Annotated in this window: 50 protein-coding genes, 7 tRNA genes and 2 rRNA genes; 19 read left to right on the forward strand and 40 right to left on the reverse strand. The window is 45.9% G+C overall.

Going from position 1 to position 51,861, the window contains the following annotated elements; all coding sequences use genetic code 11:
* From L4D09_RS20980 to L4D09_RS20995, 4 genes are all read left to right on the forward strand, one after another.
* Window positions 1-207 (forward strand): 23S ribosomal RNA (locus L4D09_RS20980); the annotation flags it as partial.
* Window positions 208-325: 118 nt separating this feature from the next.
* Window positions 326-441 (forward strand): 5S ribosomal RNA (gene rrf / locus L4D09_RS20985).
* Between the two features lie 66 nt (window positions 442-507).
* Window positions 508-584 (forward strand) — tRNA-Asp (locus L4D09_RS20990).
* Between the two features lie 37 nt (window positions 585-621).
* A tRNA-Trp gene (locus L4D09_RS20995) sits at window positions 622-698 on the forward strand.
* A gap of 195 nt (window positions 699-893) precedes the next feature.
* On the opposite strand, the gene L4D09_RS21000 is transcribed toward L4D09_RS20995, so the two are convergent.
* Window positions 894-1,229, reverse strand: coding sequence for a hypothetical protein (locus tag L4D09_RS21000; protein ID WP_428459485.1), 336 nt, complete (start codon window positions 1,227-1,229; stop codon window positions 894-896).
* A gap of 193 nt (window positions 1,230-1,422) precedes the next feature.
* Between L4D09_RS21000 and L4D09_RS21005 the strand changes: the two genes are divergently transcribed.
* Together L4D09_RS21005 and L4D09_RS21010 are read left to right on the forward strand one after the other, a co-directional pair.
* Window positions 1,423-1,758: a DUF1904 domain-containing protein gene (locus L4D09_RS21005; RefSeq protein ID WP_428459486.1), complete on the forward strand. Its 336-nt coding sequence runs from the start codon at window positions 1,423-1,425 to the stop codon at window positions 1,756-1,758.
* A 60-nt stretch (window positions 1,759-1,818) separates the two neighbouring features.
* Window positions 1,819-2,664 carry an endonuclease/exonuclease/phosphatase family protein gene (locus L4D09_RS21010; RefSeq protein ID WP_428459487.1) on the forward strand — a complete coding sequence of 282 codons (846 nt, stop codon included), beginning with the start codon at window positions 1,819-1,821 and terminating at the stop codon, window positions 2,662-2,664.
* Here L4D09_RS21010 and L4D09_RS21015 read toward each other — a convergent pair.
* The 3 genes from L4D09_RS21015 to gloB all read right to left on the reverse strand — a co-directional run bounded on the left by L4D09_RS21015 (window position 2,651) and on the right by gloB (window position 5,734).
* Window positions 2,651-3,340, reverse strand: coding sequence for a YIP1 family protein (locus tag L4D09_RS21015; RefSeq protein WP_428459488.1), 690 nt, complete (start codon window positions 3,338-3,340; stop codon window positions 2,651-2,653). The genes L4D09_RS21010 and L4D09_RS21015 overlap by 14 nt on opposite strands.
* Window positions 3,337-4,905, reverse strand: coding sequence for a lytic transglycosylase (locus tag L4D09_RS21020; RefSeq protein ID WP_428459489.1), 1,569 nt, complete (start codon window positions 4,903-4,905; stop codon window positions 3,337-3,339). Before L4D09_RS21020 ends, L4D09_RS21015 begins: the two co-directional genes overlap by 4 nt.
* Before the next feature lie 70 nt (window positions 4,906-4,975).
* Complete coding sequence (gene gloB / locus L4D09_RS21025) at window positions 4,976-5,734, reverse strand: hydroxyacylglutathione hydrolase (RefSeq protein ID WP_428459490.1); 759 nt, start codon at window positions 5,732-5,734, stop codon at window positions 4,976-4,978.
* A gap of 47 nt (window positions 5,735-5,781) precedes the next feature.
* On the opposite strand from gloB, the gene L4D09_RS21030 reads away from it, so the two are divergent.
* Window positions 5,782-6,525 carry a methyltransferase domain-containing protein gene (locus tag L4D09_RS21030; protein WP_428459491.1) on the forward strand — a complete coding sequence of 248 codons (744 nt, stop codon included), beginning with the start codon at window positions 5,782-5,784 and terminating at the stop codon, window positions 6,523-6,525.
* A gap of 301 nt (window positions 6,526-6,826) precedes the next feature.
* Here the strand turns inward: L4D09_RS21030 and L4D09_RS21035 are convergent, their stop codons facing one another.
* From L4D09_RS21035 to rnhA, 3 genes are all read right to left on the reverse strand, one after another.
* Complete coding sequence (locus L4D09_RS21035) at window positions 6,827-7,777, reverse strand: nickel/cobalt transporter (protein ID WP_428459533.1); 951 nt, start codon at window positions 7,775-7,777, stop codon at window positions 6,827-6,829.
* Window positions 7,778-7,887: 110 nt separating this feature from the next.
* Window positions 7,888-8,598 carry a DUF1007 family protein gene (locus L4D09_RS21040; protein WP_428459492.1) on the reverse strand — a complete coding sequence of 237 codons (711 nt, stop codon included), beginning with the start codon at window positions 8,596-8,598 and terminating at the stop codon, window positions 7,888-7,890.
* Between the two features lie 535 nt (window positions 8,599-9,133).
* The gene (gene rnhA / locus L4D09_RS21045; RefSeq protein WP_428459534.1) at window positions 9,134-9,598 is read right to left on the reverse strand and encodes a ribonuclease HI; all 465 of its coding nucleotides are present in this window, start codon (window positions 9,596-9,598) and stop codon (window positions 9,134-9,136) included.
* A gap of 52 nt (window positions 9,599-9,650) precedes the next feature.
* Between rnhA and dnaQ the strand changes: the two genes are divergently transcribed.
* Window positions 9,651-10,379 carry a DNA polymerase III subunit epsilon gene (gene dnaQ, locus L4D09_RS21050; RefSeq protein WP_428459493.1) on the forward strand — a complete coding sequence of 243 codons (729 nt, stop codon included), beginning with the start codon at window positions 9,651-9,653 and terminating at the stop codon, window positions 10,377-10,379.
* A gap of 7 nt (window positions 10,380-10,386) precedes the next feature.
* Window positions 10,387-11,628, forward strand: coding sequence for a TIGR03503 family protein (locus L4D09_RS21055; RefSeq protein ID WP_428459494.1), 1,242 nt, complete (start codon window positions 10,387-10,389; stop codon window positions 11,626-11,628).
* A gap of 96 nt (window positions 11,629-11,724) precedes the next feature.
* Here L4D09_RS21055 and fadE read toward each other — a convergent pair whose 3' ends face one another.
* Window positions 11,725-14,175, reverse strand: coding sequence for an acyl-CoA dehydrogenase FadE (fadE, locus tag L4D09_RS21060; protein WP_428459495.1), 2,451 nt, complete (start codon window positions 14,173-14,175; stop codon window positions 11,725-11,727).
* Between the two features lie 396 nt (window positions 14,176-14,571).
* On the opposite strand from fadE, the gene lpcA reads away from it, so the two are divergent.
* Both lpcA and L4D09_RS21070 read left to right on the forward strand, forming a co-directional pair.
* The gene (gene lpcA / locus L4D09_RS21065) at window positions 14,572-15,150 is read left to right on the forward strand and encodes a D-sedoheptulose 7-phosphate isomerase (RefSeq protein ID WP_428459496.1); all 579 of its coding nucleotides are present in this window, start codon (window positions 14,572-14,574) and stop codon (window positions 15,148-15,150) included.
* A gap of 45 nt (window positions 15,151-15,195) precedes the next feature.
* Window positions 15,196-15,975 (forward strand): class II glutamine amidotransferase, encoded by a 780-nt coding sequence (locus tag L4D09_RS21070; protein WP_428459497.1) that lies wholly within the window; start codon window positions 15,196-15,198, stop codon window positions 15,973-15,975.
* Between the two features lie 75 nt (window positions 15,976-16,050).
* Here the strand turns inward: L4D09_RS21070 and purN are convergent, their stop codons facing one another.
* Window positions 16,051-16,695, reverse strand: a complete 645-nt coding sequence (purN, locus tag L4D09_RS21075) for a phosphoribosylglycinamide formyltransferase (RefSeq protein ID WP_428459498.1) — start codon at window positions 16,693-16,695, stop codon at window positions 16,051-16,053.
* Window positions 16,696-16,699: 4 nt separating this feature from the next.
* Window positions 16,700-17,740 (reverse strand): phosphoribosylformylglycinamidine cyclo-ligase, encoded by a 1,041-nt coding sequence (gene purM / locus L4D09_RS21080; protein ID WP_428459499.1) that lies wholly within the window; start codon window positions 17,738-17,740, stop codon window positions 16,700-16,702.
* A 196-nt stretch (window positions 17,741-17,936) separates the two neighbouring features.
* Here purM and upp point away from each other — a divergent pair, with 196 nt between their 5' ends.
* Window positions 17,937-18,563 carry a uracil phosphoribosyltransferase gene (gene upp / locus L4D09_RS21085; RefSeq protein WP_428459500.1) on the forward strand — a complete coding sequence of 209 codons (627 nt, stop codon included), beginning with the start codon at window positions 17,937-17,939 and terminating at the stop codon, window positions 18,561-18,563.
* A 73-nt stretch (window positions 18,564-18,636) separates the two neighbouring features.
* Here the strand turns inward: upp and L4D09_RS21090 are convergent, their stop codons facing one another.
* The gene (locus tag L4D09_RS21090) at window positions 18,637-19,887 is read right to left on the reverse strand and encodes a uracil-xanthine permease family protein (protein ID WP_428459501.1); all 1,251 of its coding nucleotides are present in this window, start codon (window positions 19,885-19,887) and stop codon (window positions 18,637-18,639) included.
* A 284-nt stretch (window positions 19,888-20,171) separates the two neighbouring features.
* On the opposite strand from L4D09_RS21090, the gene L4D09_RS21095 reads away from it, so the two are divergent.
* Window positions 20,172-21,440: a DUF2066 domain-containing protein gene (locus L4D09_RS21095; RefSeq protein ID WP_428459502.1), complete on the forward strand. Its 1,269-nt coding sequence runs from the start codon at window positions 20,172-20,174 to the stop codon at window positions 21,438-21,440.
* Window positions 21,441-21,514: 74 nt separating this feature from the next.
* On the opposite strand, the gene L4D09_RS21100 is transcribed toward L4D09_RS21095, so the two are convergent.
* The 4 genes from L4D09_RS21100 to bepA form a co-directional block, all read right to left on the reverse strand.
* Entirely contained in the window at window positions 21,515-21,946 is a 432-nt protein-coding gene (locus tag L4D09_RS21100) for a DUF2069 domain-containing protein (protein WP_428459503.1), read from the reverse strand.
* Between the two features lie 49 nt (window positions 21,947-21,995).
* On the reverse strand, window positions 21,996-22,574 hold the full coding sequence (wrbA, locus tag L4D09_RS21105; protein WP_428459504.1) for an NAD(P)H:quinone oxidoreductase: 579 nt from the start codon (window positions 22,572-22,574) through the stop codon (window positions 21,996-21,998).
* 39 nt (window positions 22,575-22,613) lie between these two features.
* A complete protein-coding gene (arsC, locus tag L4D09_RS21110; RefSeq protein WP_428459505.1) occupies window positions 22,614-22,964 on the reverse strand; it encodes an arsenate reductase (glutaredoxin) in 351 nt (116 codons plus the stop codon).
* Between the two features lie 126 nt (window positions 22,965-23,090).
* The gene (gene bepA, locus L4D09_RS21115) at window positions 23,091-24,545 is read right to left on the reverse strand and encodes a beta-barrel assembly-enhancing protease (protein WP_428459506.1); all 1,455 of its coding nucleotides are present in this window, start codon (window positions 24,543-24,545) and stop codon (window positions 23,091-23,093) included.
* Window positions 24,546-24,722: 177 nt separating this feature from the next.
* Between bepA and L4D09_RS21120 the strand changes: the two genes are divergently transcribed.
* Together L4D09_RS21120 and L4D09_RS21125 are read left to right on the forward strand one after the other, a co-directional pair.
* Window positions 24,723-24,950, forward strand: a complete 228-nt coding sequence (locus tag L4D09_RS21120) for a sulfurtransferase TusA family protein (protein WP_428459507.1) — start codon at window positions 24,723-24,725, stop codon at window positions 24,948-24,950.
* Between the two features lie 7 nt (window positions 24,951-24,957).
* Window positions 24,958-26,031: an AI-2E family transporter gene (locus L4D09_RS21125; protein WP_428459508.1), complete on the forward strand. Its 1,074-nt coding sequence runs from the start codon at window positions 24,958-24,960 to the stop codon at window positions 26,029-26,031.
* Between the two features lie 80 nt (window positions 26,032-26,111).
* On the opposite strand, the gene bcp is transcribed toward L4D09_RS21125, so the two are convergent.
* Window positions 26,112-26,582 carry a thioredoxin-dependent thiol peroxidase gene (gene bcp / locus L4D09_RS21130; RefSeq protein ID WP_428459509.1) on the reverse strand — a complete coding sequence of 157 codons (471 nt, stop codon included), beginning with the start codon at window positions 26,580-26,582 and terminating at the stop codon, window positions 26,112-26,114.
* Between the two features lie 10 nt (window positions 26,583-26,592).
* Complete coding sequence (locus L4D09_RS21135) at window positions 26,593-27,132, reverse strand: ACT domain-containing protein (RefSeq protein ID WP_428459510.1); 540 nt, start codon at window positions 27,130-27,132, stop codon at window positions 26,593-26,595.
* Window positions 27,133-27,397: 265 nt separating this feature from the next.
* Between L4D09_RS21135 and dapA the strand changes: the two genes are divergently transcribed.
* The gene (gene dapA, locus L4D09_RS21140) at window positions 27,398-28,279 is read left to right on the forward strand and encodes a 4-hydroxy-tetrahydrodipicolinate synthase (protein WP_428459511.1); all 882 of its coding nucleotides are present in this window, start codon (window positions 27,398-27,400) and stop codon (window positions 28,277-28,279) included.
* Window positions 28,280-28,309: 30 nt separating this feature from the next.
* On the forward strand, window positions 28,310-29,338 hold the full coding sequence (gene bamC / locus L4D09_RS21145) for an outer membrane protein assembly factor BamC (RefSeq protein WP_428459512.1): 1,029 nt from the start codon (window positions 28,310-28,312) through the stop codon (window positions 29,336-29,338).
* A 79-nt stretch (window positions 29,339-29,417) separates the two neighbouring features.
* Here bamC and lipA read toward each other — a convergent pair whose 3' ends face one another.
* The 12 genes from lipA to leuS all read right to left on the reverse strand — a co-directional run bounded on the left by lipA (window position 29,418) and on the right by leuS (window position 42,284).
* On the reverse strand, window positions 29,418-30,389 hold the full coding sequence (gene lipA / locus L4D09_RS21150) for a lipoyl synthase (RefSeq protein WP_428459513.1): 972 nt from the start codon (window positions 30,387-30,389) through the stop codon (window positions 29,418-29,420).
* Complete coding sequence (gene lipB / locus L4D09_RS21155; protein ID WP_428459514.1) at window positions 30,382-31,035, reverse strand: lipoyl(octanoyl) transferase LipB; 654 nt, start codon at window positions 31,033-31,035, stop codon at window positions 30,382-30,384. The genes lipA and lipB overlap by 8 nt, the downstream gene beginning before the upstream one ends.
* Before the next feature lie 135 nt (window positions 31,036-31,170).
* Window positions 31,171-31,446 (reverse strand): DUF493 family protein YbeD, encoded by a 276-nt coding sequence (ybeD, locus tag L4D09_RS21160; protein WP_428459515.1) that lies wholly within the window; start codon window positions 31,444-31,446, stop codon window positions 31,171-31,173.
* Window positions 31,447-31,666: 220 nt separating this feature from the next.
* A complete protein-coding gene (locus tag L4D09_RS21165; protein ID WP_428459516.1) occupies window positions 31,667-32,842 on the reverse strand; it encodes a serine hydrolase in 1,176 nt (391 codons plus the stop codon).
* 190 nt (window positions 32,843-33,032) lie between these two features.
* Window positions 33,033-33,839 carry a septal ring lytic transglycosylase RlpA family protein gene (locus L4D09_RS21170; RefSeq protein WP_428459517.1) on the reverse strand — a complete coding sequence of 269 codons (807 nt, stop codon included), beginning with the start codon at window positions 33,837-33,839 and terminating at the stop codon, window positions 33,033-33,035.
* A complete protein-coding gene (gene rodA / locus L4D09_RS21175; RefSeq protein WP_428459518.1) occupies window positions 33,840-34,961 on the reverse strand; it encodes a rod shape-determining protein RodA in 1,122 nt (373 codons plus the stop codon).
* Window positions 34,958-36,913 (reverse strand): penicillin-binding protein 2, encoded by a 1,956-nt coding sequence (mrdA, locus tag L4D09_RS21180; protein ID WP_428459519.1) that lies wholly within the window; start codon window positions 36,911-36,913, stop codon window positions 34,958-34,960. The genes rodA and mrdA overlap by 4 nt, the downstream gene beginning before the upstream one ends.
* Before the next feature lie 6 nt (window positions 36,914-36,919).
* Complete coding sequence (gene rlmH / locus L4D09_RS21185) at window positions 36,920-37,390, reverse strand: 23S rRNA (pseudouridine(1915)-N(3))-methyltransferase RlmH (protein WP_428459520.1); 471 nt, start codon at window positions 37,388-37,390, stop codon at window positions 36,920-36,922.
* A gap of 6 nt (window positions 37,391-37,396) precedes the next feature.
* Window positions 37,397-37,714, reverse strand: coding sequence for a ribosome silencing factor (rsfS, locus tag L4D09_RS21190; RefSeq protein ID WP_428459521.1), 318 nt, complete (start codon window positions 37,712-37,714; stop codon window positions 37,397-37,399).
* A 137-nt stretch (window positions 37,715-37,851) separates the two neighbouring features.
* Window positions 37,852-38,880 carry a DNA polymerase III subunit delta gene (gene holA, locus L4D09_RS21195; protein ID WP_428459522.1) on the reverse strand — a complete coding sequence of 343 codons (1,029 nt, stop codon included), beginning with the start codon at window positions 38,878-38,880 and terminating at the stop codon, window positions 37,852-37,854.
* Window positions 38,877-39,569 (reverse strand): LPS-assembly lipoprotein LptE, encoded by a 693-nt coding sequence (locus L4D09_RS21200; protein ID WP_428459523.1) that lies wholly within the window; start codon window positions 39,567-39,569, stop codon window positions 38,877-38,879. The genes holA and L4D09_RS21200 overlap by 4 nt, the downstream gene beginning before the upstream one ends.
* Window positions 39,570-39,710: 141 nt before the next feature.
* Complete coding sequence (gene leuS, locus L4D09_RS21205; RefSeq protein WP_428459524.1) at window positions 39,711-42,284, reverse strand: leucine--tRNA ligase; 2,574 nt, start codon at window positions 42,282-42,284, stop codon at window positions 39,711-39,713.
* A 185-nt stretch (window positions 42,285-42,469) separates the two neighbouring features.
* On the opposite strand from leuS, the gene L4D09_RS21210 reads away from it, so the two are divergent.
* A complete protein-coding gene (locus L4D09_RS21210; RefSeq protein WP_428459525.1) occupies window positions 42,470-42,952 on the forward strand; it encodes a zinc ribbon-containing protein in 483 nt (160 codons plus the stop codon).
* Window positions 42,953-43,037: 85 nt separating this feature from the next.
* Here L4D09_RS21210 and L4D09_RS21215 read toward each other — a convergent pair whose 3' ends face one another.
* The 6 genes from L4D09_RS21215 to miaB all read right to left on the reverse strand — a co-directional run bounded on the left by L4D09_RS21215 (window position 43,038) and on the right by miaB (window position 49,483).
* A complete protein-coding gene (locus L4D09_RS21215; RefSeq protein WP_428459526.1) occupies window positions 43,038-43,724 on the reverse strand; it encodes a lipid-binding SYLF domain-containing protein in 687 nt (228 codons plus the stop codon).
* 145 nt (window positions 43,725-43,869) lie between these two features.
* Window positions 43,870-45,429: an apolipoprotein N-acyltransferase gene (lnt, locus tag L4D09_RS21220; RefSeq protein ID WP_428459527.1), complete on the reverse strand. Its 1,560-nt coding sequence runs from the start codon at window positions 45,427-45,429 to the stop codon at window positions 43,870-43,872.
* Window positions 45,430-45,432: 3 nt separating this feature from the next.
* Window positions 45,433-46,305 carry a CNNM family magnesium/cobalt transport protein CorC gene (gene corC, locus L4D09_RS21225; protein ID WP_428459528.1) on the reverse strand — a complete coding sequence of 291 codons (873 nt, stop codon included), beginning with the start codon at window positions 46,303-46,305 and terminating at the stop codon, window positions 45,433-45,435.
* A gap of 106 nt (window positions 46,306-46,411) precedes the next feature.
* The gene (gene ybeY, locus L4D09_RS21230; protein WP_428459529.1) at window positions 46,412-46,876 is read right to left on the reverse strand and encodes an rRNA maturation RNase YbeY; all 465 of its coding nucleotides are present in this window, start codon (window positions 46,874-46,876) and stop codon (window positions 46,412-46,414) included.
* Window positions 46,876-47,973, reverse strand: coding sequence for a PhoH family protein (locus L4D09_RS21235; protein ID WP_428459530.1), 1,098 nt, complete (start codon window positions 47,971-47,973; stop codon window positions 46,876-46,878). Before L4D09_RS21235 ends, ybeY begins: the two co-directional genes overlap by 1 nt.
* 85 nt (window positions 47,974-48,058) lie before the next feature.
* Window positions 48,059-49,483 carry a tRNA (N6-isopentenyl adenosine(37)-C2)-methylthiotransferase MiaB gene (miaB, locus tag L4D09_RS21240; protein WP_428459531.1) on the reverse strand — a complete coding sequence of 475 codons (1,425 nt, stop codon included), beginning with the start codon at window positions 49,481-49,483 and terminating at the stop codon, window positions 48,059-48,061.
* A 250-nt stretch (window positions 49,484-49,733) separates the two neighbouring features.
* Between miaB and L4D09_RS21245 the strand changes: the two genes are divergently transcribed.
* Complete coding sequence (locus tag L4D09_RS21245; RefSeq protein WP_428459532.1) at window positions 49,734-50,900, forward strand: 2-octaprenyl-3-methyl-6-methoxy-1,4-benzoquinol hydroxylase; 1,167 nt, start codon at window positions 49,734-49,736, stop codon at window positions 50,898-50,900.
* A 223-nt stretch (window positions 50,901-51,123) separates the two neighbouring features.
* Here the strand turns inward: L4D09_RS21245 and L4D09_RS21250 are convergent.
* From L4D09_RS21250 to L4D09_RS21270, 5 genes are all read right to left on the reverse strand, one after another.
* Window positions 51,124-51,208: transfer RNA gene (locus L4D09_RS21250), tRNA-Leu, on the reverse strand.
* Between the two features lie 57 nt (window positions 51,209-51,265).
* Window positions 51,266-51,340: transfer RNA gene (locus L4D09_RS21255), tRNA-Gln, on the reverse strand.
* Between the two features lie 39 nt (window positions 51,341-51,379).
* A tRNA-Leu gene (locus L4D09_RS21260) sits at window positions 51,380-51,464 on the reverse strand.
* Between the two features lie 77 nt (window positions 51,465-51,541).
* Window positions 51,542-51,626, reverse strand: a tRNA-Leu gene (locus tag L4D09_RS21265).
* 45 nt (window positions 51,627-51,671) lie between these two features.
* A tRNA-Met gene (locus L4D09_RS21270) sits at window positions 51,672-51,748 on the reverse strand.
* Window positions 51,749-51,861: the final 113 nt, after the last annotated feature.

The raw sequence follows: 51,861 nt of genomic DNA on the forward strand, positions 1-51,861 counted from the left end.
TCACGCCAGTGGCATTGCCCGGTAGCTAAGTTCGGAATCGATAAGCGCTGAAAGCATCTAAGCGCGAAGCGAGCCCTGAGATGAGTCATCCCTGATACTTTAAGTATCCTAAAGGGTTGTTGGAGACTACGACGTAGATAGGTCAGGTGTGTAAGTGCTGCGAGGCATTGAGCTAACTGATACTAATTGCCCGTGAGGCTTAACCATACAACACCCAAGGGGTTTTTTACGGACTCCACGAAACACTTGAATGGTGTTTGAGAAACTAGTCAGATTTTCCCAGATTGCTATTTACTGCCATTAGGCGGTGAATAAACAGAATTTGCTTGGCGACCATAGCATTATGGACCCACCTGATCCCATGCCGAACTCAGTAGTGAAACGTAATAGCGCCGATGGTAGTGTGGGGTTTCCCCATGTGAGAGTAGGACATCGCCAGGCTTCAAATTTAGATATTCATATTGAACGATGGATGTCGGATAGATACGTAAGTATTTATCACCGTGTGGAGCGGTAGTTCAGTTGGTTAGAATACCGGCCTGTCACGCCGGGGGTCGCGGGTTCGAGTCCCGTCCGCTCCGCCACTTATTTAAGACAAAGTTAAGTCTGTAAAATAACTACAGGGGTGTAGCTCCAATTGGCAGAGCAGCGGATTCCAAATCCGCGTGTTGGGAGTTCGAATCTCTCCACCCCTGCCACTTTCGAAAGCCTCGACAGCAATGTCGGGGCTTTTTTGCATTTGTTGCTTCTTCGAAGCAATGTTGGGATAACTAGGCGTCCCCCTGGTTCGCCAGCCCGGTCGAATCTCTCCACTCTTTCCACATTAAAGCCTTATCGATTATGCGTCTCAGCTTAAATGTTAGAGCCAGCTTTAGTATCTTCGCGCTGCAATGTTAGTAATTTGTGCACTTAACTGCTTCTGGGCGACAGAACATATCATCATGGGCGTTGCTGCATTCATTGACAACTTTAGTGATTGCCTTTCCTCGGCTTGATGAGCGGCCTTTGTATCTCTCACCGAAGATATTTAATTGGCATTGATACATGCGGTCATTATTATCGCGGTTGTGTTGTTTCTGGTTTAATTGCCCCTCCAAACTGTTCACCCTATGGGTTAACAGTTTGATTTGGTATTCAAGCTCTCTGATACGTTCGTCATTGTTTGCCGTGGCAAACGGTGATGAGGCTATTAGAACGAATACCAAGAGTGAGAGTATTTTATTTTGCATAGTATTAGACTTAATTGAACGATGTTTTATTGTGTTAGATGTTAGCAGATAATCGTCATTGTTTGTATGTGTAATAAAGCGAAAAGAAGATAGATAAATTTAGATTGACGTGGTGCTGACAAAAAATGGCTGCGAAAAAGGCCTGTGAGATGGTATCTTGTGGCTTTTATGTTTGAGTAAGATTGGAGTATATATGCCACATCTTCGTTTTCGTGCTGTTGAGTTTGATGATGTAAAGTCATTGTCAACTAAGTTAACTGACGATCTACAGCCACTAATGGCGTGCCCTCGTGAAGATTTTACCCTTGAGCATATCTCGTCCTCATTCATCTTTGATGGTGATGTATCCGATGCATACCCATTTGTCGAAGTACTATGGTTTGATCGTGGGCAGGAGATTCAAGATCAGGTTGCAGAGCTGATCACGAGTGCTGTCCGCTTACAAACCCACTCGCCAGATCTTGATGTGGCCGTGATCTTTCATGCATTAACGCCTACTGCTTATTACGATAATGGCAGTCACTACTAAATAAAACACTCTCATTTAAGTATTTGTTTCTTGTTAGCGGTTCGATATTAGGTTGGTTTGATGGCGCGTTATACCAAAGTTATGGCTGGGCTAGGAGCTGTTGCCGGGGCATTAGGGATCAGTGCGCTGAATTGGTCTTTTGATGTATCAGAAGTGCCGGAGATAAGTGAAAATGTGCTGGCACCTCGGTTCTCTTATAGCTGTATTAAGAGTGACTTAGCCCAGCCCTTGGATCAAGATGGTTCGTTCTCTGTTTCAGTATGGAATATTTACAAGCAACAGAAAGATAATTGGCGCCAAGAGCTGGAGAGGTTCAGCCAAGACAGTAACTTGGTTTTACTGCAAGAAGCCAGTTTAACCTCTGAGCTGAAAACTTACCTCGATGATGCCCCGTGGAAAGTGAGGATGGCGAATGCGTTTAAATTCCTCAATACACCTGCTGGGGTAATGAACCTGTCGTCTGTGAATGCAAAAACGACTTGTGCTTACCTTGCGATGGAACCATGGCTACGCTTGCCAAAGTCGGCTTTGCTTTCTGAATTTGTGTTGTCGAATGGCCAGACTTTGGCTGTCGTTAACCTGCATGGTGTCAACTTTGCACTTGGCCTTGAAGAATATAAAGAGCAGTTTAATAGTTTAAAGGCGGTATTGAGCAAGCATATAGGCCCGATTATTTTAGCGGGTGATTTTAATACGTGGCGCCAAGCAAGGCTCGATGTGGTTGATGAATTTGCTGAAAGCCTAGGGTTGGTAGATATCCGTTTACGACAAGATCGCCGTATTAAGGTATTTGGTAAGCCGCTGGATCACCTTTATTATCGTGATCTTCAATTAGTGAAAGCAGAAGCACCCCAAACGAGTGCTTCTGATCATAACCCGATCCTTGCCAGCTTTAAGCTACGATAATTAGAATAGGCCAAACAATTAGAGTAAGTAGCCAAGGTAGGCCTGCTACAATAATTGACTTCGCACGATCATAGTCAGTCCAGGCACTTACTGCGGCATAGCTTAATGCAATGTACCAAGGTGCTAGCAAAGGTATAGTCGTGGTAAAGGGTGACCAAGGGCTATCTAAAGGTAGTTTCAATAAACCATTTAAACTGTTTAGATCAGCGGCATTCGGCAATATATTGCTAGTATTGAATACGGCATTCAAGTAGCTGGCAAAATCACCTATAACAGCAGGCAGCATGATAAAGCACGATGCTGCCAACCACTTCCCGAAGCTGTGTTTATGACTGTTGCTTTTGGTTGATAGATTTAACCAAAGTGCCAAGACAAAAATACATGCTGTACGGCCAATCACATCACTGAATACTTCACCGGCTAATAATACTTCTTTAGTTAGCCAAGACTCTTGTACTTGTTGGTCGACGTTTGAAAGTTGAGCCATTAGCATTTGTTGGAGCCACGCTAAATCAACGTTGTTGAAATAGGTTCCCCAGAAAAAGAATGGCCCAAAGATGATCATCAAGTATGGGAGAAACGCCCATTTAGGGCGTTCATATATAGCTGCAAAGCAGTCAATCGGGGAGCGGAAAGTATCGACGACCGCGACAAACGGATTTTTAGAAGGTGTCATACACTTACCTTCGTGACATCAACATATAGTTTCAGCTTTTGCCCCGGCTTCAAGTATTTCTGTCCACTTATCTGGTTCCACTTCACCACATCAGCTACTTTCACTTGATAGCGTTGAGCTATTGAGCTGAGATTATCGCCTGAGCGAACTTGATAGAATACGGTACGAATGACGCCGCCGCTCTCGCTGTCTTTCCACAGTGTGAGCTTCTGGCCAACGCGTAGGGTGGAATTTTTGCTGATGCCATTCCACTTAGTAATCTCATCGATGGAAACCTTTTGGCTACGAGCGATTGTCCATAAGCTATCTCCAGACTGCACACTATAGGTTGTGCGATAGCCACTACCATGACTGCGCTGGGTGTTATTAGCCATACGAACCGCGGTGGTATCACTATCCTGCATAGCCACAGGAATTAGGATATAGCGGCCAACACGGATGCTACTCCCTGTCATATCGTTAGCACGTTGGATTTGTTTTGTTGTCGTCTGGTGCTTCTGTGCCAATACACTTAAGGTATCGCCTGATTGCACTTTATAGCGAACGACATTTAGCCCTTGTTGACCGCTGTTGGCAAATTCTGCGTTAAATCGGTCGACTTTATTAAGAGGCAATAGGAGGTGACTAGGTCCTTCAGGCGCAGTGGCCCACTGGTTATAGCCGGGGTTTAAGCCTTGTAGATCTTTCAGTGACATACCTGCATATTTTGCGGCCATAGCCAAGTCCATTTGAGTCTTCGGCTCAACCAGTTTTACAGCAGGCTTGTTCGCAATGGCCGGAATTGTCATGCCATATTTCTGTTGGTTTTTGATCACGTCAGCAACGGCAAGCAACTTGGGCACATAGCCACTGGTTTCTTTCGGTAGAGAGAGAGACCAAAAGTCGGTTGGTTTACCCGCGGCTTTATTATTGCGAATGGCGCGGAATACACGACCTTCACCGGTGTTATAGGCAGCGAGTGCATGAAGCCAGTTGCCATCAAACTTGCGGTTTAGGTACTCAAGTAGATCAAGTGCTGCTCGGGTTGATTCAACAACATCGCGGCGACCGTCATACCACCAGTTTTGCTCAAGACCAAAACTACGTCCTGTTGGGGCAGTTATTTGCCATAAGCCTGCAGCGCGGCCATGTGAGTAAGCAAACTGATCAAATGAACTTTCTACGATAGGTAATAATGCGAGCTCAAGAGGTAAGTCGCGTTTTTCAATTTCTTCTGTAATAAAGTACAGGAATGGTTCTGCTCGCTTGGCAACGGTATTAAGGTGGCCTGGGTAGCGTAAATACCAGTCACGGTAGTAGTTAACCTGTTTGTTATCAGGAATATCAGCGGTTAGCTGCATGCTGATACGTTGCCAAACATCGGCTTGCTCTTGTGGCGTTGGTTCTTTGACCTTTTCGACAACCGATGGCTGTGCTTTTGGGGTCGTTGCCACGGCAGGGGCGACTTGTACCGCTGGCTCTTTTTCTGTTGTTGTGTTTGTCGGTTCTTCGACTGTGTTTTTAGTATTTGTTATTTGGCAACCAGCCAGTAATAGCGCGCTCGCCAAAAAAAATCGGGATTTCATGTGTCCAGCCTATAACCAAAATAGTTGGTGATAATACTTGTCCAACTACCTTGGTTACAAGTGACCTATGTCAAAATTCGTCTTTCCAACGACGCAGCGCGGCAAAGGTTTCGACATCGCTGTCGTCAACTGCTTTATTTGCAACTGATTTTTTGATGCTAGCTTGATCGCAGCGTAGGAAGGGATTTATCAATTTTTCTTGTTTCAAGGTGCTAGGGATGGTGCTAACCCCTTGTGCGCGCAGCCTACTTACATCTTCACGGTAACGTTGAAGGTGAGGGTTGTCTTGCTCGGCAACTAAAGCAAAGGCTAAATTACTGCTAGTGTATTCATGAGCGCAGTAGATTTTTGTCTCATCGGGCAAAGCAGCGATTTTTTGTAACGAATGGTACATTTGTCCTGCTGTGCCTTCGAAAAGGCGGCCACAACCAGCAGAAAAGAGTGTATCACCACAAAATAGTTTTTCATCACCCACGTAAGCAACATGGCCAGCGGTATGACCCGGCACCCCCAAAACCATGAAACGCTCACCGAATATTTCAACTTGATCACCATCTTCTACCGATTGAGATACACCTGGAATAGGCTCGGCTGCAGGGGCTACGACATTGAGGTTTGGGTAAGCTCGCTTTAGTTCGCTAATCCCACCAACATGATCATGGTGGTGGTGGGTAATAAGGATTGCATCAAGGTGTAGCTGTTGTTCTTCTAATACTTTAATGACAGGGGTTGCGTCACCCGGGTCAACGACAACACAATGGTTATCGGGATTGTGAATTAGCCAGATGTAATTGTCATTAAATGCAGGTATGCTTTTAACTGTTAGCATGAACTTGTCTCCAGCCTTTTGATGTTGAGCACTTTATTGGAATTGCTATGAAGCCAGCCCGCACATTGAAACATATTGAACCCCCCCACAGTTGGTCACAAGTGGTCAACGGCGAATGGGCAGCAGAACTGCTTCAGGCTCAGCTTGATGAATGGTGGCCAAAGTTATTTGGTTACCATATGTTAAAGCTGGGTGGTTTAAGTTGTGAGTTAGCCAGTGGCCATTGTAACATCCAGCACCAAATTTGCATTGATAAGTTCAATCCACTGCATAATGTCATTGCTGATCCATTTGCATTACCTTTTGTAGAAAAATCGTTTGATGCATGCGTTGTTGCCCATCAATTAGATTATTGCACCGATCCTCACCGTCTCTTACGAGAAGTCGATCGGGTAACGGTGGATGATGGTTATATGTTAATTAGTGGTTATAACCCTATCAGTTTATTGGGAATGCGTGGGCTCTTGCCATGGAATAGAAAGCGTCACCCATGGACTGGAAGGATGTTTATGCCAATGCGTATTAAAGATTGGCTAGGTGTTTTGAACTACGAAGTGGTTTTCCATGAAAACTTTGCGGTCCTGCCTGCTACTCGGCATAAAGCATGCTCGGCATGGGTTGAAGGGATGCTGTCTGATAGTTGTGCGCCCATTGGCAGCTTGTACCTAATTGTTGCTCGTAAGCGAACATTCCCCTTAAAGCCAATCAAGCCAACTTGGAAATTACGGCGACAGTTATCCCCTGTCGGTTTGAACTGCCGCACGAAAGCCAGTGGAAAGCATCGCTGTTAAACAGGAAACTTACGGCTACTATACGCGAGCATCATGCTTTGCTAGGCATCAGCTTGCTCACTTTAATTGCGGTGTATGTAGTGGCGGCGCTATTTTGCCACTACGTCATTTAAGGGCAACACACTTATACCGAATGATGACGCGACTTAAAACAACATCGGCCCAACCAAAGGTTGAGCCGAGAATAGGTTAAGTTCGCAAAGAAGAATAAAACATCACCTAGCTAGGCGACAGGCCCCACGAAAGTGGGACCACTCAATAATCCAAGCCGCCATCATCACGCCTTATCAACTCAGCCTCATTAACCAAGTAATACCGGCGATAATCCCATACTTTGACTAGTGGCAAGCAATAGCCCCATCAATACCAGAATAATGCCACCCAACAACTGCAAGCTGTATCCAGCCCATATCAAACCAGTTCGTGAATCTGATTGTCTGGGATGTATTTTCCCTTGTTGTAAATACCGATGAACAATTCGTTTGCCTGACAAGGTCAGCAGGGCCAACACTGAGGTCGTTAATGCCGTACCCAGTGACATCACTAACGCACTGACCACACCCATCCAGTACAGACCGACCATATTGGCGAACAGCAATACCATGATTGCCCCAGTACATGGCCGCAGACCAATACTCATGATCACCCCGGCATACTCGCGTAAGGTCTTGGCGTTATCGACCTTTTCAGGCGGGGCAACATGGCGGTGGCCGCAGCCACACTCATCCGAGTGATTATGGTCATGGTGCTCGTGATTGTCATGACCGTAACCCAATTTTTTGGAAGCGGCAATACTACGTCGGAATCCCTTGAATGCACGCCAGCAGATCATTCCCCCCAATATGCTGACAAGGGCACTGCTAATGGTCATAAACTTCACAGCTTGTGAATTGACCTCTCGCATTGATGCATTGAAACCCCATAACAGCACACTGACCAAAGCAACGGCTACCAAAGCCTGACAAACCGCCGACATGAGTGTCAGCATCAGGCTGGTTTTCACCTTGGTCGGCTGAGTCGCTAAGTAAGTCGTTACTATCACCTTGCCATGGCCTGGACCAAGGGCGTGCAGCACCCCATAAAGAAAGCTGAAACCAGCTAGGTAACCTCCAGACACCAATGGACTTTCTTTGGCATCATAGAGTAAATCTGCCAGCTGGTTGTTCACTGTCCGCTGCCATTCGATACTCTTCAGCACCATGCTGGGCCAAGCCAACCATAACTGATATCCGCCAAACAGCATTGTTGCCATCAGCAGCGACAATATCAGCCATTCTTTTTTGACCAAGGGCTCCCTTACTGGCGAACTCGTTGCTTGATCTTTGGTGTTATCTGTCGATGGGCATTGTTTATGCAGTGTCATTAATTGAAGCCCTCATTCTTTACATTGGCATCTTTATGATCAATATCTTGGCAGTGGAATCGAACAGATTGTGTGAAGAGCTGGCCAAGCGCATTGTCAGGATCGGCATTTGCCGGCAATGATATGGCATAGCTCATTTGCTCTGGTGTTGGATTGGGCGCAATCATCTCAAGCTCGCAATAGTTAGCTAAGTCGCCAGATAACACCACATCACGCTTTGATAGCCAGGACATGTCAACATAGTAGCTTGGCTCAAAAATTAGTAGTTTAAGCGAATCGGTGGTCACTGGCTGCGGTTTTGACAGAGGTAATTCGAAGGTGAGCACTAACCGCGCCCGATCACGGGTGAGCTCTCCATAGCGCGCTAGCTGGTATTTGATTGGCTCTTCACCATCGTAGAAATAGGTAAAGTAATGCTCGTACATCATATTATCGAGCACTGATGCGGTAATCTTGGTGAAGGTTTGTGCCTCCATCTCCGGGGAGGTGTCTTCGCCATCCAACATGTACGCCGAGGTCATAGGATCAAAAGACCATTCCATCCGAAAGCCTGTGATTAAGCCGTCGTTGCCATCGACATAGGTCTTCATTTCAATCCAGGAATGAGGGTGCGCCGTAACCAACAGCGGAAAAAAGAGGAGAGAGAGGCCGGTGATTGCCCGCTTGATTGCGGCATATGTCCGGTTGTTTGCCCTTTTACGGTAAAACATTAAAAACCTTGTGTCGCGAGTTGCAGAAAAAATAGAATGTTATGTTATAACATTCTGGCTCGTGACCACCAATTCTTTTCTTTACCGATTATTAGTTGTGTGATTATTGATATTCCTATGACAAGATCTCGGAAAATCAACTCTCCCCCTTATTTTGAATAAGATCCTGAGGGTCATTTCATTTACCTCAGCACTAGAAATGCCCCCATTAACAACTGGTGCAATTGGCGGGGCATTGAAGAGACTTATCGATAAAGATTACGAGAAGGCGACGTTTCATCGCATTAATGTTCAGCGTGACTTGAGGATATGATAAGGACATGATGAAGCAGCGAGACAGCCAGTCGCACGGCCTAATTCTGATAGTTGTGCGCCCATTGGCAGCTTGTACCTAATTGTTGCTCGTCAGCGCACACTCCCATTAAAGCCAATCAAGCCAACTTGGAAATTACAGCGACAGTTATCCCCTGTCGGTTTGAACTGCCGCACGAAAGCCAGTGAGAAGCATCACTGTTAAACAGGAAGCTGGCGGCTGTTAGCTGGCCTTGTAGCCTACATCGTCTTGGGTAGGAGATTCTGCTGCCGTGCGAGCGAGATCATCACACCGTTCATTTTCTGGATGACCGGTATGGCCTTTTACCCAATGCCAAGATACTTGATGGCGCTGGGTTTCATTATCTAAGCGCTGCCATAAATCTGCATTTTTCACAGGTTTTTTATCGGCTGTTTTCCAACCGCGTTTTTTCCAATTATGGATCCATTGTGTGATCCCTTGGCGTACATATTGGCTATCTGTCGTGAGCTCGACATGGCAGGGTTCTTTTAGGCTCGCAAGGCCAACAATGGCCGCGAGTAGCTCCATACGGTTATTTGTGGTCATGAAAAAGCCGCCGTTGAGTTCTTTTTCATGTTGTTTATAGCGTAAAACGGTACCGTATCCGCCGGGCCCTGGATTGCCGAGGCAAGAACCATCTGTGAAAATCTCTACCTGCTTGGTCATATTTGGTAGTATTAGCATTAGTTGAAAACTTGAGTCTGACACAATCATTACTATGAAAGCCACTAATGAACGCATAATCGTATTCGATACAGAAACAACTGGTATGAATATGACCGGTCCTCACTATGAAGGTCACTGTATTGTCGAGATCGGTGCGGTTGAGATCATCAACCGAAAACTGACTGGTAATAGTTTCCATGTTTATATCAAACCGGATCGATTGATCGATCCTGAAGCGATTGATGTTCATGGTATTACCGATGAATTCTTGGTCGATAAGCCACTGTACAGAGAAGTGCATGATGAGTTCATGGAATTCATTCGTGGAGCAGAATTAGTTGCACACAATGCGCCCTTTGATACCGGCTTCATGGATTATGAATTTGGCAAAATTGATCCGTCAATTGGTAAGACTGCTGATTTCTGTAAAGTTACAGATACCTTGGAAATGGCGAAGCGCTTGTTTCCAGGAAAGCGTAACAACCTCGATGTGCTTTGTTCCCGTTATGGTATAGATAACTCGCACCGAACATTGCACGGGGCATTACTCGATGCCGAGATTTTGGCTGACGTCTATTTGTTGATGACGGGTGGACAAACGTCGTTAGCATTAAGTGCAGGCAATGAAGATCGTGATGCTGGTGCAGAAAATGAAATTCGACGACTGGCTTCAGGGCGAAAAGCATTAAAGATTATTCGCGCCTCTGCCGATGAAATAGAAGCGCATGAATCGCGTTTAGATATTATCGATAAAAAGGGTGACGTCATGTGGCGTCTGTAGAGGTATTATGAGGCGATTATGGTGGTTCGTACTCCTTTTACCCGTATTGTCGTGGGCAAATGACAATACGGTAATGACGTGGCTAGATAATCGCTTCCGTGTTGACCCGACGGTTGAGCAAGTCTCGTTTATGGTTAAGCGAGAGAAAGGAAGCCGCTCTGTCGTGTTGGTTCGGCCCGATGGCAGTAAATATTACTCGTGGCGCCACCCAGAGAATGTTGCTTGGTATGAAGAGCCGGGCATGGATATTATCTCGATTGATAATCCGATGCCTGGTCCGTGGCAGGCTGTCGGAAAAGTCACGCCTCGAAATAAAGTTGTTGTACTGTCAGAGCTGCAGTTGAATGTCGACTCGTTACCAACACGCTTATATCAATCTGAAACCCTCAAGTTTACGGCTCGCCTAACCCAGAATGGTAATTTGCTCACACGCAAAGATTTTTTGGATCGGGTGAAGCTTTCTGTGGTGTTTTATGAATATATTGAAAATGAAGACGATTTACCGAAAGAGTCGCAGCCTACTCCGATAGTACTTGGAGAGTTTGCTGATGATGGGCTTGGCTTTGATGAACAGGCTGGCGACGGCGTTTTTACGGTTGCCTTACCGATGGAAGTTCAGCCGGGTAAATATCGCGTTGAAATCAGCTCAGCGAATGGGGTCTTTCTTCGCACTGTTGAACAAGAAGTATTGGTATATCCCCCGCCAGTCCGAGCCAGCTTTATTCAAGGAAGAGGATCGAGTGAGTCGCATCAAGTGGTTGTCGAGGCTGAAGATGGGGCATTGAAATTAGGTTCGTTGGCGGCGCATATCGAGCAAGTTAGCATGGACGGTGATAAAACAATCCGCCAGCAGGCTGCCCTCGGAGAAGAAAGCAGTTTGAAAGTCTGGTTACCTAACGGTAAAAAAGCAGGACGCTATACATGGTCTGGCTGGCTCTATGCGACGGATAACTTTAACAATCGTGAACTTATTTTTCAGTTGCCAGAGCGCCATTTTGCTGTAATGGCAGAGCTTCAGCTTGACCGAAATCTAGAAGCATTCCGTGCACAGCAAGAAGAAAAAGCGAGGCAAGCAGAAATCCAGCAGCTGGAAGCTGAGAGGCAGGTAGCGCGTTCAATTGCCTTAAAAATTATCGCTGGTGTTAATTTTGTCATCATCATATTAGCTGTGGTTGGAATGATTGTTTGGCGTAAATGGAAAGTGAAAAAGCAGCTAGATACAGTAAACATTGAAGCCCCAACAACCTGATATTGCTTGTTCCGAAATAAAAAAAGGGAAGCCTTGGTATTACACCTGCAGGCTTCCCTTTTTTATTTATGATATTGAATGCTGGGTATTGGTTTTCTAAGCAGCAATATCTTTTTGAGTATCTTGATACGGGTTGGCAGCGAGATCTTGTGGTTCAAAGTCATCGACATTGATGGTACGTAGTCGGCCTTCCTCTGCTCGGTGCAGCAGCTCAGCTTCCTCACTATTGATTGCATTAAGGGCTAGCCCTGTTTCAGCCACTTTATCGAGCTGCATAAAGGGCATTTTCTTCCCAGCAGCCTGACAAACTCGGTCGTAGATAGGCTCGGCGGCTAAAATATCTTTTAATGCGGCTTCAATCATACCTACGGCATTATTTTCAGTCGCTTCTAAATATTGGTTGCGACCAATTCGGCTACGGGTCTCACTCGGAGTCTGAATAAGGTGTGCGACTTGGTGATCAAGTTTATCTGATGGTCGAACGCGGCTTAACCCCAGCGGGAAAATCATGACGCGAAGGGCCGCTGCAATTGGTCGGTTCGGGAAGTTACGCAAAAATTCATCTAGCGCTTCTTGGGTTTGATAAAGTGAATCTTGCAGCCCCCAATGCACCAGAGGTAAATCTTCTTTTTTACTTCCTTCATCGGTATAGCGCTTTAATGTGGCAGAGGAGAGGTAGAGTTGACTTAATACATCCCCAAGGCGCGCCGATAAGCGTTCTTTTCGTTTCAGTGAACCACCTAACACAGCCATGGATATATCGGCTAACAGTGCCAAGTTTGCACTGTAGCGATTAAGCTGTTGGTAATAGCGTAGGGTTGGGTCTTTGCGTGGGGCGGAAGAGCCGCGGCCATCGGTTAAGCCAAACCAGAAAGAACGAACCATATTACTAATGACAAAGCCAACGTGACCAAACACCGCGCCATCAAAAGCGGTTAAAGCTTTTTCTTCATCGTCATCATAGGCGGCATTCATTTCATCTAACACATAAGGGTGGCAGCGAATGGCACCTTGGCCAAAGATGATCATTGAGCGGGTCAAGATATTCGCCCCTTCAACGGTGACAGCGATTGGTGCACCTTGGTAGCTTCGTGCGAGGAAGTTACTTGGCCCCATGCAAATCCCTTTGCCGCCAGCGACGTCCATCGCGTCGATAATGCTACGTTGGCCTCGATGGGTGCAGTGGTATTTGACGATAGCGGAGATAACCGAGGGCTTTTCACCTAAATCAATACCCGCGACGGTTAAGTTACTTGCGGCATCCATGACATAAGCATTGCCTGTAATGCGCGCCAATGGTTCTTCGATACCTTCCATTTTTCCAATGGGCAACTTGAACTGGCGACGAATTCGAGCATAGGCCCCTGTTGCCATTGCTGCGGTTTTTATCCCGCCTGTCGAGTTGGATGGGAGGGTAATACCACGACCAACAGATAGGCACTCAACCAGCATACGCCAGCCTTGTCCGGCCATTTCCTGTCCGCCAATGATAAATTCAATAGGTACAAATACTTTATCCCCTTGAGTCGGACCATTTTGGAATGGCACATTCAACGGGAAGTGACGACGGCCAATATCGACGCCTTCGATGTCGGTTGGGATCAGGGCACAAGTGATACCTAATTCCTCTTCGTCACCAAGTAAATGGTTTGGATCAAAGAGCTTAAAGGCCAAGCCAAGCACCGTAGCAACGGGCGCGAGGGTGATATAGCGTTTATTCCACGTTAGCTCCATACCAAGGACTTCTTCTCCTTGCCATAGGCCTTTTTTAACAATACCAAAATCTGGAATTGAACCTGCGTCAGAGCCGGCTTCTGGACTTGTTAGTGCAAAACAAGGGATTTCTTGCCCTGCAGCCAAGCGAGGGAGGTAATGATTTTTTTGATCGGTTGTGCCGTAGTGTTGGAGTAACTCGCCTGGACCTAACGAGTTAGGTACGCCAACCGTAGAAGAGAGAACACCGGATACACCTGTCAACTTTTGTAAAACGAGTGACTGTGCATAGGCTGAAAACGCTAAGCCGCCATATTCTTTTTTGATGATCATCGCAAAGAATTTGTTGTCTTTCAGGTATTGCCATACTTCTGGGGGGAGATCGGCAAGATCGTGCGTGACCTGAAAATCATTGACCATGCGGCAAACTTCTTCGACAGGGCCTTCAAGAAAGGCTTTTTCTTCTGCGCTCAATCGTGGTGCAGAAATATCATGGAGTTTATTCCAATCAGGCGCGCCTCTAAATAAGTCTGCTTCCCACCATACGGTTCCTGCATCGATAGCTTCTTTTTCAGTGCGGGACATTTCTGGCATCACACTTTTGAACGCGTTTAATGCAGGGCGACTAAGCAGCGACTTTCGTAGGGATTGCACATTTAGCGGTATAGCGATAACGAGGAAAACTAACCAGCTTATTTGGCCTGTTACATCAATCAGTGAGCCAAGCATTAGCGCAGCTGCAATCGCAATCGTAAAGGTTCGAAGATTAGTGCGGTGATAAGCAAGCACACCGATTATACCAATCAGCCCGAGTAGGTACGCAAGGGTAACCATGATTTATCTCCTTATATGGGCGTAGCGTTATTATTATGTAGGCATACGAAATTCAAGGTAAGAGGTCTAACCACTCGATATAAATTGTAATTCAATCTTTAATAAAATGTAAATTAAATTTAATTTTTGCTGGCGGAAGGTTACGTAAAGATGTCTTGGCAGCCAATGTAAAGGCAGTGTTTATCGAGTAAGCACTCGTCAGGATATTTTGTTGTGTCGCTGAGCATGCTTTGTTATCAGCGTCTGTTGAGCGATTATGTGAACAATTGGTGATAAAGAATCACAATGTTCAGCAGCAAGAGTCGACACCTCTCAGTGTTTCTTTGTACACTGCAAGTCAAGGCGTATAAAAACAGCCAAGCTGTAATAAAATATTGAAGAATTAGAGTAGAGCCTATGTACCAAGATATGATCCGTGCGGAGCTTAACGAGGCCTCTGAAGTATTGAATCTCTTTCTGAGTGATGATAAACACCTCGCTGATATTGAAGCGGCAGCAAAACTGCTAGCAGAGTCGTTTAAACAAGGTGGTAAGGTACTGTCTTGTGGGAATGGTGGCTCGCATTGTGATGCGATGCACTTTGCTGAAGAACTAACAGGTCGCTACCGCGAAAACCGTCCAGGCTACCCTGGTATCGCGATTTCTGATCCAAGCCATATGTCGTGTGTGAGTAACGATTTTGGTTATGACTATGTATTTTCTCGCTACCTTGAAGCCGTCGGCGCAAAAGGCGATGTGCTATTTGGTCTATCAACGTCTGGTAATTCTGGCAATATAATTAAAGCCATTGATGCTGCTAAAGCGAAAGGGATGAAAGTAATAGCCCTTACCGGCAAAGATGGTGGGCAAATGGCTGGTTTAGCGGATGTTGAAATTCGTGTGCCGCATTTTGGTTTTGCCGACCGTATTCAAGAAGTGCATATCAAGATCATCCATATCTTGATTATGTTGGTTGAGAAAGAAATGGCTGAGTAACCACTGACTGTGGTGGCTAGGCTATGTGATAGAGCATGATGGACTATGTGTGAACTACTTGGCATGAGTGCCAATGTGCCAACTGATATTTGTTTTAGTTTTACAGGTTTAATGCAGCGTGGTGGCAATACTGGGCCACATCGTGATGGCTGGGGAATTACCTTCTATGAGGGGAGGGGATTTCGCACATTTAAAGATCCTAACCCTAGCTGCCAATCGCGTATTGCGGAACTAGTGCAGGAATACCCAATAAAAAGCTGTGCGGTTGTCAGCCATATTCGGCAGGCAAACCGAGGTGGGGTTAATTTAGAAAACACCCACCCATTTACACGTGAGCTTTGGGGACGTTATTGGACTTTTGCGCATAATGGCCAGTTAACGGGGTATCAATCTTTAGATACTGGGCGATTTAAGCCCGTTGGTGACACGGATAGTGAAATTGCTTTTTGTTGGTTACTTAATCAGCTAGAAGCTGAATATCCTGAACCAACCGATGACTGGGAAGCGGTGTTTAAATTGGTCGCGAAGAGTTGCGACACGTTAAAAGAACTTGGCGTGTACAACATGCTGTTAAGTAATGGTGAGTATGTACTTACCTACTGTACCAATAATTTACACTGGATAACGCGCCGTGCACCGTTTGGTCAAGCATCGTTGATTGATGAAGATGTAACGATTGATTTTCAACAAGAAACGACACCCAATGATGTGGTGACGGTGGTTGCAACTCAACCGCTGACGAATGATGAAAGCTGGCATAAAATGCTGCCGGGAGAATTCGGTGTGTTTCATTATGGTGAATTGGTCCATAACCGAACGGTGTAATACTGCAGAATTCATAAAAATAAAAACGCGACCGAGGTCGCGTTTTTTATAGGGTCGATATGGGCCAGACGACGATTAGTCTTCCGTTGCATACCCCTGTTCTGACAGTGTTTTACCATCAACAACGGCTTGCTCACCGTTCATTATTGCCCGCTGCTGAAGACACCAATTTGCGACAAGAGGATAGATTCGGTGCTCTTGTTCTTGCACTCGTTCGGTCACTTCTTCTACAGTATCGCCATTAAAAATGGGTACTTTAGCCTGCAAGATAACGGGGCCACCATCTAGCTCTTCAGTAACGAAATGTACACTGGTCCCATGCTCCGTATCACCGGCATCAATGGCTCGCTGGTGGGTATTAAGGCCCGTGTATTTAGGCAGCAACGACGGATGGATATTGATCATTCGCCCTTGGTAGTGACGAACAAAATCGCCGCTCAGAATACGCATGAATCCAGCCAAAATCACTAAATCAGGCTGGTAGTTATCAATCAACCCTGCCATTGCCTGATCGTATTCTGCACGATCTGTGAAATCTGCTGCTGATAAATGTAGCGCATCAATGCCTGATTCTTTTGCCCGTTCAAGGCCGTAAGCGTTCGCTTTATTTGATAATACAGCGGCGACTTTCGCGTTTTCAATGATGCCTGAATCACAGGCATCAATGATAGCTTGAAGGTTAGATCCGTTACCGGAAATAAGAACGACGATATTTTTCATCGGCTTACAGGATCTCCACCTGTTCTTCACTTGCATCAGCGTTAGCAATGCTACCAAGTAGCCATGCATTTTCGCCTTCAGCGTTCAGAATGTTGATAGCTTGATCTGCTTGCTCTTGTGGAAGCGCAATGACAAGGCCAACACCACAGTTAAAGGTGCGGTACATTTCGTAAGTATCAACATTACCAGCGTCTTGTAGCCAGTTAAAGACAACAGGCCACTCCCAGCTATTACCGTTAACGACTGCTTTCGTACCTTCCGGTAGAACGCGAGGGATATTTTCCCAGAAACCACCACCTGTAATGTGTGAAATAGCGTGAACATCACAGCTTTCCATCATTTTCAGTGTTGATTTTACGTAGATTTTTGTTGGCTCTAGTAGGTGATCAGATAGTGCTTTACCTTCAAGTTCTTGGCTTAAATCAGCGTCAGATACTTCAAGGATTTTACGGATCAAAGAGAAACCGTTTGAGTGAGGGCCGCTAGAACCAACAGCAATTAGAGCATCACCTGCTTTAACCTTGCTACCATCGATGATGTCAGCTTTTTCGACAACACCAACACAGAAGCCAGCGACGTCATAGTCTTCGCCATGGTACATACCTGGCATTTCAGCTGTTTCACCACCAATCAGTGCACAGCCAGATTGAATACAGCCTTCACCAATACCTGCAACAACTGCAGCAGCAGTGTCTACGTCTAACTTACCTGTTGCGTAGTAATCAAGGAAGAACAGAGGTTCGCCACCTTGAACAATCAGGTCGTTTACACACATGGCTACTAAGTCGATACCAATTGTATCGTGCTTGTTTAAATCCATCGCTAAACGAAGTTTTGTGCCCACGCCGTCTGTACCAGAAACTAATACCGGCTCTTTATACTTGGTTGGTAGGGCACATAGTGCACCGAAACCACCAATTCCGCCCATGACTTCGGGACGGTGGGTGCGTTTGACCACCCCTTTAATACGATCAACTAATGCATTACCTGCATCGATATCAACACCAGCATCTTTGTAACTAAGAGAAGAGTTATTGTCGCTCACAGGAGATCCCTCAACGTATTAAAGTAAAAAAGCGGGGCTATGATAACAGCAGTCAGGGCGTAAAGGGAAACGTTTGCGTCAATAAATATTGCTGACTAATTCTTAAGCAAACGATGACCTGAGCACTATCTAGCTACAATTGGTCTAGTGTATAATAATGCGTTTTTTTTAAATTTTGCGTGTCTAGGAGTCAGAGATGAAAGTCGTTGAGGTGAAACACCCGTTAGTAAAACATAAGATTGGTCTTATGCGTGAAGGTGATATCAGCACTAAGCGTTTTCGTGAGCTAGCCACAGAAGTTGGTAGCTTGCTTACGTACGAAGCGACTTCAGATTTCGAAACAGAAAAAGTGACGATTGAAGGCTGGAATGGTCCAGTTGAAATTGATCAAATCAAAGGCAAGAAAGTTACCGTTGTGCCAATCTTGCGTGCTGGTTTGGGTATGATGGATGGTGTACTTGAGCATATGCCAAGTGCGCGTATTAGTGTTGTCGGTATTTACCGTGATGAGGAAACATTAGAGCCAGTTCCATACTTTAACAAGCTGGCGTCAAACATCGATGAGCGTATTGCATTGGTTGTAGATCCAATGCTAGCGACTGGTGGCTCTATGATTGCTACATTAGACCTATTGAAAGAGCAAGGTTGTAAGCAGTTTAAAGTTCTGGTGTTGGTTGCTGCTCCTGAAGGCATTGAAGCGCTTAAGAAAGCACACCCAGATGTAGAGCTGTACACTGCAGCAATTGATGAAAAGCTAAATGATAAAGGCTACATCGTTCCTGGTTTGGGCGATGCGGGTGATAAGATCTTCGGCACGAAGTAATTACTCAAGCGATAAAAAAACCGGACGATAGTCCGGTTTTTTTATATCTGAAGTTTAGCAATCTGCATCAATGCTAGTGGCGGTCTTCATCGATTTGAGCGTTATCAACAACGTGATTCTCACCAAGATCATCAGGTAAGATCAGGTTTAGGAGTATCGCAACGATACCGCAAAGGCTTACCCCTTGTAGGCTAAACTCGCCAATACCAAATGCCATACCGCCAATACCAAATACAAGAGTAACAGCCACAATCACTAGGTTACGCGCTTTATGTAAATCAACCTGGTTTTTGATGAGGGTGTTTAGCCCAACAGTGGCAATTGACCCAAACAACAGGATCATTATACCGCCCATAACCGGGACAGGAATTGTTTGAAGCATTGCGCCGAGCTTACCCACAAACGCTAATACTAACGCCGTTACCGCAGTCCAAGTCATAATCACCGGGTTGAATGACTTTGTTAGCATTACAGCGCCTGTGACTTCCGAATATGTGGTATTGGGTGGAGCTCCAACCATTGAAGCCGCAATCGTTGCCACGCCGTCACCAGCGATAGTGCGATGTAGGCCTGGTTTTTTTAGGTAATCCTTACCCGTAACATTCGATATTGCTAGCATGTCACCTACGTGTTCGACTGCAGGCGCTATCGCTACAGGGATCATAAATAATACGGCATTAATGTTGAACTCAGGAAAGGTAAAGTTTGGCATGGCCAACCAGCTAGCTTGTTGAACGGGCGTAAAGTCAACAACGCCGAATGCCAAGCTTGTCAGGTAGCCAGTCACGATCCCCGCCATGATAGGCACGAGTTTGAAGAAACCTTTTGCAAAAACGCTAACCCCAATCGTTACTAGTAGGGAAATGGCAGAAATCCAGATGGCGGCATCACCATTAACGAGCTGAACGGCACCGTCTCCTGTTTTGCCTACAGCCATATTCACAGCTGCGGGGGCCAAGCCGAGGCCTATGACCATAATGACAGGGCCAACCACGACGGGAGGAAGTAGTTTATGGATAATACCGACGCCACGAACTTTAATGACGACACCCATGCAAATATAAACCACCCCTGCCATCATTAGGCCGCCCATAGTTGCAGCAATGCCCCAGGTTTGGACGCCGTACATGATAGGAGCAATAAAAGCAAAAGAGGAAGCAAGGAAGATTGGAACAGATCGTTTGGTGATAACTTGGAAAAGCAGTGTACCGATACCAGCACCGAATAGGGCAACATTAGGATCTAGCCCTGTTAAAAGGGGCACCAAGACTAAGGCACCAAATGCAACAAATAGCATCTGTGCACCCTGTAATATCTGCATCATTATAAATTCCCACCCAACAATAAAAAAAATCGCGGAATATTATCACAGTAGAAAACGTTTGCCTAAGCGGGAAGATCAATTATTTACTCGATACATTGTGTTACTTATGTAAAAGCGGAATTATCACAATTTACTGACGATGGATTACTTGTAATGACAGATACTTATTACCAATTCGTGGTGAAAATACTCAAAAGAGTTCTAATTTTGTGTCAGAAGCAGTTGCCGAGCGAGATACTATCACCTTATGATCAGGCCCTAATTAAGTAATGAATGAGTTTACTATGTTGCGTGTTGCTTTACTTTTCATGGTGATATTAGCCCTGCCGTTAAAAGCGGCAACGGTTACCAACTTGTATCAAGCGCAGGTGATACTGCCAGATACGGATAGACAGTCTGAGCAAGCCGCTCGTAATCAGGCGCTGCAACAGGTGCTGATCAAAGTTTCTGGTCAGAGTGGGATAGTACAAAATGAAGTGATTGCCAAAGCAATCAAGAATAGTAGCCAGTACGTTAGTCAATTTGGCTATGGTAATTTGGATGGCCAACAAACACTGGATTTGACGTTTGATCGTGCTCGGATCCGTAACTTACTAACGCAAGCAAATTCCACACTATGGGGTGAGCAGCGTCCAAATGTACTGATATGGTTGGTCGAAGATGCCAACCGAAGCCGTAATATAGTATGGGATCAGTCCAGTAATGCTTTAATACAGGATGTGAAACGCGCATCAGATGTGCGTGGTTTACCTGTGATGTTACCGATTGGTGATTTTGAAGATGTTACAGCAATTAGTATTCCCGATCTTTGGGGTGGTTTTGTTCAGCCGATATCGGGCGCGAGCCTCCGTTATCAACCTGATGCCATCGTAGTTGCTCGTGCACGTCAAATGGGTGATGGCAATGTACAACTTGGCTGGCAACTTTTTTCGGAAAATGCAGAGCGTCTTGCAACGGCTCAGTTAGTCCCTGTGGAAGGGCGTATTGAAGGAACGAGGGCTGAGACCATAACTCAAATGGTGGGTCAGGTTACCGATCACTTGGCGGCAAAATATGCGGTGCCACTTGGCGGCGATAATTCTGGCTTAGTGTCGGTAGTGGTGGATAATATCCAGTCATCAGAAGATTTCTTTACACTAGAGCGGATGATGACAAACTTAACGTCTGTTGCTGCGGTAAATGCGCATAAAATTCAAGGGCAGAGTGTTGAGTTTACCGTTCAGCTCTTAAGTACTGAAGATGCCTTTCAGCGAGAGTTAAGCCAAGATCGTCGACTTTCATCAGCTACGCCTGTTACTGCCGAAGACATGCAAGCGAGCGAAGTCATTGAGTCAGAGGAAGAAATCGACAGCGAGCCAACGGTTGAGGGGATGATTCGGGCGACTCAGTTACAAGCACCAGAATCGACGCCTGAGCCAAGTCAACCGATTGACACTGAAGGAGTATCAACCTCTGTGCCTGACGTAGAAAATAGCAGAAGCGAGGGACTAGAGGTGGCTCCTGTTAATACGCGTCCAGCGAAGCAGGCCAAAGTATTCCATTGGACGCCTTAGTCGTTTCTATGTGATTTGAGTCTTGAAAAAACGGTGGGCATGCCCACCGTTTTTGATCGTACTACGATAACGTTTTAGGACTTTGGCCCTTCATGTCGTGCTTTTTCTTCTTTCTCTACTTGAGATAATCGCTTCAGCTTTATTCCTAACTCTTTACCTCGCATCCGCGCAAATAAAATGTTGGCGATAAATGCGCTAGTCGTCAGTATGAGTTCTACTAACGCCAGCCAGCGTTCACCTTCATCCACCCATAGCAAGGTAAGAGCATGAAGGAAGTAGAACATTAAAATGAAGTTAGCCCATGCGTGGGTATAGGGTTTACCCGCTAAAATGCCTTTTAGAGGAAGCAGTATAGGCAGCATCCATACACCGGCAAGAACGATATTGTTAAGGTGTGGGTGTGGCGATAAGGTGCTTTGCCATAAACCCACCCAGCCTAATAAAGACAGGTTCGCCGTTAGTGCCGCATAGCGTAAGCTGCGGGTTGTTTTACTCATCGCGGTCATGTGACATCCTTTTATGACCTATTTGTACCCAGTGAGCGGGGTATAGTGATCATTGTAATTTAAGCGCAGCTTGAGCTAGCCGTTTTCCCATCGCTTGTGCGAGTTCGCACTCTTCTCGGCTTAACTGTCGGTCTGCTCCATGATTCAAGTGAGATGGCCCATACGGTGTACCACCTGATGTTGTTGTATGCAAAGCAGGCTGTGAGTAGGGGATCCCCATGACTAACATGCCGTGATGTAGCAATGGCAACATCATGGATTGCAAGGTCGTTTCTTGGCCTCCATGCATCGATGATGAGGAGGTGAAAACACATGCTGGCTTACCAATAAGCGTGCCTGATAACCATTCAGTACTGGTCGAATCAATAAAGTGTTTTAACGGTGCTGCCATATTGCCAAACCGTACAGGACTTCCCATTGCTAGCCCGAGACATTGATCGAGATCGTTTCGAGAAACCAGCAGATCACCTTGTGATGTCTCCGTGGTTTGACCGAGATGGTTGATATCGGCCACTGTGCGTAAAACGGCTTCACAATTTGCAACCTGTTCGATTCCACGGGCTATTTGTCGGGCGAGTTGACGTGTACTGCCATGACGACTGTAATAGAGCACCAAAATACTATTCATCTATCTGCCTTAACTGCGGTGTTTGCCAATCTGCGTTCACTACAGAATGGTTAGTACTTGCTCTGGTGGTCGACCCATGGCCGCTTTATTGCCATTGACAACAATTGGGCGTTCGATCAGTTTAGGGTTTGCAGCCATGGCCTCAAAGAGCTGTTGCTCGGTCACACTGTCTTCGCCAAGCGCTAATTCTTTGTAAAGAGCTTCTTTGGTACGCATCATATCGCGCGCTGAGTTGTAACCGAGTTGCTTTAGCAGCGTTTGTAATTGCTCGCTACTTGGCGTGTCATCAAGGTATTTGACAATCTCTGGAGAAACATTGTTTTCTTCGAGTAAGGCTAATGTTTGGCGGCTTTTAGAACAACGAGGGTTATGATAGATGATCACTGGCATGGTTTCTTCCTATGAGCGCTGATGGCCGCTTTCCAGCGGCCAGTAGAGTGTTTTAGTTATGTTGCCCTATTGTAGAGCAAGTGTCAGTAAGAAGAAATGGATTAGCATTTAGGTTTGAGAGCATGGTCAGAGGTTTGCAAACCGTGAACGTGCCAAACGTAGTTGGTCAATACGAGCGTCATAGCGAGCTTGGTCTAATGAATTTATATCAACAAGTTGGCTCGCCTGAATATAAAACTGAATGGCTTTTTCCCAAGCACCTCGTAATGCCATTAATTCCGCTCGTGCAGCTAACTCGGCATCTCGGCGCCCATTTGCGGCTTGTGCTTGAGCAAGTAAGTGCCAGCCGTTTGCATCTTGTGGGTTGTCATAGGTATAACGGGTCAGAATGGGGATACTCTCGTTATTGCGGTCAGCCTCTTGTAATGCATGTGCCAAGTTTAAGCTCAACACTTTATGATTAGGGGTCGCCTTGAGCGCATTTTCTAAGCGAGATATAGCCCGATCAAATTGTTTTTCATATAAGTCGAGATCAGTCGCCGAATCAATATAAAAGCGGTTGTTGGGTTCTGCAGCTAGAAGCGGGTCAAGTAAGGCATGTGCTTGCTGGTATTTGCCTGTATCGATGTAAACCAGCGCCTTACCATAATTTAAGGCATCGCGGGTTGCGCCATTGGCACGTTTTAGTCTGCGTTCAAACCAATCTAAAGCCGCATTGCCATCGATACCCGCATAACGGGCAATGATACGAGCACGGGCTAATTCATAGCGTAAAGATTCTTGAACTTGGTTACTAGGGTATTGATTGGCACGCTCTCGGCTGTCGGTAACCCTCGATTCAGGCAATGGGTGAGTCAGTAGCATCTGCGGTGGCGTGCTGGCGTAGCGGTATTGATCGGCTAGTCGACCAAAAAAGCGAGGCATAGCCTGTACATCAAAGCCAGATTTAGCCAACGTCCTAATACCAATATAGTCTGCTTCTTTTTCATTACTGCGGGTGTAGTTGATTTGCCCTTGTGCTGATGCTGCGGTTGTTGCATGAATGGCAGCGATTCCTGCCTCGGGAGAAGCGATTGCTAACATCAAAGAACCAATGAGTGCTGCCATGGTTGCGGGTGACTTCTTGGCTTGATCTTCCATACTACGGGCTAAGTGCCGTTGGGTAATATGGGCTATTTCGTGAGCAACAACAGACGCCAGCTCACTTTCAGTATTTGCATGAAGAAACAAACCGGTATGGATTGCGACATGGCCGCCAAAAAAGGCAAATGCGTTAATTTCGCGGTTTTGGATCATGAAAAAGTTAAACGGGGTACGGACATCACTCGCATTGGCGACCAGTTGGTGACCCAAATCTTGAATATATTCAGATAAGAGAGGATCGCTAACGACAGGCATGCTTGCCCGGATCATGCGCATGTAAGCATCCCCATACTCGATTTCTTTTTCAATGCTTAAGGTTGAGGCTGCGGCCATCCCGATCTCAGGTAGACTATTTATCGAGTTCGTTGACGCAGGAAAACTGGTACCAAGTAATGCACTAATGAGTATAAAGGCTGGTGCCTTAGTAAATCGAAACATATTTAAAATACAACCGCCTTGTTACGTTTACTGTTTTTCGCGTGATGCGAGACTAAATCTGCTCTATCTGAGAGAGTGATGAGTAGCTAAGACAACGAAACCTTGCACAGGTTTCTTTTTTGTCGAGTAGATGTCCTTTACAATACCCCTATGGAGAATAATTGTCAGTATACTGGAATGGAAACCGCGTTACTAAATTTGACTGCAGAACGTTGCCCTATGGCACTGTTAATGGCTAAACGAGCGACCAAGGCATTGAGTGTTGGTCAGCAAATTGAAATCCATGTTGCTGATTCAGGTGCACGGCAAGACATTCCCCGTTATCTTATAGCTCATGGCTTTAATATCGAAGTACAAGCTGATAGTCATCAGGTACTTGTAATAATTGTGACCAAAAGGCAGTAATCTTTTTATGTTGGATATGCTTAATCGCTGGTACAGGCGACGTTTTTCTGATCCCCATGCTGTTAGCTTAGTCGCTATTTTGTTGGGTGGATTTCTGACAATTTACTTTTTCGGTAACCTCATCGCGCCGCTGCTTGTTGCTATTGTTCTTGCCTACTTGCTTGAGTGGCCAGTTATGAAGCTTACTCGATTAGGTTTGCCGCGTCGGTTTGCCGTCATCACGGTATTGATGATATTTGCCGGTTTGATGGTGATGGCTGTGTTTGGTTTGGTTCCAACCATTTGGCATCAGGTCGGTAACCTATTAGCCGATGTACCAAATATGTTTAACGGCTTCCAAGAGTATGTATTGAGCTTACCAGAGCGCTATCCAGACTTTGTTCAACCCCACCAAGTAGGTACCTTCATGAGTACCTTGCGTGAAAAAGTGCTGGGGATGGGTGAAAGTGCGGTGAAAGGTTCACTTGCTTCATTGGTGAGCTTGGCTACGTTGGCTGTGTATTTAATTTTGGTGCCTTTATTGGTTTTCTTCTTATTGACCGATAAAGAAGAAATGCTAGCAACGCTAAGTGGTGTGTTACCTAAAAACCGTCGCTTAGCGAGCAAGGTTGGTGCTGAAATGAATCAGCAGATTTCGAATTATATTCGAGGTAAGGTCACTGAAATTTGCATCGTGGGCATCACGAGTTATGTGACGTTCGCTGTTATGGATCTCCGCTATGCCGTTCTCTTAGGCGTATTGGTCGGTTTCTCGGTTCTAATCCCCTATATCGGTGCTGCTGTGGTGACACTGCCTGTTGCCATGGTTGGTTTGTTCCAATGGGGGATTAGCCCAGACTTTTGGTGGTTGCTAGTTGCCTACGGCATTATTCAGGCCCTTGATGGGAATGTGCTCGTCCCTGTTCTGTTTTCAGAAGCGGTGAACCTGCACCCGGTATGGATCATTGTTGCAGTATTAGTTTTTGGCGGTCTGTGGGGCTTTTGGGGCGTGTTCTTTGCGATACCATTGGCAACGCTGGTCAAGGCTGTATGGAATGCGTTTCCTTCCTCAGAGCCAATAGTGGATGACATTCAGGAATAGTTGGAACAAATAGAGTAGATGCTAAAAAGGCCGCCAGTTGAAGTGCGGCCTTTTTTAGGACTTGATAAAGCTGAAAATGTTTAGCTATTTTCTTTGAGGTAGCTTAATACAACTTCATGATGATCTTTGGTTTTGAACTTATTGAATACGTGTTCAATAATACCGTTTTCATCAATCAGGAAACTGGTACGATGCAGGCCATCGTAGACTTTACCCATGAATTTTTTCTCACCCCAAATACCGAATTGATCAGTCACCGCGTGGTCTTCATCTGAAAGCAGGGTGAAGTTTAGGTTATCCCGCTCGATAAACTTAGGCAGACGCTTAACGGCATCAATGCTGATCCCCAGTACTTCAACATTAAAGGCATCAAGCTCTGCTTTGCTGTCACGCAAGCCACACGCTTGTACTGTGCAGCCTGGCGTCATCGCTTTAGGATAAAAATACGCGAGTACTTTTTTTCCCTTAAAGTCAGCAAGGCTAACGGGGACGTCATCTTGGTTTTGTAATGTGAAGGCTGGCGCTGGCGTACCTGCGGTCAAAGTCTTCATAGTGTTTTCCTTATTGATTATGGCCGACGAAGGTCACGCTACCGGTTACTAAAAGATCTTGGCAGAGTGCTTCATATTCTTCTTGTAGTGTTATTAAGTTGCAGCCTTCAGGTAGGTTGGTACTGATCTGCAACTGAAATTTGTTTGGTGCGTCTACATCATGACTTTCGTGAGTTTGAGCACTTAATGATGCGATATCAACGTTTTTATGGGCAAAAAAATGGGTGAACTGCTCGATCAGACCAGGGCTGTCAGTTGCCTCGATACTAAAATCAGCGGTGTAAGGGAAAAAACGATATTCATGTTTTTCTGTCCGCTTCATTACGGTTAACAAATCATGCTCTTGGGCTTTAAGCGGCAAAGTGGCTTCAACCCGCGACATCGCATTGGTGTTACCAGAAAGTAGCATGATTAGCGTGAATTCATGGCCAAAGAGTGCCAGTCGGCTGTCAACAATATTACAGCCACAATGAGTGATCAAACGTGTGATTTCATCTGAAATCCCTGGGCGATCCGTACCAACAGCAGTAATAACTAAGTAATGTTCCATATTTTTTATATCACGTAATGAATACTCCAGCATGGTAGCACAGTCAATGAATCCGGCTAGCTACCCGCTCGACAAAATTTAGCGAATACGTTGTTGCGGTAGTTAACTGATTTACTTACTTCTGTCTTGAGTTTACTGTAACTGAAAAGTAGTATGGTTTTGCTTGGCCGCTTTATTATTCGGGTTATCGTTTTCGGGATCTAATGATTTGAAGTGGTGCCAAATAATAAAGCTGCCAAGAATTTATTCTTAAGGGGAGATGGAGATGTTTTCAGGAAGCATGGTAGCGTTAGTTACGCCACTAGATGAAGCTGGTGAAGTTGATTACGCTAGCTTAGCATCATTAGTTGAATACCACATTGCAGCAGGAACGGATGCAATAGTGGCAGTAGGAACCACCGGTGAGTCGGCAACATTGACTGTTGATGAGCACGTGAAGGTGGTACTAAAAACATTAGAGTACGCTCAAGGCCGTGTTCCTGTTATTGCTGGAACCGGTGCCAACGCGACTCATGAAGCCATCACCTTTAGCAAATTGTTTTCCGGTACAGGTGTTGCTGCATGCTTAACGGTCACGCCTTATTATAACAAACCCACACAAGAGGGTTTGTACCAGCATTTTAAAGCGATTGCTGAAGCGACGGATTTACCTCAAATTCTCTATAACGTACCGGGTCGTACCGCGGTAGACTTGCTACCTGAAACCGTTGGTCGCCTTTCTGTTATTGATAACATTGTCGGCATCAAAGATGCGACGGCTGATTTGTCACGAGTGAAAAAAACACGGGAACTTTGTGGTGAGGATTTCATCCAATTAAGCGGTGATGATGCCACAGGGCTAGATTTTGTTGCAGAAGGTGGACATGGTGTGATTTCGGTCACAGCAAATGTGGCTGCACCAGAAATGGCGACCATGTTTAAGTTGGCATTATCTGGTCAACTTGAAGCAGCAAAGGAAATTAATCAGCGTATTATGCCATTGCATAAGCACTTGTTTGTTGAATCGAACCCAATCCCAGTAAAATGGGCAGCGCATCAACTTGGTTTGATCAAATATGGTGACCTTCGTCTACCATTGACTGAGCTAAGTGAATCTGCACAACCAGTAGTATTAGAAGCTCTGAAAGATGCCAACGTACTGCTGTAATTTGCGAAAGCGTAGGAGCGCAAAAGCGTAATGAATTACAAATATAAGCTAGTGGTTACAGCTGTTGCTGTAGCAATACTGGCTGGTTGTTCTGATGGCGCAGATCGTCGCCGTCAGGCAAATCAGGATTTTGAATACCTGAATACAAAGCCATTGGAAGAGTGGACCTTACCTGCTGGAGCGCAGCCTTCTCAGGTCAGCGACTATACTATTCCTGCGTCGAATGTTCAGGGAGGGTTAGGGCCAGAGGTTGATATTCGACCGCCACAACAGGTCTTAGCGCTTATTCCTGGTGCTCGTACTATCAAGCATGAAGATGGCGTGACTTTAGTCTTACTCAAGCAAGAAGAGCTGAGTAAAGTTTGGACGCTAAGCCAGAAAGTTATTGCTGAGCAAGATATCAGCTTACTAAACCAAACCGCGAATGTGATGGATACGGATTGGGTGAGCTGGACAAATGCTGATGAAGATAGCGAAATCGGTAGTCGATACCGTATTGAAAAGTCAGCAGAAGGTGGGCGTTATACCTACCAGATAAGTTTAGTTGCTTGGCGTGAAGCCGGTGTAGAGCAACCTGTTTCTGCGGATAATAAAGAACGTTATAGCATCTTAATGACTAACTTGATCACCGCTCGATATGATCAACAAGTACGAGATGAAGCACGAATAAAAGCTCAGGAGTTGGTGAAACAAATTCCAATTTCAATGGGGCGAGATCGTAGTGGTTTACCGATCATTATTGCACGTGCACCTTATAACGTATTTTGGGAGCGGTTCCCAGAAGTGCTGGGTGATTTAGGCTTCACTGTTGAAGGGCGTAACCGATCACAAGGTACGGTTGAAGTGAAGTTCAAGTCTCCAGATGATGAATTCTGGACAGAGCTGGGTACTAAGCCAATTGCACTGGATGACCGCACGTATAATATTCAGCTTGGTGATCTTGGCAACCGAACGTCAATCAGTATTACTGATTCTGATGGCAAGCCTGTTACAGAGGAAGAACTAGATAGCTTAGCACCAGTATTAGCTGCGGCGATTGAACGCGCAAATAATAGCTAAAGTCTATTTTCTTCGATTAATAAAAAACCGCTATTGGCTCAGCCGATAGCGGTTTTTTTATTGCAGTGAGTAAGATTGTTTACTTCACTTCTTCGCCACGAGCCTGCATGTCAGCATGATACGATGAACGTACAAATGGACCACAAGCAGCATGAGTAAAGCCAAGCTCAAGAGCGATATCTTTTAGCTCGTCGAACTCTGCTGGCGGCACATAACGTTCAACCGGCAAGTGGTGACGGCTTGGCGCAAGGTATTGACCTAAAGTAAGCATGGTTACACCATGGGCACGAAGATCTTTCAATACTTCGACAATCTCTTCTTTAGTTTCACCTAGGCCCATCATTACACCAGACTTCGTCGGGACGTCAGGGTGCATTTCCTTGAACTTCTTCAGTAGATCGAGTGACCACTGATAGTTCGCGCCAGGACGTGCTTTACGATATAGGCGAGGCGCAGTCTCAAGGTTGTGATTAAACACATCTGGTGGACTATCGCGTAGGATCTCAAGCGCACGATCCATACGGCCACGGAAATCGGGCACTAATGTTTCGATTCTGATGCTCGGGTTCTTCGCTCGGATTTCTCGAGTACAATCAGCAAAGTGCTGAGCACCACCATCACGAAGATCATCACGGTCTACAGAGGTGACAACGACATAACGTAGTTTCATGTCAGCGATGGTCTGTGCCAACTGCGTTGGTTCTTCCGCATTCGGTGGTAGTGGGCGGCCATGGGCAACGTCACAGAATGGGCAGCGACGAGTACAGATCGCACCAAGGATCATAAAAGTGGCTGTACCGTGATTGAAACATTCTGCCAGGTTTGGGCATGATGCTTCTTCACATACAGAGTTGAGATTGTTCTTGCGCATCGCCGCTTTAATTTCTTGGATACGGTGACTATCAGATGGAAGTTTAATTTTCATCCACTCTGGTTTACGCAGTACTTCCTTTGGTGCTTCCTCTATCTCGACATTACGGGTAGGGATAAGCGCCATTTTGTCGGCATCGCGGTACTTGACACCTTTCTCGATTTTAATTGGTTTACTCATTTGAATTGCTTTCCGTTTTCCACTCAACGCTCTGATAATCAAGCAGTTTGATCAGTTCTTCTACAAGTACAGGTTGAACTTCCATAAGTTCAGTCGGGCCATTCAACAACGCTGTTTGCGTCATTTCCATCCCGGCGTAGCCACATGGGTTAATACGCAGAAAGGGTGCCAGATCCATATTGATATTGAGTGCCAGACCATGAAAAGAGCAACCGCGTCTGATCCGCAAACCCAGTGAGCATATCTTTTGTTCATTGACATACACACCCGGCGCATCAGGGCGGGCATTAGATTCAATCCCAAAGTGGGATAGAGTATTTACAACAGTATTCTCGATGTGGGTAACTAAATCACGCACACCAAGTTTATCACGACGCAGATCAACCAAGACATAGGCGACTAGCTGGCCAGGGCCATGGTAGGTAACTTGTCCACCACGATCACTTTGTACTACTGGTATATCACCAGTATTGATTAAGTGCTCGGCTTTTCCCGCTTGGCCTTGGGTAAACACGGCATTGTGTTCAACCAACCAGATCTCGTCCAGAGTGTCTGCACCGCGTGTATCGGTAAATTCGTGCATGGCTTGCCAGGTTGGTTCATAGTCCCGGCGGCCAAGATTTCTGATGATAATCTTTTTTTGCAATGTAACACCCATCATGTTTGTCACTCGGCATGGCCTGAAATGATGACACCCCGCATGGGTGCATAATACCGATTTGTATTATAAAACTTGGCAACTTAATTTTCAGCCGCCAATTTTATAGGGGTATTGTGGTCGTTATAGAACTACGCGAACAATATCAATTTCGCCTAATTCTTTATACAGGATTTCTACTTGTTCAATCGATGTTGCTGTAATTGAAACAGAAACGGCGCTGTATGTACCTTTGCCACTTGGTTTTACACTCGGTGTGTAGTCACCGGGTGCGTGGCGTTGGATCACCTCAACCACAAGATCTGGGAGTTCAGGCTTGTTGTAACCCATTACCTTGTAGCTAAATTTACAAGGAAACTCCAGTAGGTCTTTTAGTTTTGGCTGTTCTTGCTGCTGCATGCTGAACTCCGAGATATTGCATTTGAATTGCTGCGTTTTAGCAGAGCATATTAATAGCTCAGGTGCGTTAACACAAGTTTGGTCGTTAATGTGATCTATGTCGAAGAAAAGACGTGGCAGCGTATTTTGTGCTCTATTTCTATAAAGTCTTTGCTTTAGCTATATATTTTTCGAAAAAAACGCCGCCCATGGGGCGGCGTTTAGTATTGAATGAAGGCGGTTAGCTCAACCAGCCTTTAAATAGCAGCATAATGTAGTCGATTAAACGGCTAAATAAGCCACCCTCGTTGACATCATTTAGGGCTAGTAACGGATATTCAGCAATCTCTTGGTCACCAACACGGTAGTATAGTTTACCGACAACGTCGCCTTTGCTAATAGGGGCTTTCAGTTCTTTTTCAAGTACAAAGCTCGCTTTGAGATCTTTCGTTTGGCCTCGTGGTAGCGTCACAAAAGTATCTTCGCTAACACCTAATGAAACTTCAGCGGTGTCACCCATCCATACCTTTTCAGAAACGAATGTTTCATTTGCTTTGTGTGGAGAAACCGTTTCAAAGAAACGGAAACCGTAATTTAGCAGTTTCTTACTTTCGGCTTTGCGAGCATTAGGGGTTTTGGTACCCATAACAACTGAGATAAGTCGCATCTGCCCTTCTGTTGCCGTACTAACAAGGCTGTAGCCAGCGTTGTTAGTATGGCCCGTTTTTAGCCCATCAACGTTGAGGCTTTTATCCCAAAGCAGGCTGTTACGGTTATATTGGGTTATGCCATTATAAGTAAAAGATTTCTCTTTATAGATAGCAAACTCATCTGGCACATCGCGGATCAAACCTTGTGCGAGCAGCGCCATGTCGTATGGGGTAGAGTATAGGTCTGGGTTATCGAGTCCATGGACATTCGCAAAGTGGGTTGAGTCCATCCCCAGTGTTTTTGCCCAAGCGTTCATTAGGTCAACAAATGAGTCCTCAGAGCCTGCAACATGTTCAGCCATTGCCACGCAAGCATCATTACCTGATTGGATCACGATGCCACGGTTTAGGTCTGAAACTTTTACTTCGCTACCAACTTCGATGAACATTTTTGATGAGCCTGGGAAATTTTTCGCCCATGCATTTTTACTGATCACAACCGTGTCATCCATCGAGATATTGCCACGGTTGACTTCTTGGCCAATGACATAGCTTGTCATCATTTTGGTCAAGCTTGCTGGTGGAATTTGGTCGTATTCTTTGTTACCGGCCAAAATTTTACCAGAATGGTAGTCCATTAAAACGTAGCCCTTGGCCGCGATCTGTGGAGCTTCTGGTACGACAGCAGGTGCAGCTACAGCGGTAGCCGTCGCAAGAAGCGTTGCTGAGATAGCGACTGAGCGAATAAGTGCAACAGATTTTTTCATGATAGTTGTAACTTAATTTGTCGATTGCAAAAAAATTTCACACACTATATCAGATTGTCATTTGGTGACCAGTGCTGTAGGTCATCATGATGTTAGAACTGATATGGGCGGAATCGATTGAAGGTGTGTGCGTAAAGCATCAATTATTTGGCTGTATAAACAACCAAATAATGATATTCATCCTATTAGACTATGATTTGGGGTCAAATTCCCGCTTCGATGTAATAATAAAGGCCTGTGGATAATGGGTTGTTTTTGCTTTCTCTCGCTGAGAGATCGCTTCATCACGGTCGATATAGGGGCCTAAGCGAAGACGGTAAATTTCTGCCGAATCGGCTTTTTTAAGATCGACGGTTGTATCGAACTCTTGTTCTAGTCTTACCGCAATTTCTTGCGCTTTTTTCTCGTTGGTTACGGCAGCGAGTTGAACAAAATACAGATTTGGGTTGGCACTTTGCCACTCTTCTGGATCTTCCGGCTTCTCAATTTGAATCAGTTCAATTTTAACGGGAGCTGTTCCGTGTTTTATGACGTCGAGGCGTGCTGCAGCTGCCATACTGAGGTCGATGATACGTCCTTCATGGAATGGGCCGCGATCGTTCACCCTAACGATGGCGCTTTTGCCATTGTTGGTATTGGTGACTTTGACGTAGCTCGGCAGCGGCAGGGTTTTATGCGCAGCAGTCATTGAGTACATATCATAAACCTCACCGTTGGAGGTTTTGTGGCCATGGAATTTCTGGCCGTACCAAGAGGCATCACCTTCTTGGGTGAAAGGCTCATTACTGCTGACGATTTGATAATCTTGGCCGCGTAAGGTGTAGTCTTTATTTCCCGCTAAACTTTTAGCTTCATAGCGGGGCTGTGCATCTTCGATATGATCCAGCGTTGGTGATAATTCCGGCGCAATGTCGTCAGCGATGTCATAGCGCTCAGTGCTGGGTGTTGAGCTACAACCAGCCAATAGAAGCAATAGGAATAAAGGATATTTGCGCATTTAGGTCGCCTTAGACAACATTTTTCTATGAGTGTGGATCGACATCAGGATGCCAAAGCCAGCCATTAGGGTAACCATCGATGTTCCCCCATAACTGACCAATGGAAGAGGAACACCGACCACGGGCAATAAACCACTGACCATGCCGATATTTACACAGATATAAACAAAAAAGCTGAGTACGATACTCCCTGCCATCATTCTGCCAAATGCGGTTTGGGCACGGCTGGCGAGCAATAGTCCTCGGCCAATAATAAACAAGTAAATTGCCAGCAAGCAAATGACCCCAATAAGGCCCCACTCTTCAGCAATAACTGCAAAGATAAAGTCAGTGTGGCGCTCTGGTAAAAACTCCAATTGTGACTGGGTTCCTTGCATCCATCCTTTACCTGTCAGGCCGCCAGAACCAATGGCTATTTTCGATTGAATAATATGGTAACCGGCTCCGAGTGGATCCGATTCAGGGTTAAACAGTGTTAATACGCGTGTGCGCTGGTAGTCGCGCATCAAAAACAGCCACATAACAGGGATAAACGACCCAGCGAGGGCGGCTGCGGCGATAATAATACGCCAGCTCATACCAGATAAAAATAAGACGAATACGCCCGATGCGGCAATTAAAATAGAGGTGCCGAGATCAGGTTGTTTAGCGATCAGTATGGTTGGGACGAAAACCATGACCAAAGCGATCACCAAGTTTTTAAAGCTTGGGGGGAGTGGCTGGCTGCCAATAAAACGAGCGACCATCAAGGGTACGGCGAGTTTAATGAGTTCTGAAGGTTGAAAACGGATAAACCCGAGGTTTAGCCATCGTTGTGCCCCTTTAGAACTTTCACCAAAAAACAGTACCCCAAGTAACAGAAGCAGCCCAATACCAAACAAGTAAGGTGCCCATGTTTCGTAGTGGCGAGGGGATATTTGGGCGAGTACAAACATAACGCACAAGGAAAGTACCATCCTAACGGCTTGACGTTCCATCATGGGTAGGTTCTGGCCACTAGCACTGTACATAACCATTAAGGCAAACCCCATGAGGGTAAGAATACCGAGCAGCAATGGAACATCAAGGTGTAGACGATCACTTAAGCTTCGTTTGCTGCCCGTTGCGGCCATCACTGTCATTGAGATACCTCTGCTATTTTACTCTGGTTCACGGTAGCTTCTGGTTCTATGTTATCTGGCTTGAGGAGTAGGTGGTCAAAGATCCTACGAGCAACAGGACCACCGTTTGATGAGCCGCCACCCGCATTTTCAAGTACCATGGATACCACTACTTCCGGCTTGTCATAAGGTGCAAATGCGGTAAACAGGGCATGGTCTCGTAAGTGTTCTTCAAGCTCTTCAGCGTTATATTCTTGATCTTCTGCTAGGCCAAAGACTTGCGCTGAGCCAGATTTACCACCGGCTTGATACTCAGCACCATAGAAGGCGCGTCGTGCTGTGCCTCGAGTTCCAAACAGTACGCGACGCATCCCTTCTTTGGCGACCTCCCAGTTTTCAGGAGTGACATTATCAATCGGTGGGTAGTCATCAAATTGAGCGGGCATCTCGACATTGTCATCAATGATATCTTTTAGCAGGTGAGGTGCCTGTACCCGACCTTGGTTCACTAATACCGTGGTGGCTTTGGCTATCTGAATTGGTGTCGCTGTCCAATAGCCCTGGCCAATTCCGACCGGGATCGTATCGCCTTGGTACCACGGTTGACGGAAACGTGCCTGTTTCCATTCACGTGTCGGCATGTTCGCTTTGCTCTCTTCACGGATATCAATCCCTGTATAATCACCGAAACCAAAACGGGTCATCCAATCTGAAAGGCGATCGATCCCTAAATCATAAGCGATTTGATAGAAGAAGGTATCGACAGACTCTTCAATGGCCTTGTGAATATTTACTTTTCCGTGTCCCCAACGTAGCCAGTCGCGGAAAGGGCGACTGTTTGAATTAGGGATCCGCCAATAACCGGGATCATTACGTGTTGTGCGAGTGGTGATCACCCCTTCGGTTAATGCAGCAACGGCTATCATAGGTTTGATCGTTGACGCTGGGGGATATATTCCCAGTGTGACTCGGTTGACCAGTGGACGGTTTATATCATTAAGCAGTGCACTGTATTCTTTGTTGGAAATGCCATGGACGAATAAGTTCGGATCATAGCTTGGGCTGGAAAGCATCGCTAAGACAGATGAATCGCGCGGGTCAAGGACGACAACTGAGCCACGTCTGTACTTGATTTTTTCTTCACCAGTATCTGGATCTTGGCTACGCACGGTTAAGAGCTCTTTGACATAAAGCTGCAGTTCAATATCAAGGTTGAGCTTAATATCTTTACCCGGGATAGGTGGCACGTATTTGAGGGTGCGAATAACTCGCCCTCGGCTATTTACTTCGACTTCTTGATAGCCTGAAGTGCCGTGGAGCAAATCTTCATAATATCGTTCAATACCGAGCTTACCGATATCACGTGTGGCTTTATAGTTATTGATTTGTTCTTCACGTTCAAGGCGCTGGATATCGCGGTCATTAATTTTTGCGACATAGCCAAGCACATGGGTTAGTGCTTCGCCATATGGATAATAACGTTTAAGGTAAGCTTTGACTTCAACACCAGGGAAACGATGTTGATTGACTGAAAACAGAGCAACTTGTTCTTCAGACATTTGATTCAATATTGGTACAGACTTAAAGCGGCGGGTACGGCGTCGCTCACGCTGGAAACGCTCAATTTGATCGTCGGTCACGCCCATTAAACCTTTGAGGCTCAGGAATGTTTCTTCGAGATCGGCGACTTTCTCACTGGTAATTTCGAGCGAGTAAACGGGACGGTTTTCGGCCAGTAAAATGCCATTTCGATCGTAGATCAGACCACGATTAGGGGCGACAGGGACAACTTTTATCCGGTTATCGTTTGATCGTGTCTGGTAGTCTTCATGCTGACTGATCTGAATGTGGTACAGATTGGTGAGCAGAATACCTACCAGCACGATAATGCCGATAAATGAGACAAGAGCTCGACGGAAAAACAGCGCCGACTCAGCCCGATGATCGCGGATCTGCGTTCGCTTTTGTCTCATTGGCACTTATTCCCTGTGGTACGGGTGATTAGCAGTGATGCTCCACGCTCGGTAGAGGCTCTCTGCCATAATGACACGCACTAAAGGGTGGGGCAGTGTCAATGGTGATAATGACCAGCTTTGATCCGCTGCCGCTTTACATGCAGGTGCTAGCCCTTCAGGGCCACCGATAAGAATCGAGACATCGCGACCATCCAGCTTCCAGCTTTCAAGTTGCTCTGCCAGTTGCTCGGTCTCCCAGCGTTTACCTGGAATATCAAGCGTGACGATACGGTTACCTTTAGCAACTGCAGCTAACATTGCCTCGCCTTCTTTTTGCAGAATACGCGCAATATCAGCGTTCTTACCACGCTTACCTGCCGGAATTTCGACCAGTTCTAGTGGCATGTCTTTAGGGAAGCGGCGGCTATATTCTTTATAACCTTCCTCGACCCATTTAGGCATCTTAGTGCCAACAGCAATCAGTTGAAGCTTCATGATCAATTAGCCCCAAAGCTTCTCCAGTTGGTAAAGGTTTCGTGCGTCTTCTTGCATGATATGCAGCATGACACTACCCATATCAACGATTACCCACTCACCATCGTCTTCGCCGCTGATCCCAAACGGAGGGAAATCAACTAGCTTAGTTTCTTTGTTAACGTGATCAGCAATTGAGGCAACATGACGGTTAGATGTACCTGTACACAAAACCATAAACTCGGTGATGCTAGACTTATCACGAACGTCTAGAGTAACGATGTCCTGGGCTTTAATATCGTCAACTTTATCAACAATAAAATCGTGTAGTTCTTGAACCTGCAAAGGAAACCTCTCATTTGAGTGTATATGTCATTAATGTAGCCAGACAATATGGGCTACAATTTAGCGGCGCAGTATAGCACGCACAACCTTATGCGATACAAGTTGGCATTAACTTTACATAATACTGCGATATTGTATTAAAACTCGCCATTAAGGTGAGTGCGGATCCCACACATTTCGGCGCACAGAGCTGATAAGTCGGCCCAAGGCTGATAATCGTAGTCCGTTTTAACTTTAACTTCTAAGTGTGCTAATTGTTGTAATAAACGAATAATCACAGGAAGTGGAAGTCGGTGCAGTGCCCCGATATAAATTTCTCGTCGACTTTGCCAAATGCGGTAATTTTCAAAAATCACATTTAACGGGGTGCCTTTACTGCCCATCTCTTGCATTTTATACAGTTGAGTCAGCTCTCGCTGCAGTGTACGTAGCAAAATAATGGCTTCAACGCCTTCACCTTGTAGCTGGCGAAGCACCCGTTGACTACGTTTGCCTTGGCCTGCGAGCACGGCATCAAGTAATTGAAACGGCGTGTAGTGGTTATGACGGCTTAAGGCCGCTTCAAGGCGGACAACGTTAAGTTCACCGTCAGGATAGAGCAGCACGAGCTTTTGCAGGCTTTGTGATAAGGCAAGTAAGTTGCCTTCATGCCATTGCGCTAGCATTTGTACTGATTCATGATCGGGCTTTAAATTGAGCTGCTGGCACCGACCTTGGATGAACCTTGGTAAGTGGCGGCTATCGGGGGTGTTACAAGGCAAGTAGAGGGCATTGCTTTCAAGCCCTTTAAACCATTTTGCACTTTCTTGCTTTTTATTCAGGCGTGGGCCTTGCAGTAAAAGAAGAACGTCTGGATGCAGGCAGGCCGTTACCTCTTGCAATGATTTTACTTGTTGAGTGTTCAAGCTCGTTTCTGGGAGCATGAGCTCAATCACTTGGCGAGCTGAAAAGAGACTCATGGCTTGGCAGCAATCAAGCACAAGGTTCCAGTCAAGCTGGGCATCGACCGTAAAGCTGTGGCGCTCTTCAAAACCTGCCGTGATAGCTGCCTGCTTGATTTGATCACTACACTCTAGCTTTAGCAGTGGTTCATTGCCAAATAGTAGGTAAGTTTGGCGCAGCCCTTTTGTTAATTGCTGCGCCAGTTGTTCTGGGTAAATCCTCATTCTGCCGTTGTCACCTGATTGGTACGACTCGCATTGTTGGCTTCATTGCTGCTCGAATCATTATTGAAAATGTCATTCGCCGCTTGTTGATCCGTGTCTTCTTCGGTGGTGACTGTTATACCGTCTTCATTCGTATTTTCTTTAAGCAATAACTCTAGTTCATTGGCTTCCATCTTATTGAAGTCGGCGGTGAGTCGAGCAAGCTGGCGCATAATTTGGCGTGAGGCTTGCTGGCGCATCTCATCTTCAATCATGTCACGCTCAACAGACTTTGCCAGAGCGGTTAATGGGTTATCCAAAAACGTTCGGTTAACGCGAGATGTGTAGGTTTGGCTGCCTTTATTTGGTACGACAATACGATAGCGAACGGTATAAGTCAGTTCATACTCAGCTGCGCGGGCATTTTGATACAGGGATAAGGTACGCTCGCCTGTTGATTCGCTGATCAAGTGTAGGTTAGGTACTTTACTCGATGGTGCGACGGGCTCGATACCGTGAAGTTTAAATTGGGACTTAACCTGACGGTGTAGTTGGCCATAGCGGTCAAAGCTCGTAAGGGAAAGTTTGGCAATATCATCAGGCAACATATAGTTACCGCGAAGGTGGAAACCACAGGAAGCAGTGGCGAGTGCCAAAACTGCAACAAAGAGGGTTCGGATTGTGCTTTTAAGGGAAAATAAAGCTTTCACCGAGTCTGCTCCATGAAAAATGAGTGAAAACTGACCGGCTGACGTTGGTGGTGCTGGTAAAGAAGGTGAGCCGGAATAACTGTGACCCTTTATCAGGGTCACAGATTAGGCACTAGGAAATTACTTTAGTTCGCAGCGATATTAATTAGCAACGATATTCAGTAATTTACCTGGTACATAGATCACTTTACGAATTGTTTTATCGTCAGTGAACTTAGTGACATTCTCATCACCTAGAGCCAGTGCTTCGACTTGCTCTTTGGTTGAGTCTGCGGCAACAGTAAATTTAGCGCGAAGCTTACCGTTCACTTGAACAATAATTAGCTTCTCATCTTCAACCATTGCTTTGTCGTCAGCGATTGGCCACTGTGCGTCGTCGATGTTGCTTTCACCCAGTGTTTCCCACATTTCAAAACAGATATGCGGCGTCATTGGGTATAGCATACGAACGATTGCTTTCAGTGCTTCGTCAAGTAGGGCACGATCTTGTGCGCTTTCTTGAGAGGCTTTAGCCAATTTGTTCATCAGCTCCATGATAGCAGCAATAGCGGTATTGAAGGTTTGGCGACGGCCAACGTCATCACCCACTTTCGCGATCGTTTTGTGAACATCACGGCGTAGTGTTTTCTGTGCTGATGACAGTGCAGCAACATCAACAGCGTCGGCTGTTCCTTTGCTTGCATGTTCGTTAACCAGTTTCCAAACACGTTTAAGGAAGCGGTTAGCCCCTTCAACGCCAGATTCTTGCCATTCAAGCGTCATGTCTGCTGGAGATGCGAACATCATGAATAGACGTACAGTATCGGCGCCGTATTTGTCGACCATTTCTTGTGGGTCGATACCATTGTTCTTCGACTTAGACATTTTGATCATGCCTGAGTGAGCAACGTCGCGACCGTGGTCATCAACCGCTTTTTCGATACGACCTTTGGCATCACGCTCGATAGTCACATCGTTTGGTGCAATCCACTCTTTCGTGCCTTTCTCATTGGTGTGGTAGAACGCGTCTGACAATACCATACCTTGACAAAGAAGTTGCTTGAACGGCTCGTCTGATGTTACGTAGCCTGCATCACGAAGCAGTTTGTGGAAGAAGCGCGAGTATAGCAAATGCATACATGCGTGCTCGATACCACCAATGTACTGATCAACCGGCAGCCAGTAGTTTGCTTTCTCTGGGTCTAGGATGTCATCTGCTTGTGGTGAACAGTAACGTGCGTAGTACCATGATGATTCCATAAAGGTATCAAAAGTATCTGTTTCACGTAGTGCTGGCTCACCATTGAAGGTGGTTTCAGCCCAAGACTTATCAGCCTTGATTGGGCTTGTTACGCCGTCCATTACCACATCTTCCGGCAAGATCACTGGTAGTTGATCGGCTGGAACTGGGTGAACTTCACCATCTTCAGTCGTTACCATTGGGATTGGAGCACCCCAGTAGCGCTGACGAGATACACCCCAGTCACGTAGACGGAAGTTTACGGTTTTCTTACCCTTGTTTTCCGCTTCAAGCTTCGCAGCAATCGCATCAACAGCAGCTTGGAAACCTAGGCCGTCGAACTCACCAGAGTTAAACAGTACGCCTTTTTCGGTGTAAGCGACTTCAGATACGTCTAGATCACTACCGTCTTCAGGTTTGATCACAGGAACGATGTCTAGGCCATACTTAGTCGCGAATTCGAAATCACGCTGGTCATGGGCTGGAACCGCCATTACCGCACCTGTGCCGTAATCCATCAGGACGAAGTTCGCCACGAAGACTGGTACCTCACGGCCGTTTAGCGGGTGAATAGCCGTTAGGCCAGTCGCCATGCCTTTTTTCTCCATCGTTGCTAGTTCAGCTTCAGCAACTTTGGTGTTACGGCATTCTTCGATAAACGCAGCAAGTTCTGGGTTGTTTTTCGCTGCAGCGTCAGCCAGTGGGTGACCTGCGGCAATGCCTACGTACGTTACGCCCATTAGGGTATCTGGACGCGTGGTGTACACTTCTAGCTCTTCGTGATCTTTCACGTCGAACGTCAGTTCAACACCTTCAGAACGGCCAATCCAGTTGCGCTGCATGGTCTTAACCATTTCAGGCCAACCGTCTAGGTTATCTAAATCGTCTAAAAGCTCTTGTGCGTATTCGGTAATCTTGATGAACCACTGTGGAATTTTCTTTTGTTCTACAGGGGTATCACAACGCCAACAGCAACCGTCTTCAACCTGTTCGTTCGCTAGAACGGTTTGGTCGTTTGGACACCAGTTAACCGAAGAGGTTTTCTTGTAAACCAAGCCTTTTTCATAAAGCTTAGTGAAGAACTCCTGTTCCCAACGGTAATACTCAGGGGTACAGGTGGCGAATTCACGGTCCCAGTCGTAACCAAAGCCCAACAGTTTAAGTTGGTTCTTCATGTATTCGATGTTCTCGTAAGTCCAAGGCGCAGGTGCTGTCTTGTTCTTAACTGCCGCATTTTCTGCTGGTAGGCCAAATGCATCCCAACCGATAGGTTGCATAACATTTTTGCCTTGCAGGCGCTGGTAACGAGAAATCACATCACCGATGGTGTAGTTACGCACGTGACCCATGTGCAGTCGACCACTTGGGTACGGGAACATGGAGAGACAGTAGAATTTTTCTTTATTAGGGTCTTCACTTACAACAAAGGTCTTTTTGTTGTCCCAATGTTCTTGAACTTTCTGTTCAATGTCCTGTGGACGATATTGTTCTTGCATCGATGACATCCGGGATTTTGTGAGTTAAGTACAAACACATTCAATATAATCGGCATAGAATAACTAAAGGTAAAGGTGTCAACAATAGCTAAGGCCGTTTCGGGCCGTAATAGTTACCGCTTAATCGCGGTAAATGGGCTTGCGGCACGTAATTTGCTGCTGAAATAGCAGATAGGAGGTGACCTATGGCTAAGCAACGATCAGAGTACGAAGCCCTGTTGGAGCAGGTAACTGAAACCCTTAAGCATAGTCCTGATGAACTTAAACAATGGGCAGAGACAACGGCAAAATACCGTCAGGCTGCAAGTGACATGACCAAAGATGAACTGGCACTGATCTCTGCTTATGTTAAGCGAGACCTGAAAGAGTTCGGTCAAAATGTAGAAGAAAGTTCGGAGCCGTTTTCAGAAAGTCCGTTTTATCAGGTTGTTAAGGAAACCATTTGGGAAGGGTTGGCTGAAATTACGGATAAAACGCAGATAGAGTGGCGTGAAGTAATGGATGATCTCAAGCACCAAGGTGTTTATCAAAGTGGTGAAGTGATAGGCCTTGGAAATTTAGTTTGTGAAAAATGCGGACACCATGAATTGATCACTCACGTAAAAAAAATAGAACCGTGTTTAAAGTGTGGTCATGAGCGTTTTACCCGCCGGCCATTGTCTCCTTAACATTTGAACCAGTGAGACGGAGAGAAAAAATAAAAATAGCGAGGCTTTAGCCTCGCTATTTTATTGGTGATGTTATTGAGTCTGATTACTCAGGGCGCTCTACCGTCTCGACAATCATAGCCATTGGAGCTGGCTCTGGTAACTGAACCGGCTGAGCTATGTCTTGAGCGATATCTTTAGAATCGCTGTCTGCTGAAGCGTTATGCAGAGGTTTAAAACTGAACTTTTGGCCAGCCAGCGAAGCTTCAACCATCATTCCACCTTTTGCAAAGGTGAAGACAGAGATACCGTTGGTATAATTGGTATCGACGTAGTTATCACTGGCGCTGGCACTAAACCCTGCTGTGCCGGCTTTGGCTTGTGCGCCTTCTGTAAGTGCAACAGCTGATGCTTGAGCGTCTAGCTCAAAGCTACCACTGGTGAAGCGTTCGTATGCTCGCTTGTCTTGAAAGAAAATAATCTCGCTGTATGATTGGCCACCAAATTGTAAGCCAAAAGAAAGTTGGTACAGTTTTGCCGTGCCTGTAATGTCATGATCTTTATAAACGGTTCCGCTGCCGTAAGCGCCACCAACCCAGAACCCACCTTTACCAACCGATGGAAAGACCGCATAACCATATGATGAAAGAAAGAAGGGTTGAGTTTGTGCAGAGGCTTTGAATTGGTTTAACGCCGCTTGAGTTTCAAGGTTTTCGTTCGCGATTGAACCGGTAGCGACGCATAGCATGGCGACGGCGCTGAGTGTCGTGAATAACTTGGTAATTATTTTCATGGGTGTATTCCCTTAGTAGCGCGAGTTGTATTGTGCTTTTATGTTTTTCTGTCGATATATTATCAAGGTGAATAAAAAGGCGAAGGGGTCACCTTCGCCTTTTTATCATTTTTCAGCTGGGATTCAGGCTTGAATCAGCTTGAAGCTAGTCGTGATAGTCAATTTGTGGTTGCTCATCACGGAAGCGACCGTTCTGGCGACGGATCAAAATCCACGACAGGGTGATCGACCACAAAATATAGAGGTACAGTGGCCAGCTACCGAGGGTGGTATAGGGGGTGATTCCGTCTGTTGGCATTACTTTGGTACGTAGTACACCGATTTCGAACTGTGGGATTTGTTCGATAATTTTACCGGTATGATCAACAACGGCGGTGACGCCGCTGTTGGTTGAGCGTAATAATGGCTTGCCCAACTCAAGTGAGCGCATTTGGGCGATTTCCATGTGCTGGAAAGGACCAATAGAGGTACCAAACCAAGTGTCATTCGAGAGCGTGAGTAAGAACTCGGTATCAATATTCACATTACGGCGAACCTGTTCACTGAAGGCTACTTCGTAGCACAGGGCTGGTGCAAGTGAAATACCGTTAGCTTCAAGGTTCGGTTGAATAAATTCACCACGGCTGAATGAAGACATCGGCAAGTTGAAAATCGGGGCTATTGGACGAAGCAAATCGCCAAATGGAACAAATTCACCAAATGGTAGTAGGTGATGCTTAGTGTAACGCTCAGCACTTTCGTATTGATATGGTCCCGCTTGGTTCATACCCAACGTCAGAATATTATTGAAGTATTGGCCTTGTTCATTTTGATCAAGGATACCTGTAATAACCGTACTATTGTTGTTTCGCGCAGCAGCATCCAGATTCTGTAAGAACGTCGGGATTTGTGCTTCAAGTGCAGGGATCGCAGCTTCTGGCCAGATGATAAGATCTGCATCCCAGTTTTCTCGGGTTAGGTCAGTATATTGCATTAGGGTTGGCCAGCGTTGGCTCGGCAACCATTTGATCTCTTGCGCGACATTGCCTTGGATCATTGCGACATCAATGGCTTTATCTGGATTCGGTATCACCCATTGCTTATTGCCTGCCAGTAAGCAGATCCCAATAATACCGATAGGCATTAGCAGGGGCTTCCAATTGCGGTAATAACTCGCCGCAACAAATGCTGCACTGGTTAGCACTAATGCTAACGTTATCCCTTCGACGCCTAGAATAGGGGCGAGTGAGGCATAGGGGCCATCAATTTGACCATAACCCATCCATAACCAAGGGAAGCCTGTCATGAACCAGCCACGTATCCAATCGAGTAGTAGCCAGATCACTGGGCCACTTAATAGCAGTTGATGAAATGGTCGCCCTCGATTGAATTTGTTAAATAGAAAACCAAAGAGTGCAGGATAGAAGGCAAGGTAGGCAATCAGTAATGCCATTAATGCCCAGCCAGCGAGCCATGGCATACCACCAAAATTAGCAATACTGACATGTACCCACTTGATCCCGGTACTAAATAAGCCAAGTCCCCATAAGAAACCGATAAGGCCAGATCGTTTAGCTGATTGGTTTTGGAGTAAGAAAAAGAGGATAAAAAGAGATACTGGTGCGAGGTACCAGTGATTATAAGGTGCAAAAGAGAGTGTTGCTAATGCACCTGCTGGAACAGCTAAGGCTAGCTGTCCCAACTTCATTAAAGAATTTTTTGTCATTCGTTATGGTGTGGTTGTCGGTTGGGGTGCTTCGTGAGGCACGGTCACTTGCAACTGGATAACCCGGCGGTTGTCGGCTGACGTTACTTTAAATGAGTAACCATCAAGTTCAACGATCTCACCACGGTCGGGTAGATGGCCAAAGCTGGTCATTACCAAACCACCCACCGTATCGACTTCTTCGTCGCTAAAGTGAGTTTGGAACATTTCGTTAAAATCTTCGATAGTCGTCAGTGCCTTAACCGAAAAAGTATGCTTACTTAATTGACGGACATCTTGCTCTTCTTCGTCGTCGAATTCGTCTTCGATTTCGCCAACGATTTGCTCAAGAATATCTTCAATGGTGATAACGCCTGATACCCCGCCGAACTCATCGACAACGATAGCCATGTGGTAACGTTCTTCGCGGAATTCTTTTAGTAGACGGTCTACACGCTTGCTTTCTGGCACTACAACCGCAGGTCGTAGCACTTTGTCCATATCAAATGGTTCACTGTTTGGTAGTAAGTAACGGAGTAAATCTTTTGCCAGAAGGATACCTTCGACATGGTCTTTATCGTCACTGATCACCGGGTAGCGTGAGTGCTGGGCATCAACAATTAAATCAATCAGATCATCTAGCTTCTGAGAACGTTCGATTGTGACCATTTGAGAACGTGGGATCATGATATCCCTAACGCGCATCTCGGCAATTTCCATAACACCTTCGAGCATGTCGCGGGTGTCGTGGTCGATCAAATCGTTTTCTTCTGAATCTCGAAAAACTTCAACAAGTTCTTCACGATTCTGTGGCTCACCTTGAAAAAGTTGGCCAAGACGTTCAAAGAAGGACTTTCTACTCGGACCTTCAGAATTTTGGGGGTTATCTTCGTTCATTGCTTGTAAGAATTACTTCTCTATCAATTAAGTGGCGGTGCCACGGGAGTTGTGTTGCACCCAGTATTGGCTGCAACACCTATACGACAACAGTCTCAAAGAAAGGTTACAGTTTTTCTTCTGCATATGGGTCATTAAATCCCATTTTTTGCATAATTTCTGTTTCCAAGCCTTCCATTTCGTCGGCTTCTTCATCTTCGATATGGTCATAACCTAGCAGATGAAGACTGCCGTGTACAACCATATGTGCCCAGTGGGCATTGAGTGCTTTATTCTGCTCTTTTGCTTCTTTTTCGACAACTTGACGGCAAATGATTAAATCACCAAGCAGATCAAGTTCCACGCCCGGTGGTGACTCGAATGGGAATGACAGGACATTCGTTGACTTATCTTTACCACGGTATTCATGGTTCAGCGAATGACTCTCAGCATTATCAACCAAGCGAATAGTAACCTCAGCATTTGGCTGAAATAGGGCGATAGTTGCATCGAGCCATTGTTGAAAGTCAGCCTCACTGGGCATGCCTTCCTGGTTGTCCGTCGCAATTTGCAGATCTAAATAGATAGCCATTACTTTGTTTTTTCCGTTTCAACCACTGAGGTTGCTACTGTGGCAGTTGCTGCTGCAACAATGGCTGCTTGTTCATCACGACGGCGTTGTTCATTTATCTTACGTTGCTTTTGGTCGGCACTTTCCCAAACCTCATAGGCTTGAACAATGCGAGCAACGACAGGGTGACGTACTACATCATCAGCTAAGAAGAAGTTGAAGCTAATTTCATCAACGTCAGAGAGCACTTCAATAGCATGACGTAAACCCGAGCGAGCACCACGAGGTAAATCGATTTGCGTTACGTCACCGGTGATCACCGCACGAGAATTAAAGCCGATACGCGTCAGGAACATTTTCATTTGTTCGACGGTGGTGTTTTGACTCTCATCAAGGATGATAAAGGCATCGTTAAGCGTACGACCACGCATGTAAGCGAGTGGTGCGACTTCGATGACATTGCGTTCAATTAGTTTCTCGACGCGCTCAAAGCCTAGCATCTCAAATAAAGCGTCATAGAGAGGACGTAGATAAGGGTCGACTTTTTGGCTGAGATCGCCCGGCAAGAACCCTAACTTCTCACCCGCTTCAACGGCAGGGCGGGTCAATAGGATGCGGCGGATTTCTTGGCGCTCAAGGGCATCAACTGCGGCAGCAACCGCCAGGTAAGTCTTACCAGTACCAGCTGGGCCAATGCCAAAAGTAATATCATGGCGAACCATGTTACTGATGTATTGTGCCTGATTCGGCGTACGTGGTTTGATCACCCCTTTTTTGGTCTTGATCGTCACTTCTTTGCCGTAAGGAATACTTGATTCAGTCGACTGTTCAAGCACGCCAGATTCTTTAATGGCAAGGTGGATCTGATCAGGTTCGATATCAGGGATGGTATTGCGTACTGGGGCAGTATCAACATACAAGGTTTTGATGATATCAGCTGCGGCGTCAGCAGTATGAGGTTGGCCAACGACACTAAAGCTGCTGCTTCGGTGGTTGATCTCTACACCCAGACGGCGTTCAAGTTGTTTGATGTTATCGTCGAAAGGGCCACAAAGGCTGGAAAGACGCTGGTTATTGGCGGGTTCCAGGTTGAATTCTACAGTAATAACTTTGCTCAAGATTTGCCTCTTCAATGTGGCCACCCGTAAAGTTGGGTGGCCATGGTTCTGGGCGCGTCCTACTTGTCGTTAGACGGGCGTTATACTATGGAGTATATACGCCTACACCCAATTCATCTTCTTTGCGTGATTTTTCCATAACTTCTAATGGTGTCATGGCAACACGTAGATCCATTTCTGCTTCAGTACGTACCAATTCGCCACGTAGTGAGTTGGTAAATACGTCAATGATTTTCACATCAACAAACTGACCGATTAACTCAGCAGAGCCTTCGAAGTTTACAATGCGATTATTCTCGGTGCGACCGCGTAATTCCATAATGTTCTTACGAGAAGGGCCTTCAACAAGAATACGCTGCTCGGTATCTAACATTTGGCGTGCATGACGCATTGCTTGAGTATTGATCTGTTGTTGCAGTTCATACAAGCGTTCTTTTTTAACTTCTTCAGGGATATCACACGGATAATCTGCTGCAGGTGTACCAGGACGTGGGGAAAAGATAAAACTGAAGCTAATATCAAAATCAATATCGCGGATCAATTTCATCGTATCTTGGAAGTCTTGGTCACTTTCGCCAGGGAACGCAACGATAAAGTCAGAACTCATTGTGATATTCGGACGTACTTTGCGTAGCTTGCGAACTTTAGATTTATATTCCAGAACAGTGTGAGGGCGTTTCATCATCGTTAAAATACGATCTGAGCCGCTTTGTACTGGTAAATGTAAGTAGTCTACGAGTTCTGGGGTATCGGTATAAACATCAATGATGTCATCCGTAAACTCGATTGGGTGACTGGTGGTATAACGAATACGGTCAATACCATCAATTGCAGCAACAAGACGTAGCAGCTCCGCAAATGTTGCCAATTCACCATCGTGAGTTGGACCGCGGAAAGCATTAACGTTCTGACCCAATAGGTTTACTTCACGAACGCCTTGCTCTGCAAGCTGAGCAACTTCATAAAGAACATCATCTAGTGGGCGGCTTACTTCTTCCCCGCGCGTGTAAGGCACTACACAATAAGTACAGTACTTAGAGCAGCCTTCCATGATAGAAACGAAAGCCGTTGCTCCGTCAGCGCGCGGTTCTGGTAAATTATCGAATTTCTCAACCTCTGGAAATGAGATATCCATCACTGGTGCGTGAGTAGATTGAGAACTTTTAATCATTTCTGGCAAGCGGTGCAGGGTTTGTGGCCCAAAAATCACATCCACATACGGCGCTCGCTGGCGAATTGATTTGCCTTCTTGGGTTGCAACGCAACCACCAACACCAATCACAAGATCAGGCTTCTTATCTTTTAAGCGCTTCCAGCGACCTAGCTGGTGGAACACTTTTTCTTGTGCCTTTTCACGGATTGAACAGGTGTTAAGCAGCAGCACATCTGCTTCTTCTGGGACTTCTGTTAGCTCGAAGCCATTGGCTGCATTGAGAAGATCGGCCATTTTTGATGAATCGTATTCGTTCATCTGACAGCCCCAGGTTTTGATAAGCAGTTTCTTAGCCATGTCTAACTCTTCACTCGTAGTGTTTAATCATTGCATTCCACATTGCTTCATTCGGCCGACAGGTTTAATCCAGCTGTCAGCTGTAGCAAGCCGCGTATTGTACTGCTTTAAACCTTGCCTGACTAGATCATCACCACCCCGAATAAATTGTGGTTTTGTTGCCAAAGAGATTAATCGCTGATGCGCCACTGGTTTTTCGGTAGAATTGGTTAATATTGTAGGTAATTTGTTGAGCATAACAGGAATGGGTATGGAGCAATTTGACATTGTTGTTGCTGGTGGTGGCATGGTTGGTGCGGCTACAGCAGTTGGTTTGGCCCAGCAAGGGTTACGTGTCGCCGTTATTGAAGGTACGGCACCGGTGGCTTTTGACACTTCGCAAGCGATGGATTTACGTGTCTCAGCCATTTCACCGAACTCTGTTGCTTTACTAGAGCGCCTTGGCGCATGGCCTGCGGTATTAGGTATGCGTTTATGCCCCTATAAAAGGCTGGAAACGTGGGAGCACCCAGAATGCCGGACACGGTTCCATGCATCTGAATTGCACCTAGACCGCCTAGGGTACATTGTCGAAAACCGGGTTATTCAATTGGCGCTATGGCAACAGTTCGATTCATACCCAACACTTTCTGCATTATGCCCCGCTAAAATCATTAAAGCTGACGAATGTAAATTGGGGGCGGGGTATATCGTTACCCTCGATGATGGCCGACAGCTTAAGACACGATTATTGGTAGGGGCCGATGGCGCTAACTCACAGGTACGGCAACAGGTTGGGATTGGTATAACGGCGTGGGATTATCGCCAGCATTGTATGTTAATTAATATTGATACCGAAATGGCTCAACAAGACATTACTTGGCAAATGTTTACACCACACGGGCCACGTTCTTTTTTACCGTTACCGGGACATAAAGGATCACTGGTGTGGTATGACACGCCTGAGCGTATTAAACAGTTATCTGCAATGACGCCAGATCAGTTGAAAACCCAGATCCAAGCGCACTTCCCCAGCGAGTTAGGTGAGTTCACGGTACAAGGACACGGAAGCTTCCCACTAACTCGCAGGCATGCTCAGCGCTATTATAAGTCCAGTGTTGTTTTATTGGGAGATGCAGCCCACACGATAAATCCATTGGCTGGTCAAGGTGTAAACCTAGGCTTTAAAGATGTCGATGTGTTATTGCATGAAATAGAGAAGGCGGGTCAAGCGTGGGATAAATCTTCGGTATTGAAGGCTTACCAATGTCGTAGACGACCAGATAACTTAATGATGCAAACAGGTATGGATTTTTTCTATACCACCTTCAGTAATTCGCTGGCACCGATTAAGTTTATACGCAATGCTGGGCTTAAATTGGCTGAGCACGCAGGTCCGGTTAAGCAAAAAGTATTGAAGTATGCGATGGGGATGTAGCATCAGGCCTATCAGTAACCAGGTGCTTCATTGATGATAAAAGTGAGCCTAGTGCTCACTTTTTTATGCCAGTAAAGAAAAAGCCGAATGTTATTGAAAACATTCGGCTTAACAACCAGAGAGATACGATCATTGAGTAGGTTGTAAAAACTATTGTCCGCAAATTAAGATAATTAAATCGCAGACATAAGAAAACCCACCAAAAGGTGGGTTCCTTAAATAATGGTGCGGAAGGAGAGACTTGAACTCTCACACCTTGCGGCGCCAGAACCTAAATCTGGTGCGTCTACCAATTCCGCCACTTCCGCATACTTATCGTTTAGTTTGATCTTAGCAATCAAAGAACTATAACGTTAAGCAATGTGTGGCAGGTCTACCTGGATTCGAACCAGGGRATGGCGGCATCAAAAGCCGCTGCCTTACCGCTTGGCGATAGACCTRCARATGCTCTTTTCAGAGACTTAATTARTCAGAGAGAATGGTGCGGAAGGAGAGACTTGAACTCTCACACCTTGCGGCGCCAGAACCTAAATCTGGTGCGTCTACCAATTCCGCCACTTCCGCATTTTTGTGCTGTTACCAGCTGTATCTCTGACTATATTTTTTAAGCTGGGAATTGGTGTTCCAACTTAAAGAATAGATGGTGCGGAAGGAGAGACTTGAACTCTCACACCTTGCGGCGCCAGAACCTAAATCTGGTGCGTCTACCAATTCCGCCACTTCCGCATCTAGTAGAATTTTACATCTTTCGATGTCTTTCCGYAGAAAGAATGGTGGCTACGACGGGATTCGAACCTGTGACCCCATCATTATGAGTGATGTGCTCTAACCAGCTGAGCTACGTAGCCATCTTTAGATGCTGATCGTAAAATCAACAACTCAAAATATGGCAGGTCTACCTGGATTCGAACCAGGGGATGGCGGCATCAAAAGCCGCTGCCTTACCGCTTGGCGATAGACC

The organism is Photobacterium makurazakiensis (assembly GCF_050336715.1).
Classification (GTDB): Bacteria; Pseudomonadota; Gammaproteobacteria; order Enterobacterales; family Vibrionaceae; genus Photobacterium; species Photobacterium makurazakiensis.

Bases quoted from the DNA above. Each gene is read 5' to 3' on its own strand.
- rnhA (WP_428459534.1), bottom strand. From the start codon at position 9,598: ATGACCAAGCAGGTAGAGATTTTCACAGATGGTTCTTGCCTCGGCAAT.
- dapA (WP_428459511.1), top strand. From the start codon at position 27,398: ATGTTTTCAGGAAGCATGGTAGCGTTAGTTACGCCACTAGATGAAGCT.
- L4D09_RS21030 (WP_428459491.1), top strand. From the start codon at position 5,782: ATGAAGCCAGCCCGCACATTGAAACATATTGAACCCCCCCACAGTTGG.
- ybeY (WP_428459529.1), bottom strand. From the start codon at position 46,876: ATGGCTATCTATTTAGATCTGCAAATTGCGACGGACAACCAGGAAGGC.
- wrbA (WP_428459504.1), bottom strand. From the start codon at position 22,574: ATGAATAGTATTTTGGTGCTCTATTACAGTCGTCATGGCAGTACACGT.
- L4D09_RS21015 (WP_428459488.1), bottom strand. From the start codon at position 3,340: ATGACACCTTCTAAAAATCCGTTTGTCGCGGTCGTCGATACTTTCCGC.
- L4D09_RS21215 (WP_428459526.1), bottom strand. From the start codon at position 43,724: ATGAAAATAATTACCAAGTTATTCACGACACTCAGCGCCGTCGCCATG.
- bepA (WP_428459506.1), bottom strand. From the start codon at position 24,545: ATGTTTCGATTTACTAAGGCACCAGCCTTTATACTCATTAGTGCATTA.
- L4D09_RS21090 (WP_428459501.1), bottom strand. From the start codon at position 19,887: ATGATGCAGATATTACAGGGTGCACAGATGCTATTTGTTGCATTTGGT.
- ybeD (WP_428459515.1), bottom strand. From the start codon at position 31,446: ATGCAGCAGCAAGAACAGCCAAAACTAAAAGACCTACTGGAGTTTCCT.
- mrdA (WP_428459519.1), bottom strand. From the start codon at position 36,913: ATGAGACAAAAGCGAACGCAGATCCGCGATCATCGGGCTGAGTCGGCG.
- L4D09_RS21020 (WP_428459489.1), bottom strand. From the start codon at position 4,905: ATGAAATCCCGATTTTTTTTGGCGAGCGCGCTATTACTGGCTGGTTGC.
- L4D09_RS21245 (WP_428459532.1), top strand. From the start codon at position 49,734: ATGGAGCAATTTGACATTGTTGTTGCTGGTGGTGGCATGGTTGGTGCG.
- L4D09_RS21035 (WP_428459533.1), bottom strand. From the start codon at position 7,777: ATGGCAACAATGCTGTTTGGCGGATATCAGTTATGGTTGGCTTGGCCC.
- fadE (WP_428459495.1), bottom strand. From the start codon at position 14,175: ATGGTTACCCTTGCGTACCTACTCGGGCTGATTGGTATAATCGGTGTG.
- L4D09_RS21070 (WP_428459497.1), top strand. From the start codon at position 15,196: ATGTGTGAACTACTTGGCATGAGTGCCAATGTGCCAACTGATATTTGT.
- L4D09_RS21095 (WP_428459502.1), top strand. From the start codon at position 20,172: ATGTTGCGTGTTGCTTTACTTTTCATGGTGATATTAGCCCTGCCGTTA.
- corC (WP_428459528.1), bottom strand. From the start codon at position 46,305: ATGAACGAAGATAACCCCCAAAATTCTGAAGGTCCGAGTAGAAAGTCC.
- L4D09_RS21055 (WP_428459494.1), top strand. From the start codon at position 10,387: ATGAGGCGATTATGGTGGTTCGTACTCCTTTTACCCGTATTGTCGTGG.
- L4D09_RS21125 (WP_428459508.1), top strand. From the start codon at position 24,958: ATGTTGGATATGCTTAATCGCTGGTACAGGCGACGTTTTTCTGATCCC.
- L4D09_RS21170 (WP_428459517.1), bottom strand. From the start codon at position 33,839: ATGCGCAAATATCCTTTATTCCTATTGCTTCTATTGGCTGGTTGTAGC.
- rodA (WP_428459518.1), bottom strand. From the start codon at position 34,961: ATGACAGTGATGGCCGCAACGGGCAGCAAACGAAGCTTAAGTGATCGT.
- L4D09_RS21210 (WP_428459525.1), top strand. From the start codon at position 42,470: ATGGCTAAGCAACGATCAGAGTACGAAGCCCTGTTGGAGCAGGTAACT.
- purN (WP_428459498.1), bottom strand. From the start codon at position 16,695: ATGAAAAATATCGTCGTTCTTATTTCCGGTAACGGATCTAACCTTCAA.
- miaB (WP_428459531.1), bottom strand. From the start codon at position 49,483: ATGGCTAAGAAACTGCTTATCAAAACCTGGGGCTGTCAGATGAACGAA.
- L4D09_RS21120 (WP_428459507.1), top strand. From the start codon at position 24,723: ATGGAAACCGCGTTACTAAATTTGACTGCAGAACGTTGCCCTATGGCA.
- L4D09_RS21165 (WP_428459516.1), bottom strand. From the start codon at position 32,842: ATGAAAAAATCTGTTGCACTTATTCGCTCAGTCGCTATCTCAGCAACG.
- L4D09_RS21135 (WP_428459510.1), bottom strand. From the start codon at position 27,132: ATGGAACATTACTTAGTTATTACTGCTGTTGGTACGGATCGCCCAGGG.
- lpcA (WP_428459496.1), top strand. From the start codon at position 14,572: ATGTACCAAGATATGATCCGTGCGGAGCTTAACGAGGCCTCTGAAGTA.
- L4D09_RS21005 (WP_428459486.1), top strand. From the start codon at position 1,423: ATGCCACATCTTCGTTTTCGTGCTGTTGAGTTTGATGATGTAAAGTCA.
- upp (WP_428459500.1), top strand. From the start codon at position 17,937: ATGAAAGTCGTTGAGGTGAAACACCCGTTAGTAAAACATAAGATTGGT.
- L4D09_RS21040 (WP_428459492.1), bottom strand. From the start codon at position 8,598: ATGTTTTACCGTAAAAGGGCAAACAACCGGACATATGCCGCAATCAAG.
- dnaQ (WP_428459493.1), top strand. From the start codon at position 9,651: ATGAAAGCCACTAATGAACGCATAATCGTATTCGATACAGAAACAACT.
- bcp (WP_428459509.1), bottom strand. From the start codon at position 26,582: ATGAAGACTTTGACCGCAGGTACGCCAGCGCCAGCCTTCACATTACAA.
- lnt (WP_428459527.1), bottom strand. From the start codon at position 45,429: ATGACAAAAAATTCTTTAATGAAGTTGGGACAGCTAGCCTTAGCTGTT.
- holA (WP_428459522.1), bottom strand. From the start codon at position 38,880: ATGAGGATTTACCCAGAACAACTGGCGCAGCAATTAACAAAAGGGCTG.
- lipA (WP_428459513.1), bottom strand. From the start codon at position 30,389: ATGAGTAAACCAATTAAAATCGAGAAAGGTGTCAAGTACCGCGATGCC.
- bamC (WP_428459512.1), top strand. From the start codon at position 28,310: ATGAATTACAAATATAAGCTAGTGGTTACAGCTGTTGCTGTAGCAATA.
- gloB (WP_428459490.1), bottom strand. From the start codon at position 5,734: ATGCTAACAGTTAAAAGCATACCTGCATTTAATGACAATTACATCTGG.
- L4D09_RS21000 (WP_428459485.1), bottom strand. From the start codon at position 1,229: ATGCAAAATAAAATACTCTCACTCTTGGTATTCGTTCTAATAGCCTCA.
- leuS (WP_428459524.1), bottom strand. From the start codon at position 42,284: ATGCAAGAACAATATCGTCCACAGGACATTGAACAGAAAGTTCAAGAA.
- L4D09_RS21010 (WP_428459487.1), top strand. From the start codon at position 1,819: ATGGCGCGTTATACCAAAGTTATGGCTGGGCTAGGAGCTGTTGCCGGG.
- rlmH (WP_428459520.1), bottom strand. From the start codon at position 37,390: ATGAAGCTTCAACTGATTGCTGTTGGCACTAAGATGCCTAAATGGGTC.
- arsC (WP_428459505.1), bottom strand. From the start codon at position 22,964: ATGCCAGTGATCATCTATCATAACCCTCGTTGTTCTAAAAGCCGCCAA.
- L4D09_RS21100 (WP_428459503.1), bottom strand. From the start codon at position 21,946: ATGACCGCGATGAGTAAAACAACCCGCAGCTTACGCTATGCGGCACTA.